51 protein-coding genes and 1 tRNA gene (2 of these 52 running past the window's edge) are annotated in these 57,671 nt (G+C 69.3%); 22 read left to right on the forward strand and 30 right to left on the reverse strand.

Annotated features, from left to right (window positions below; genetic code table 11):
* The 5 genes from JOF29_RS24370 to JOF29_RS24390 all read right to left on the reverse strand — a co-directional run.
* On the reverse strand, positions 1-513 hold the beginning of the coding sequence (locus JOF29_RS24370) for a peptidoglycan D,D-transpeptidase FtsI family protein (RefSeq protein ID WP_209696785.1). It extends 942 nt beyond the left edge of the window; 513 of the gene's 1,455 nt are visible here — the first part of the coding sequence; its start codon is at positions 511-513; its stop codon lies beyond the left edge, outside the window.
* The gene (locus tag JOF29_RS24375; RefSeq protein WP_209696786.1) at positions 510-1,907 is read right to left on the reverse strand and encodes an FtsW/RodA/SpoVE family cell cycle protein; all 1,398 of its coding nucleotides are present in this window, start codon (positions 1,905-1,907) and stop codon (positions 510-512) included. Before JOF29_RS24375 ends, JOF29_RS24370 begins: the two co-directional genes overlap by 4 nt.
* Before the next feature lie 594 nt (positions 1,908-2,501).
* Positions 2,502-3,329: a PP2C family protein-serine/threonine phosphatase gene (locus JOF29_RS43500; RefSeq protein ID WP_245359419.1), complete on the reverse strand. Its 828-nt coding sequence runs from the start codon at positions 3,327-3,329 to the stop codon at positions 2,502-2,504.
* Positions 3,330-3,339: 10 nt separating this feature from the next.
* Complete coding sequence (locus tag JOF29_RS24385; RefSeq protein ID WP_209696787.1) at positions 3,340-3,822, reverse strand: FHA domain-containing protein FhaB/FipA; 483 nt, start codon at positions 3,820-3,822, stop codon at positions 3,340-3,342.
* Between the two features lie 10 nt (positions 3,823-3,832).
* Complete coding sequence (locus JOF29_RS24390; RefSeq protein WP_209696788.1) at positions 3,833-4,681, reverse strand: FHA domain-containing protein; 849 nt, start codon at positions 4,679-4,681, stop codon at positions 3,833-3,835.
* A gap of 171 nt (positions 4,682-4,852) precedes the next feature.
* Here JOF29_RS24390 and JOF29_RS24395 point away from each other — a divergent pair.
* The 4 genes from JOF29_RS24395 (at position 4,853) to JOF29_RS24410 (ending at position 9,013) form a co-directional block, all read left to right on the forward strand.
* Positions 4,853-4,936 (forward strand) — tRNA-Leu (locus JOF29_RS24395).
* Positions 4,937-5,132: 196 nt separating this feature from the next.
* Complete coding sequence (locus JOF29_RS24400; protein ID WP_209696789.1) at positions 5,133-5,888, forward strand: ABC transporter ATP-binding protein; 756 nt, start codon at positions 5,133-5,135, stop codon at positions 5,886-5,888.
* Positions 5,873-7,708 (forward strand): hypothetical protein, encoded by a 1,836-nt coding sequence (locus JOF29_RS24405; RefSeq protein WP_209696790.1) that lies wholly within the window; start codon positions 5,873-5,875, stop codon positions 7,706-7,708. The genes JOF29_RS24400 and JOF29_RS24405 overlap by 16 nt, the downstream gene beginning before the upstream one ends.
* Positions 7,709-8,038: 330 nt before the next feature.
* Positions 8,039-9,013, forward strand: coding sequence for a helix-turn-helix domain-containing protein (locus tag JOF29_RS24410; protein WP_209696791.1), 975 nt, complete (start codon positions 8,039-8,041; stop codon positions 9,011-9,013).
* A 57-nt stretch (positions 9,014-9,070) separates the two neighbouring features.
* Here the strand turns inward: JOF29_RS24410 and JOF29_RS24415 are convergent, their stop codons facing one another.
* Positions 9,071-12,682 (reverse strand): S8 family serine peptidase, encoded by a 3,612-nt coding sequence (locus JOF29_RS24415; protein ID WP_209696792.1) that lies wholly within the window; start codon positions 12,680-12,682, stop codon positions 9,071-9,073.
* Positions 12,683-12,813: 131 nt separating this feature from the next.
* On the opposite strand from JOF29_RS24415, the gene JOF29_RS24420 reads away from it, so the two are divergent.
* A complete protein-coding gene (locus tag JOF29_RS24420; RefSeq protein WP_209696793.1) occupies positions 12,814-13,623 on the forward strand; it encodes a PrsW family glutamic-type intramembrane protease in 810 nt (269 codons plus the stop codon).
* A gap of 266 nt (positions 13,624-13,889) precedes the next feature.
* Positions 13,890-15,011, forward strand: coding sequence for an endonuclease (locus JOF29_RS24425; protein WP_307863647.1), 1,122 nt, complete (start codon positions 13,890-13,892; stop codon positions 15,009-15,011).
* A gap of 42 nt (positions 15,012-15,053) precedes the next feature.
* Here JOF29_RS24425 and JOF29_RS24430 read toward each other — a convergent pair whose 3' ends face one another.
* On the reverse strand, positions 15,054-17,699 hold the full coding sequence (locus JOF29_RS24430; protein WP_209696795.1) for a hypothetical protein: 2,646 nt from the start codon (positions 17,697-17,699) through the stop codon (positions 15,054-15,056).
* Positions 17,700-17,880: 181 nt separating this feature from the next.
* Between JOF29_RS24430 and JOF29_RS24435 the strand changes: the two genes are divergently transcribed.
* Positions 17,881-18,927, forward strand: a complete 1,047-nt coding sequence (locus tag JOF29_RS24435) for a hypothetical protein (RefSeq protein ID WP_209696796.1) — start codon at positions 17,881-17,883, stop codon at positions 18,925-18,927.
* Positions 18,928-18,987: 60 nt separating this feature from the next.
* Complete coding sequence (locus tag JOF29_RS45520) at positions 18,988-19,815, forward strand: siderophore-interacting protein (RefSeq protein WP_209696797.1); 828 nt, start codon at positions 18,988-18,990, stop codon at positions 19,813-19,815.
* Between the two features lie 65 nt (positions 19,816-19,880).
* Here the strand turns inward: JOF29_RS45520 and JOF29_RS24445 are convergent, their stop codons facing one another.
* The 3 genes from JOF29_RS24445 to JOF29_RS24455 form a co-directional block, all read right to left on the reverse strand.
* The gene (locus JOF29_RS24445; RefSeq protein ID WP_209696798.1) at positions 19,881-20,456 is read right to left on the reverse strand and encodes a Fic/DOC family protein; all 576 of its coding nucleotides are present in this window, start codon (positions 20,454-20,456) and stop codon (positions 19,881-19,883) included.
* Positions 20,457-20,636: 180 nt separating this feature from the next.
* Positions 20,637-20,801, reverse strand: a complete 165-nt coding sequence (locus JOF29_RS24450) for an antitoxin VbhA family protein (RefSeq protein WP_209696799.1) — start codon at positions 20,799-20,801, stop codon at positions 20,637-20,639.
* Between the two features lie 20 nt (positions 20,802-20,821).
* Positions 20,822-21,529 (reverse strand): hypothetical protein, encoded by a 708-nt coding sequence (locus JOF29_RS24455; protein ID WP_209696800.1) that lies wholly within the window; start codon positions 21,527-21,529, stop codon positions 20,822-20,824.
* A gap of 37 nt (positions 21,530-21,566) precedes the next feature.
* Here JOF29_RS24455 and JOF29_RS24460 point away from each other — a divergent pair, with 37 nt between their 5' ends.
* The 5 genes from JOF29_RS24460 (at position 21,567) to JOF29_RS24480 (ending at position 27,097) form a co-directional block, all read left to right on the forward strand.
* Positions 21,567-22,466, forward strand: a complete 900-nt coding sequence (locus JOF29_RS24460) for an aminoglycoside phosphotransferase family protein (protein ID WP_209696801.1) — start codon at positions 21,567-21,569, stop codon at positions 22,464-22,466.
* A 12-nt stretch (positions 22,467-22,478) separates the two neighbouring features.
* Complete coding sequence (locus JOF29_RS24465) at positions 22,479-22,937, forward strand: group II truncated hemoglobin (RefSeq protein WP_209696802.1); 459 nt, start codon at positions 22,479-22,481, stop codon at positions 22,935-22,937.
* 205 nt (positions 22,938-23,142) lie between these two features.
* Entirely contained in the window at positions 23,143-24,201 is a 1,059-nt protein-coding gene (locus JOF29_RS24470; protein ID WP_209696803.1) for a quaternary amine ABC transporter ATP-binding protein, read from the forward strand.
* Positions 24,201-26,147, forward strand: coding sequence for an ABC transporter permease (locus tag JOF29_RS24475; protein WP_209696804.1), 1,947 nt, complete (start codon positions 24,201-24,203; stop codon positions 26,145-26,147). Before JOF29_RS24470 ends, JOF29_RS24475 begins: the two co-directional genes overlap by 1 nt.
* The gene (locus JOF29_RS24480; protein ID WP_209696805.1) at positions 26,144-27,097 is read left to right on the forward strand and encodes an ABC transporter substrate-binding protein; all 954 of its coding nucleotides are present in this window, start codon (positions 26,144-26,146) and stop codon (positions 27,095-27,097) included. The genes JOF29_RS24475 and JOF29_RS24480 overlap by 4 nt, the downstream gene beginning before the upstream one ends.
* Here JOF29_RS24480 and JOF29_RS24485 read toward each other — a convergent pair.
* Positions 27,075-29,888 (reverse strand): ATP-binding protein, encoded by a 2,814-nt coding sequence (locus JOF29_RS24485; protein ID WP_209696806.1) that lies wholly within the window; start codon positions 29,886-29,888, stop codon positions 27,075-27,077. The two genes, JOF29_RS24480 and JOF29_RS24485, sit on opposite strands and share 23 nt — an antisense overlap.
* Before the next feature lie 42 nt (positions 29,889-29,930).
* Between JOF29_RS24485 and JOF29_RS24490 the strand changes: the two genes are divergently transcribed.
* Positions 29,931-30,788, forward strand: a complete 858-nt coding sequence (locus tag JOF29_RS24490; RefSeq protein WP_209696807.1) for an imine reductase family protein — start codon at positions 29,931-29,933, stop codon at positions 30,786-30,788.
* A 105-nt stretch (positions 30,789-30,893) separates the two neighbouring features.
* On the forward strand, positions 30,894-31,490 hold the full coding sequence (locus JOF29_RS24495; RefSeq protein WP_209696808.1) for a ParA family protein: 597 nt from the start codon (positions 30,894-30,896) through the stop codon (positions 31,488-31,490).
* A 5-nt stretch (positions 31,491-31,495) separates the two neighbouring features.
* Here the strand turns inward: JOF29_RS24495 and JOF29_RS24500 are convergent, their stop codons facing one another.
* Genes JOF29_RS24500 through JOF29_RS24515 form a run of 4 tightly spaced genes read right to left on the reverse strand, consistent with a single transcriptional unit; the run spans position 31,496 to position 35,450 of the window.
* The gene (locus JOF29_RS24500) at positions 31,496-32,689 is read right to left on the reverse strand and encodes an ROK family transcriptional regulator (protein WP_209696809.1); all 1,194 of its coding nucleotides are present in this window, start codon (positions 32,687-32,689) and stop codon (positions 31,496-31,498) included.
* A gap of 26 nt (positions 32,690-32,715) precedes the next feature.
* Positions 32,716-33,600: an oxygenase MpaB family protein gene (locus JOF29_RS24505; protein ID WP_209696810.1), complete on the reverse strand. Its 885-nt coding sequence runs from the start codon at positions 33,598-33,600 to the stop codon at positions 32,716-32,718.
* A gap of 14 nt (positions 33,601-33,614) precedes the next feature.
* Positions 33,615-34,145: a GNAT family N-acetyltransferase gene (locus JOF29_RS24510; RefSeq protein ID WP_209696811.1), complete on the reverse strand. Its 531-nt coding sequence runs from the start codon at positions 34,143-34,145 to the stop codon at positions 33,615-33,617.
* A 9-nt stretch (positions 34,146-34,154) separates the two neighbouring features.
* A complete protein-coding gene (locus JOF29_RS24515; protein ID WP_209696812.1) occupies positions 34,155-35,450 on the reverse strand; it encodes an NsdA family TPR-like regulatory protein in 1,296 nt (431 codons plus the stop codon).
* A gap of 213 nt (positions 35,451-35,663) precedes the next feature.
* Between JOF29_RS24515 and JOF29_RS24520 the strand changes: the two genes are divergently transcribed.
* Positions 35,664-35,852, forward strand: a complete 189-nt coding sequence (locus tag JOF29_RS24520) for a hypothetical protein (protein WP_209700304.1) — start codon at positions 35,664-35,666, stop codon at positions 35,850-35,852.
* Positions 35,853-36,224: 372 nt separating this feature from the next.
* Here JOF29_RS24520 and JOF29_RS24525 read toward each other — a convergent pair whose 3' ends face one another.
* The 4 genes from JOF29_RS24525 to JOF29_RS24540 all read right to left on the reverse strand — a co-directional run bounded on the left by JOF29_RS24525 (position 36,225) and on the right by JOF29_RS24540 (position 39,826).
* The gene (locus JOF29_RS24525) at positions 36,225-36,479 is read right to left on the reverse strand and encodes a hypothetical protein (RefSeq protein WP_209696813.1); all 255 of its coding nucleotides are present in this window, start codon (positions 36,477-36,479) and stop codon (positions 36,225-36,227) included.
* Between the two features lie 47 nt (positions 36,480-36,526).
* Entirely contained in the window at positions 36,527-37,816 is a 1,290-nt protein-coding gene (locus JOF29_RS24530) for a GNAT family N-acetyltransferase (protein ID WP_209696814.1), read from the reverse strand.
* 14 nt (positions 37,817-37,830) lie between these two features.
* Positions 37,831-39,279, reverse strand: a complete 1,449-nt coding sequence (locus tag JOF29_RS24535; protein ID WP_209696815.1) for an MFS transporter — start codon at positions 39,277-39,279, stop codon at positions 37,831-37,833.
* A 148-nt stretch (positions 39,280-39,427) separates the two neighbouring features.
* On the reverse strand, positions 39,428-39,826 hold the full coding sequence (locus JOF29_RS24540; RefSeq protein WP_209696816.1) for an MFS transporter: 399 nt from the start codon (positions 39,824-39,826) through the stop codon (positions 39,428-39,430).
* Here JOF29_RS24540 and JOF29_RS24545 point away from each other — a divergent pair.
* Together JOF29_RS24545 and JOF29_RS43505 are read left to right on the forward strand one after the other, a co-directional pair.
* Positions 39,757-40,545: an AraC family transcriptional regulator gene (locus JOF29_RS24545; RefSeq protein WP_307863651.1), complete on the forward strand. Its 789-nt coding sequence runs from the start codon at positions 39,757-39,759 to the stop codon at positions 40,543-40,545. The two genes, JOF29_RS24540 and JOF29_RS24545, sit on opposite strands and share 70 nt — an antisense overlap.
* Positions 40,530-40,670: a helix-turn-helix domain-containing protein gene (locus JOF29_RS43505; RefSeq protein ID WP_245359423.1), complete on the forward strand. Its 141-nt coding sequence runs from the start codon at positions 40,530-40,532 to the stop codon at positions 40,668-40,670. Before JOF29_RS24545 ends, JOF29_RS43505 begins: the two co-directional genes overlap by 16 nt.
* Here the strand turns inward: JOF29_RS43505 and JOF29_RS24550 are convergent.
* From JOF29_RS24550 to JOF29_RS24585, 8 genes are read right to left on the reverse strand one after another with little or no spacing between them, the layout of a single operon-like run.
* The gene (locus JOF29_RS24550; RefSeq protein WP_307863652.1) at positions 40,643-41,287 is read right to left on the reverse strand and encodes a TetR/AcrR family transcriptional regulator; all 645 of its coding nucleotides are present in this window, start codon (positions 41,285-41,287) and stop codon (positions 40,643-40,645) included. The two genes, JOF29_RS43505 and JOF29_RS24550, sit on opposite strands and share 28 nt — an antisense overlap.
* Positions 41,280-42,824: an AMP-binding protein gene (locus tag JOF29_RS24555; RefSeq protein ID WP_209696817.1), complete on the reverse strand. Its 1,545-nt coding sequence runs from the start codon at positions 42,822-42,824 to the stop codon at positions 41,280-41,282. The genes JOF29_RS24550 and JOF29_RS24555 overlap by 8 nt, the downstream gene beginning before the upstream one ends.
* Positions 42,825-42,857: 33 nt before the next feature.
* Complete coding sequence (locus JOF29_RS24560; RefSeq protein WP_209696818.1) at positions 42,858-44,015, reverse strand: acyl-CoA dehydrogenase family protein; 1,158 nt, start codon at positions 44,013-44,015, stop codon at positions 42,858-42,860.
* A complete protein-coding gene (locus JOF29_RS24565; RefSeq protein ID WP_281067430.1) occupies positions 44,012-45,967 on the reverse strand; it encodes an acetyl/propionyl/methylcrotonyl-CoA carboxylase subunit alpha in 1,956 nt (651 codons plus the stop codon). The genes JOF29_RS24560 and JOF29_RS24565 overlap by 4 nt, the downstream gene beginning before the upstream one ends.
* 5 nt (positions 45,968-45,972) lie before the next feature.
* Complete coding sequence (locus tag JOF29_RS24570; protein WP_209696820.1) at positions 45,973-47,526, reverse strand: acyl-CoA carboxylase subunit beta; 1,554 nt, start codon at positions 47,524-47,526, stop codon at positions 45,973-45,975.
* Positions 47,519-48,667 carry an acyl-CoA dehydrogenase family protein gene (locus JOF29_RS24575; RefSeq protein WP_209696821.1) on the reverse strand — a complete coding sequence of 383 codons (1,149 nt, stop codon included), beginning with the start codon at positions 48,665-48,667 and terminating at the stop codon, positions 47,519-47,521. Before JOF29_RS24575 ends, JOF29_RS24570 begins: the two co-directional genes overlap by 8 nt.
* Positions 48,664-50,406 carry an acyclic terpene utilization AtuA family protein gene (locus JOF29_RS24580; RefSeq protein ID WP_209696822.1) on the reverse strand — a complete coding sequence of 581 codons (1,743 nt, stop codon included), beginning with the start codon at positions 50,404-50,406 and terminating at the stop codon, positions 48,664-48,666. The genes JOF29_RS24575 and JOF29_RS24580 overlap by 4 nt, the downstream gene beginning before the upstream one ends.
* Positions 50,403-51,191, reverse strand: a complete 789-nt coding sequence (locus tag JOF29_RS24585) for a TIGR03084 family metal-binding protein (protein WP_209696823.1) — start codon at positions 51,189-51,191, stop codon at positions 50,403-50,405. Before JOF29_RS24585 ends, JOF29_RS24580 begins: the two co-directional genes overlap by 4 nt.
* Positions 51,192-51,431: 240 nt before the next feature.
* Here JOF29_RS24585 and JOF29_RS24590 point away from each other — a divergent pair, with 240 nt between their 5' ends.
* The 3 genes from JOF29_RS24590 (at position 51,432) to JOF29_RS24600 (ending at position 53,986) form a co-directional block, all read left to right on the forward strand.
* Positions 51,432-52,175 carry a GntR family transcriptional regulator gene (locus JOF29_RS24590; protein ID WP_209696824.1) on the forward strand — a complete coding sequence of 248 codons (744 nt, stop codon included), beginning with the start codon at positions 51,432-51,434 and terminating at the stop codon, positions 52,173-52,175.
* A gap of 175 nt (positions 52,176-52,350) precedes the next feature.
* Positions 52,351-53,265 (forward strand): DNA-processing protein DprA, encoded by a 915-nt coding sequence (locus tag JOF29_RS24595; protein ID WP_209696825.1) that lies wholly within the window; start codon positions 52,351-52,353, stop codon positions 53,263-53,265.
* The gene (locus JOF29_RS24600; RefSeq protein ID WP_209696826.1) at positions 53,252-53,986 is read left to right on the forward strand and encodes a phosphoribosyltransferase; all 735 of its coding nucleotides are present in this window, start codon (positions 53,252-53,254) and stop codon (positions 53,984-53,986) included. The genes JOF29_RS24595 and JOF29_RS24600 overlap by 14 nt, the downstream gene beginning before the upstream one ends.
* Positions 53,987-54,041: 55 nt before the next feature.
* Here the strand turns inward: JOF29_RS24600 and JOF29_RS24605 are convergent, their stop codons facing one another.
* Both JOF29_RS24605 and JOF29_RS24610 read right to left on the reverse strand, forming a co-directional pair.
* Positions 54,042-55,259: a YncE family protein gene (locus JOF29_RS24605; RefSeq protein WP_245359426.1), complete on the reverse strand. Its 1,218-nt coding sequence runs from the start codon at positions 55,257-55,259 to the stop codon at positions 54,042-54,044.
* Positions 55,256-56,032 carry a polysaccharide deacetylase family protein gene (locus JOF29_RS24610; RefSeq protein WP_209696827.1) on the reverse strand — a complete coding sequence of 259 codons (777 nt, stop codon included), beginning with the start codon at positions 56,030-56,032 and terminating at the stop codon, positions 55,256-55,258. Before JOF29_RS24610 ends, JOF29_RS24605 begins: the two co-directional genes overlap by 4 nt.
* 106 nt (positions 56,033-56,138) lie before the next feature.
* Here JOF29_RS24610 and JOF29_RS24615 point away from each other — a divergent pair, with 106 nt between their 5' ends.
* Positions 56,139-56,765, forward strand: coding sequence for a hypothetical protein (locus JOF29_RS24615; protein ID WP_209696828.1), 627 nt, complete (start codon positions 56,139-56,141; stop codon positions 56,763-56,765).
* A 42-nt stretch (positions 56,766-56,807) separates the two neighbouring features.
* Here the strand turns inward: JOF29_RS24615 and JOF29_RS24620 are convergent, their stop codons facing one another.
* On the reverse strand, positions 56,808-57,671 hold the 3' portion of the coding sequence (locus JOF29_RS24620) for a glycoside hydrolase family 172 protein (RefSeq protein WP_209696829.1). The gene runs 222 nt beyond the window's last position; only the last 864 of its 1,086 coding nucleotides appear in the window; its start codon lies off the right edge, out of view — the gene reads right to left on this strand; its stop codon occupies positions 56,808-56,810.

Below are 57,671 nucleotides of genomic sequence, written 5' to 3' on the forward strand. Positions count from 1 at the left end.
CGCCATCGCCAGGATCCGCCCGGTCTTCGGCTCGATCGCCACCACCGCACCGGTCTTCCCGGCGAGGCCGTCGTACGCCGCCTGCTGGGCCGCCGCGTTAAGCGTGAGCGTCACGCTGCCGCCCTGCTGCGGGCGGTTGCTGATCACGTCGATGATCCGCCGGAACGCCATCGACGGGTCCGAGCCGTTCAGCTCGGAGTTCATCGTCAGCTCGATGCCGCCGCGGCCGAACAGGTACGAGTAGTAGCCGGTCACCGGCGCGTACACCGGACCGGAGGGGTACTTGCGCTGGTACTTGAACCGGTCGTTCGACGGATCGCTCTTGGCGATCGGGGTACTGCCGATCAGGATCGGCCCGCGGTTCACCGAGAACTGCGAGTCCCGGACCCGGTTGTTGTCGTTGCGGCCGTTGATCTCGTTCGCCCGGAACGCCTGCAGGTACGTCGAGTTCGCCATCAGCGCGAGCATCAGGATGATGGCCGCCACGGCCAGTCGTCGGATCGCCGAGTTCACTGCTTCTGCACCGCCATCGCGATCGTTTCGTCGGACACTGGAGCGGCCGGGGTCTGCGGCCGCCGGGCCTGGTCGCTGATCCGCAGCAGCAGCGCGATGATCGCCCAGTTCGCGACCAGCGACGTACCACCGAGGGCCATGAACGGCGTGGTCAGACCGGTCAGCGGGATCAGCCCGGTGACGCCGCCGACGATCACGAACACCTGTAGCGCGAACGACATCGCCAGACCGGTCGCGAGCAGCTTGCCGAAGATGTCCCGGCAGCCGAGCGCGGTCCGCAGGCCGCGCTCGATGATCAGCGTGTAGACCAGCAGGATCGCGATCAGTCCGGCGAGCCCGAGCTCCTCGGCGAACGACGAGATGATCATGTCGCTCTGCGCGAACATCGTGGTCTCGGGGTGACCCTGGCCGAGGCCGCGACCGAGGACACCGCCCCACGCCTGACCCATCAGGCCGACCTTGATCTGGCCGCCGTCGATCGCCCACGGGTTCAGCCAGTCGGTGAACCGGCGGTGCACGTGGCCGATCGTCGCGTACGCGAAGTACCCGCCGCCGGCGAACAGCACACCACCGATGAGCAGCCACCCGGCGCGCTCGGTGGACACGTACAGCAGGAACAGGAACAGGCCGAAGAACAGGAACGACATCCCGAGGTCGCTCTCGAACACGAGCACGAGCAGGCTGGCCAGCCAGGCGATCAGGACCGGCCCGAGATCGCGGGCGCGCGGCAGGTCCAGCCCGAGGAAGCGGCGGCCTGCCAGGGTGAGGACGTCGCGCTTCACGACCAGGTAGCCGGCGAAGAAGATGACCAGGCAGACCTTCGCGAACTCGCCGGGCTGGAACGACATGCCGGCGACCCGGATCCAGATCGGGGCGCCGTTGACGTTCGCGCCGAGGCCGGGGACGAGCGGCAGCACGAGCAGGACCAGACCGGTCAGACCGAGGGTGTAGGTGAAGGCCTGCAGCCGGCGATGGTCGCGGATCACCAGGATCACCACCAGGAACAGCACCACCCCGACTGCCGTCCAGGTGATCTGCTGCGACGCCGCGGGCGCCTTCGGGACCTTGCCCCTCGCCTGGGCGACGATCGCCAGCCCGAGGTCGATCCGGTGGATCATCGCGACGCCGAGACCGTTCAGCAGGACGGCGCACGGCAGCAGCACCGGGTCCGCGTACGGCGCCCGGTACCGGAGTACGAGATGCGCGATCAGCGCGAGCAGCCCGATGCCGGCGGCGTAGTACCCGGTGCTGGCCGGGACCGAGTTCTGGACCGTGATGCCGACGTTCACGTAGGCCGCGACCGCGACCGCGACGGCGATCACGAGCAGCAGCAGCTCCACCCCGCGCCGGGTGCGCGGGATGATCTGGATGACGGACGTGGACGCGATACTCATCGGACCCCGTCGCAGTCGTCGGGGTCGACCTTCGTGCTCGGTGTCGACGTCGGCGTCGCAGTCGGTCTGGTGGTCGGCGGCACCGTGGCCGGCGGCTTCGAGACCGGCACCGTCGTGGACTGCTTGACGGTCGGCTTCACAGTCGGCTTCACAGTCGGCTTCGCGGTCGGTTTGGGGGTCGGCGTCGGCTTGGCCTTCGCGGCGCATTGGGCGGCGGTCTGCTCCAGCTGGGCGACGATCGACCGGGCCCCGGCCAGGTTGTCCGCCTGGATGTTGCCCTCCACCTGTTGGCGGCTGTACGTCGGCAGCTTGTCCACCTGCAGCGATTGCCGCTCGTACACCTGCGACAACGACAACCCGGGCAGGTCCGCCTCGACGCCCTTGAAGATCGCCACGTAGTCGCCGTCGGAGCCGACGTAGTACTGCTTCTGGGTCCAGCTGTACCCGAACCAGCCGCCGCCGACGAGCACCGCCAGTACGACGACCAGGATGGCGATCCGCCGCGGCCAGAGGAACCGCTTCGGCGGACGCGGTGCGTACCGCAGCTCTTCCGGGTCGACCGCGGCACCGTGGCCACCGCCGCCTCCGCTGCCGTCACCCAGGACGCCGGCTGCGACCGTCTGCTCGGCGCGACCGGTGCTGCCCTGGGCGAGCTCGGCGGCGGCGCCGACCAGCTGCGGCTGGACTCCGCTCGCGGGCTCGGTCTCGACGACGTCCGCCACCACACAGGTGACGTTGTCGTTCGAGCCGGCCCTCGAGCGCGTGCGTGATCAGCTCCACCACGACCGAGTCCGGCGTACCGGACGACATCGAGGCGGCGATCACCTCGTCGCTGACGTAGTCGGGCAGGCCGTCGCTGCACAGCATCAGCCGGTCGCCGGCCTCGACGTCGAGCATCTTCAGGTCGGGATCGGAGTCCGGGCGGCCGTCCAGCACCCGGAGGATCAGGTTCCGGTGCGGGTGCGTGAAGGCCTCCTCCTGGGAGATCCGGCCCTCGTCGACCAGCGACTGGACGAACGTGTGGTCGTGGCTCAGCTGGTACAGCTGCCCGTCGCGCAGCCGGTACGCCCGGGAGTCGCCGAGATGCGCCAGCCCGAGCTGCTTGCCGTCGAACATCAGCGCGGTGACCGTCGAGCCCATGCCCTCGCGCTCGGGGTCCTCCTCGACCAGCTCGGAGAGCCGCTCGTTCGCGCGGTGCACGGCGCCGGCCAGCGCCTCGATCATGTCCTCGCCGCCGATCTCCGCGGTGTCCAGGCGGCGGATCACCTGGACCGCGGCGGCACTGGCCACCTCACCGGCGGCCGCGCCGCCCATTCCGTCGGCGAGCAGCAGCAGGTGCGGACCGGCGTACGCCGAGTCCTCGTTGTTGCGGCGCACCCGTCCGACGTCGGAAAGGGTTGCGTAGTCGAGCGACAGGGTCATCGAGGCAGGCCTACTTCGCGATGTTCAGCGTCGTCCGGCCGATCCGGATCGAACCGCCGATCTCGGCCGGGACCGGGCGGGTGACCCGCTGGCCGTCCAGGTACGTGCCGTTGGTGGAGCCGAGGTCCTCGACCCACCACTGGCCCTCGGACAGGAACAGCCGGGCGTGCCGGGTGGAGGAGTAGTCGTCGTCCAACCGGATCTGGCAGTCCGAACCACGACCGATGATCACCGGCTCGTCGACCAGCGACGCGCCGACCCCGGCCTGCGGACCGTCCGCGATGCTCAGCGACCCGGGCAGGCCCTTGCGCTTCTTGGCCGGCTTCGCGGGCTTCGGCGTCCGGGTGGTCTGCGGTGCGACGGCGGCCGCCGCCGGCCTGTCCACCTTGGCACCGAACAGGTCCGACCTGATCACGGACAGCACTGCGAGGACGAACATCCACAACAGGGCCAGGAACCCCAGTTTGATCAGGGTCAGGGTCAGTTCCGACATGGAAGGTCAGTCACCACCCGCTGCTCGGCGGCTGGGCCATCGGCTCGTCCGCGAGACGCAGGGTCATGGTCGTGTTGCCGATCCGGACGGTGGAGCCGTCGACCAGCTCGGCCTCGGCGGCCCGGCGGCCGTTCACCAGCGTGCCGTTGGTGGAGCCGAGGTCGACCAGCACCACCCGGATACCGCCGGGGCCTTCGGGCATCAGCCGGATCTCGGCGTGCCGCCGGGAGACGCCCGGGTCGTTGATCTGGATGTCCGCGTCGGTACCGCGGCCGAGCACCACACCGGGCGGGTTGACCGGGCGGCGACGGCCGTTCACCTCGAGCATCACCTGCGGGTGTCCGCGGCGCGGCTGCTGCTGCGGGGGCTGCGGAGGCTGCTGCGGCTGGTACTGCGGGGCAACCGGCGGCGGGTTCGGCGGCACGTAGGGCTCCTGCTGGTAGGGCTGGGGCTCGGGCTGCTGGTACTGGTCCGGCCGCCGCTGGGGCGTCCCGGCCGTCTCGCTGACCACCCGGAACTTACCGGTCGGCAGATCATCCTGCTGGACCAGCTCGATGTCGATGGGTCCGGAGAACGTGTACCGCTGGATGTCCGCGTGGTCCCGCAGCTCGTTGGCGAGCTCGTGGTTCAGGGTCCGGCCGTAGGCGTTCAGCCGCTCGAAGTCGTCCGGGCCGAGCTCGATGGTGAAGTGGTTCGGCACCAGCCGGCGGTCCCGGGACAGGATCCGCGCGGTGTTGTCGATCTCACGCTTGAGAGCCGCCGCGAGCTCGATCGGCTCCACGTCGCCCTTGAAAGCGCGCGCGAAGACACCGCTGACAATGCCTTCCAGGCGTCGCTCGAAGCGCTGTAGCGGTCGCACGCCTCCTCCTCCACCGTCGGTACGCCATCTGTCGTCCACCGGTCGTGGCGGACACACCGGGTACGACGATCGATCGTATCGGGAGGTTCGACCGAACCCGCAATGTGAAGCACCGGTACAACCCGTGCTACTGTTCCTTCTCGTCGCCAGGAGATCATCTCAGGCGGCTGCGCGCGGGTGGCGGAATAGGCAGACGCGCACGGTTCAGGTCCGTGTGCCCGAAAGGGCGTGGGGGTTCAACTCCCCCCTCGCGCACAACGAAGTCCCGGTCGATCTCGACCGGGACTTTTGCGTTGCCGGGGGATTTCATCCTTTCGGAGGAGCAGGTCGTCGTACCGGCGTACAACTCGTAAATTTCTGCAGAGTGTCCGGGCCTGGCCTGATGGCTGATGTCGTGGGTCCGCCGTTGGATTGACGCGGACCACGCGGTCCCGGTGGGAGAGTTCTGCGCATGGAACAAGCGCTGGAGCTCGTCGGCCTGACCAAGGTGTTCGGGGAACAACGGGCCGTCGACGATCTCAGTCTGAGCGTGCCGGCCGGGTCGTTCTTCGGCATGCTCGGGCCGAACGGGGCCGGGAAGACGACGTCGCTGTCGATGGCCGTCGGGCTGCTCCGGCCCGACGGCGGTACGGCGCGGATCTTCGGCGTGGACGTGTGGCGCGAGCCGACGCAGGCGAAAGCGCTGGTCGGGGTGCTGCCGGACGGGCTCGCGATGCCCGAACGGCTGACCGGGCGGGAGGTGCTCACGTACCTCGGCTTGCTCCGCGGACTGCCCGAGGACGAGGTACGGCGGCGCGCGGCCGAGCTGCTGGAGGTGCTGGAGCTCGATCACGAGGACGACAAGCAGGTGATCGGCTACTCGACCGGGATGCGGAAGAAGCTCGGGCTCGCGGTCGCGCTCCTGCACGCGCCGCGGCTGCTGGTGCTGGACGAGCCGTTCGAGGCGGTCGACCCGGTGTCGGCGGCAACCATCAGGACGATCCTGCACCGGTTCATCGCCGGCGGCGGGTCGGTGGTGATCTCGAGCCACGTGATGGCCCTGGTGGAGCAGCTGTGTGACCGGGTCGCAGTGGTCGCGGACGGGAAGGTCGTTGCCGCGGGCACCGTTTCGGAGGTGCGGGCGGGCGGCAGCCTGGAGGACGCGTTCGTGTCGCTGGTCGGCGCGTCGACGCGTGGTGCCGAGGGGCTGACGTGGCTCTCGCACTGACGTACTCCACCTCGAACACGCTGGTCCGGATGCGGCTGGCCGCGTTCCGGCACGCGCTCCGCGACCAGTTCCGGCGGTCGTGGATCGTCACCGGCGGGCTGGTCGGGCTGGCGCTCGCGGGCGGCACGATCTGGGTCGCGGCTGCCGGCAAGGACGACGTACTGGTTGTCGTACTCGGCGTCTGGATGCTGGGCTGGGTGATTGGCCCGCTGTTCGCCGGCGGTGGTGACGAGACGCTCAAGCCGGAGTACTTCACGATGCTGCCGTTGTCGCCGCGGACGCTGTCCACCGGGCTGGTGGTGGCCGCGCTGGCCGGTGTGGCCCCGGTCATCAGCCTGATCGCACTGGTCAGCCTTGTCGTTGCGAGCGGCGGCGTCGTCGCGGGACTCGTTGCGGTGCCCGCGCTGTTGCTGCAGTTGTTCTGCTTCGTCCTGGCGTCGCGGCTCGCTGTCGCGGTGTACGGCGTACTCCTGCAGGTGCGGGCCGGTGCGGTGATCGCCGCGCTGGTCAACGCGTTCATCCTGGCGTTCACGGCGCAGGGGTGGGCGTTGATCGCTGCGTTCGTGTCGACCGACGTACAGGGCACGATCGCGCGTGCCGCCCGGATTGCGCCGTCCGGTTGGGGTTTCGACGCAGTACAGGCAGCAGGGCGTGGTGACTGGTTGCAGGTCGTCGGGCTGCTGCTGGCGCTCGTAGTACTTGCTGTAGTGATGCTGTTCGCGTGGTCGGCGCTGCTGGTACGCCGTACTACCGCAGCGCGGGCAGGGGGTAAGCCGCGGCGGCTGCTGACCGCCAAGACGCCACAGGGCGCTGCGGCGGCCAAGGAGATCCGCTCGTGGAGCCGGGACCTGCTCTACGGTCACAAGGCGGTGTTCTCGATCGCGTACGGGCTGTTCTTCTGCCTGATGCCGCTGGCGATCGGGATGAGGTCGATGCTCCCCTGGGCAGGTCCGGCGGCGGTCGTGATGGCGGGGTCGATGTGCGCCAACCTGTACGGCGCGGACGGTACGGCGTACTGGACGACGCTGATGACGCCTGGTTCCAGCCGGGCGGATGTCCGTGCGCGGCAGCGGGGGTTCCTGCTCGTGTTCGGGCCGGCGACGTTGCTGATCACCTTGCTGCTGACGTCGTGGTCAGGCGTGACCAGTGCTTGGCCGCTGGTGATGAGCGTGCTGCCAGCGCTGCTAGGTGGTGCGGCTGGCCTGGTGGTGGCCTGCTCGGTGTACGCCGCCGTACCGACGACCGATGCGCACAAGCGGTCCGGTAACCCGCTCAACTCGGGTGAGAACGAGGGCGAGACGATGGGCGTCGTCTACGTGATGTTTGTGCTGGTCGCGACGACCTGTGCGCCGGCCCTGATCGTGGCGCTCTACCTGGGGTGGTGGGGCGTGCCGCTGGGCGTCCTGTCCGGCGTGCTTGCCTGGTGGTACTTCGGTCGCGTCGCAGCCCGTCGGTTGGACAGGCGCGGCCCGGAGCTCCTCACGCTGCTCAGACACGGCCGGTCGCCCGCGGAGCAGGCCAAAAAGACCGCGGGCTTCGATGCGCTCCCGAAGTGGCGTCGTGCGTTGGCCGGCATCTGCCTGGGGTTCGGGGCGATCCCGTTGTTCCCGCAGGCCGTCGTACCGGCGATCATCAAACTGACCGGCAGTCACAGCACCAAGTCATGGTTCCTGGCCCTCTACCAGGACGGTCCGTGGCAGTGGGTCGTGATCGTGCTGATGGCCGCGGTGGGGTTGTCGATGTACGCGTACGGCGGGCTTACCTACTACTACGCGAAGAAGCGCGCTCCGGGTGTGCAGATCGCGGCAGCCGCAGGGTAGGCGAGCCGCGGTGTTTGCCGCTCCGGGCGGTGGCGGCGACGGTGCGGTGGTTGCGCAGCATCCAGATCGCGACGGCGGCCGCGGCGATCAGGCCGGCGATCCCGGCGTAGTCGGTCATGGTCATCATCGGTCTCTTCTCCAGGGCGGTTGGCGCAGTGCTGTTCGCAAACCCACCCCTCCAGCCCGATCTGGGGCGGCGAGTTCCGCTGGCGTCTTGACTGGAAAGTGACGGGAGCTCAGCTGGTCTGTGATGGCACGAATGGGTCGTGGCTCTTCAGTGCCATTGGGAAAGCGCTCGCTTCCTGATGAGTAAGGCTGTTAGGTGGGTGCATGCAGGACGGTTCGTTGCTCGACGCGCACGAGGAGCACACGTACCGGCTGCTGGTCGGCCTGTCCGCCGCGCGGGCCGCGGAGCTTGCCGAGGTCGCCGAGCTGCCGCCGCAGGAGACCGACGAGGTGCTGCAGCGGTTGCAGGCGAAGGGGCTCGTGTCGGTGCAGCCCGCCGATGAGCCGGTGTTCCGGCCGCTGCCGCCGGATGTCGCGTTCGGTACGACGCTGCTCCGCCGTCAGGAGTCGCTCGAGGCCGCCCGGAAGACGGTGGCCGCGCTCAGCGAGGAGTTCCGGGCCGGCGCCGGCCGCCGCGACGCGCACCACCTGGTCGAGGTCATCATCGGCGCCACCACCCTCCGCGAACGGCTGCGCGACCTGCAGAACTCGGCCCGCGAGGAGATCCTCTGGTTCTGCCGCGCGAACCCGCTGGCGATGCAGGGCGCCGACAACACCGAGGAGTACGGCGCACTCTCCCGCGGCGTGCGCTACCGGGCGATCTACGAGCGGGCGCTGATCGAGACCCCGGGCGAACTGGACTCGATCGCGGAGGGCGTCAGCTGGGGCGAAGAGGCCCGGGTCGTACCGACGCTCCCCGTGCGAATCGCGATCGTCGACCGGCGGACGGCGATCTGCCCGCTGGTGCGCGACGACGAGAGCATCGGTGAGCCGTCGGCCGCGATCATCAGCCGCGGACAGTTGCTGGACGCGTTGCTGGCGCTCTTCGAGAGTTACTGGGAGCTCGCGACGCCGGTCCGGCTGCAGCCGGAGGACGCCGAGCAGACGGAGGGGCTGGACGACTCGGAGCGGCTGCTGCTCTCGTTGCTGGTCGGTGGCGTGCCGGACAAGTCGATCGCCAACCAGCTGGGCATCAGTCGCCGTACCGTCCAGCGCCGTCTCGATCGCCTGATGTCCATCGCCGGCGTCGACACCCGCACCGGCCTCGCCTTCCAAGCGGCGAAACGCGCCTGGATCTAACCCGCTGCGTCCGAAGAACTGAGGGTGCGCACCCGCAGTTCTTCGGACGCAAGCGGGCTACTTGATGCCGTAGGCGCGGATCACGGTCTGGGTGATCTTCGCGCCGTTCGGGCCGGTCGCTTCGACCCTGAGGGAGACGGTGTCGTGGGCGTTGGGGACTACCGCCACGTAGTGGCCGGCGGCACCGACGGTGAGGAGTTTCTGCCAGGTCTTGCCTTCGTCGAAGGAGGACCAGACCTGGAGCGAGGTGGCGCGAGGAGACTCGAAGCCGATGACGTGGGTACGGGCGGCGACCCGGCCGGTCAGGTCTACCGGGACCTTGTAGTCGATCTGCTGCAGTGCGAGCGGGACCGCCTTGTCCTCCGGTTGCTTGGACGAGCGGAACTCCCATGAGGTCTGCGTACGCGTCCCCCAGTTCCACTCGCCGTCCTCGTCGATGCGTGCGGTCGACAGATCCAGCTTGTACGCCGCGTCGGCGCTCGTCGTGATCACGTCCGCCCACGCGTTCGGCATGTCGGCGACGACCTTCCCGTCGCGGGACAGCGTCGCCGACGCGGACGTCGTCTCGCCGCGCGTGTAGTGCCCGTCCGCGTCCACGAACGCCGGGATCCGGAGCGACAGCCGGTCACCGGTACGGGTCGACGGCACACCAGGCGCGGCAGCCGGCCGTACCACTGGTCCGAACCACGTCTCGTCCGACTTCGCCGACCGGTAGCTCTGCGGCACCGACGTCATCCCGCCGCCGAGCGGGTTCATGGTGTCCCACGTGTACAGATGGTGCACCCGGTGCTGCCAGAGCGAGTCACCCGAGGTCACCCACTCCTCTCGCACCTTGGGCGTCTCGACGAACCGCTGCGAGTCGTTCCAGGAGTACTCCTGCCACGGGCGCCAGCCGAACCGCTGCTCCTTGGCCCAGTTGAACCCGCCGTTGTCGGCGTACCGCGTGGTGATCCGGGCGCTGTTCGCGGGGGTCACCTTGTAATCGATCTTCGCCGGGATCGCGCCGGTCGACACCTGCTGTACGTCGTACAGGTACGGGCTGGAGGTGGTCAGCGTCAGGTCGATCGAGGCGCCGCCGCGCTTGGCCCGGTCGAGGAGCTTCTGGCCGTCCTTGACCGTCGTCACCATCGCCGGGATCGGCAGCCGGTCACCGGTCGGGCGCCACACCGTCCACGCGGTCCAGTCGGCCGGCCGGATCAGGACGACCGCCGCCGCACCGGCTGCCGCGGCCGCGTCGATCTCCGCCCGCTCGCTGTCCGACGGCAGCACGACCAGCGCGCCCTTCGCGTCCTGCAGCGAGGCCGCCAGCCGGAACCGCTTCTTCCCGTCGTACGCCGGTGACTGGCCGAGCAGGTTGATGTCCAGCGGCCCGGGTACGCCGGGCACGGACGCCTGCACCATCGGCGCGACCAGTTGCCAGCGGGAGGAGAACTCGAAGGTGCCGTCCTTGACCGGCTTGGTCGGTGTCACGTTGACCTTCTGGACCGTGCTGAAGTGCATGACACCGTGCGCGATCGACCGGCCGTTGCCGTAGACCCGGTGGACGTAATAGCTGAGCACCGCCTGCTGCTCGGACGGTTTCGGTGTCTCGATCGTGATCGGCACCGCCTTCCGGGCGTCGATGACGATGTCGGTGTCCTTGTTGATCACGACGTCCGGATCGGTGACCAGGCTGGCCTGCTCGTTCTGCGGGTCGTTGTGCTCGACCAGCGCGTGCATCAGGTAGGTGCCCTCTTCGACCTCGGCGGTGTACGTCTGACCGTCGCGGAGCCATGCCAGTACGTCGGACCGCGAGTTGTCGCCGTACAGCGAGAACACCGGGACACCGGTCGGCTTGCCGTCCATGTCGACGGCGCGGAACGTGACCTTGTGCTTCGGCCCGGACCGGAGCGTGCCGACCGCGGTGTGGGTGACGACGCCGTCAGGCCCGGTGGCGACGACCCAGCCGCTGTACTGCCCGCGGCCGACCTGCGCCGGGTCCAGCGCCAGCGGTACGTCGGCGGTGCCGTGCGCGGGCACCGTCACCGTGCCGGGGACCGTGAAGCCGGCGGTCGTCGGCTTGCCGCTGTCCAGGTTCGTGATCTGGGCGGCGAGGTTCAGCGTGACCGCGTTGTCGGCGTCGTTCCGGTACGTGATGGTCCGGGTCGTCGGGTCGGTCGTGGTCTGCAGACCGAAGTCCGCGACCCCGCTCGCGGTCACCTTCTGCGCGACGGCGCGAGTCAGGTCGACGCGACCGGCGCCCTGCTGGTAGACGGTCTGGTCCGGCTGCGTCTTCGCCGTACTGACCAGCGCGTTCTTCAGCTGGTCGGCCTTCCAGTCCGGGTGCTGCTGGGCGAGGAGCGCGGCGGCACCGGCGACGTGCGGCGTTGCCATCGACGTACCGGAGGCGGCCGTGTAGAGCTCGTCGACCGGGTCGCCCATCACGGTGCCGGCGGCCCGGGCGGCGATGATGCCGACGCCGGGCGCGGTGATCTCCGGCTTCAGGCCCGAGTCGCCGAGGCGAGGCCCGCGGCTGGAGAAGTCGGCAAGCTTGTCCTGCCGGTCGACGGCGCCGACGGTCAGCGCGGCGGCGGCAGCGCCCGGCGTACCGACCGACTCGTCCCGGCCCTCGTTGCCGGCCGCAACCACGAACAGCGTGCCGGTCTGTGCGGTGATGTCGTTGACCGCCTGGCTGAGCGGGTCGGTGCCGTCGGTGGCGTCGCCGCCGAGGCTCATGTTGACGACCTTCGCGCCCTGATTGGCGGCCCACTCCATCCCGGAGATGATCCAGGAGTCGTAGCCGTACCCGTCGTCGCCGAGCACCTTGCCGATCAGCAGGTCGGCCTTCGGCGCGACGCCCTTGCGGGTACCGCCGGCGCCCGCACCGGTGCCGGCGATCGTCGCGGCCACGTGCGTACCGTGGCCGAAGTGGTCCTCGGTACCGCTCGGGCTGCCGGAGAAGTCCTGGCTCTCCTTGACCTTGCCCTGCAGATCCGGGTGCGTCGCGTCGATGCCGGTGTCCAGTACGGCGACCTCGACCCCGGACCCCTCGTAGCCGGCCTTCCAGGCGTCCGGGGCACCGATCTGCGGGACGCTCTTGTCCAGTACAGGCTTGACCTTGCCGTCCAGCCAGATTTTGGTGACGCCGCTGGCCAGGCTCCGTTGACCGTCGGCGGGCTTCAGCGATTTCCACAGCGCCGGGAGCTGGTCCTTCGCGGCCTCGACGGCGCGGCCGCCGATCGACGGCAGCTGCCGGGTGGTCGTCGTACCGGTCAGGTTCTGCGCTGCCCGGAGTCCGGGCGTGTCCTTGACGATCAGCGGGAGGTCGGCGGATTCGCCGTACCCGTCCGCGATCAGCTCGTCGACGTCGAACAGGTTCGCGTCCAGGACGCCGGTGGAGATGTACGGGACGGCGTCGCTCGGCAGCACCCGCAGGCCGCCGTCGGCCTCGACGGTGTGGAACGAGACGCCTTCGCGGCCCGCGGCCGGGTGCACGGTGGCGGCCTTCCGGCCACCGCCGGCGTCGGTCACTTCGACGACGTCACCGGTGATCAGCGTGACCGTGGAGGTCTTGGCGGGTGTTCCGCTCGCGGACGGTGGCGGGGCGGCGGCGGCCGGGATCACCGTCGCCGCGCCGAGGGCAAGGACCGCCGCTGTGGTCAGCGCGGCGATCCGTCGGGGGGAGGACATGGGCAATTCTCCTTCGGGCGGCCGAACAGCCTTCGGACAGAGTTTGCAATCAGGTCACGGAAATCCGCCCTGTCCATCACTGCCGTCCCTGCGCCATGTCGCAGACACGCCAGATCCGGCAGCATCGGGCCATGACCGCACAGCAACTCGTACGCAGGTGGGCATGGGTCGGCACGTTGGTGGTCGGCGCCGGGTTGTACCTCGCTGTGCTGGTGGTGCTCACCGACACCGGGAATCCGAATCTGTTCCCGACGATGATCCTGCTCGGCGCGCTCGTGGTCCCGCTGACGTTCGTGACGTTCGCGGCCGGCCGGTCCGGGCGGTGGCTGATCGACGGGCCGACGCTCGGCGGCTGCCTGCTGTTCGGCGGCGTGGTCGGCGTGGTGGTGGCCGGCCTGCTCGAGTACGACGCCATGCGCCGGCTCGGGACGCTGCCGATGGTCGGGGTGGGCCTGATCGAGGAGGCGGCCAAGCTCGTCGTACCGGCGGTCCTGGTGGTGTTCTTCGGACATCGGTACCGGGTCTCGATCGGCGGCGGGATCGTGATCGGGATCGCGGTCGGCACCGGGTTCGCCGTACTGGAGACCATGGGATACGCGTTCGTCGCGCTGCTGCAGTCCGGCGGGAACGTCGGCGCCGCGGAGCAGACGCTGTTCATCCGCGGCCTGCTCTCCCCGGCCGGGCACGCCGCGTGGACCGGTCTGACCTGCTGGGGACTGTGGCGGTTCGCGATCGCGCCGACCGGCCGGCACTTCGCCGGTTTCCTCGGGATGTACGTGCTGGCGGTCGCCCTGCACACGATCTGGGACGGCATCGGCGGCCGGATCACGTACGCCGTGGTCGGCGCGATCTCGATCGGTCTGCTGCTGTACGGCCTCAAGCGCGCCCAGCGCACCGACCAGCGACCGGCCCTCGGGTATGGACAAGACGTGTCGAAATGAGTACGGTCCGTAACGGCGTCCGCCCGACGCCGCCTTGTCGGTGAGGTGCCGCCCGCCAGTGGTACCTCGCTGGTAGGTGGGCAGAGCAGGCTGCGGCGGTACGTCACGGCCTGATGGGGGCCCGCTTGCCCAGGTGGGGTGCTGAACGACACTCACTCCTTCAGCACCCCACCGGTTCAACTCTTCACCTGGTGTTTGTTAGGTCGCCCGGGAAGCTGGGCAGACTGACCTGCGTCCCCGGTCCCCAACCGCCCCTGGGAGTAGCCGTGCAACGACTCTTGCGTCCGGCGCTGCTCGTCACCGCCGTACTAGCGCTCCTCGGCTTCGGCATCACCCCGTCGAACGCCGCCACCACGATCACCGTCGCCACCGCGATCGGCCAACAGGACAACTCGACCGCATCGGTCACCGGGTACGTCGTCGGGCAGCCGACCGCGACCAGCACCGTTGTCCGCAGCAACTTCCCGAACGACTACGCACTGGCGCTCGCCGACTCGGCGTCCCAGACCAGTACGTCGTCGATGCTCTACGTGCAGATCCCGACCTCGTTCCGCGCGTCGTACGGCCTGCAGAGCAACCCGAGCCTGCTCGGTCAGCAGATCACCGTCACCGGTGCGCTGTCGGCGTACTTCTCGCATCCCGGAGTGAAGAACGCGACCGCCTTCACCGGCGGGGGTGGCTCCCCGGACCCCGGGCCGGATCCGGGTGACTACTACGCCGGTGCCGCGGGCAAGACCGGTGCCGCGCTGAAATCCGCGCTGCACACGATCATCTCGCAGCAGACCAAGCTCACCTACGACCAGGTCTGGGACGCGCTCAAGGTCACCGACCAGGACCCGAACAACAGCAGCAACGTCATCGAGGTCTACTCCGGCCGCTCGATCCCGAAGAGCAGCCAGGGCAGCGGCGTGGACGACTGGAACCGTGAGCACGTCTGGGCCAAGTCGCACGGCAACTTCGGCACCGCGACCGGCCCCGGCACCGATATCCACCACCTGCGGCCCGAGGACGTCTCGGTGAACTCGGCGCGCGGCAACCTCGACTTCGACAACGGCGGTACGGCGGTTGCCCAGTGCACCGGTTGTACGGCGGACGCGGACTCGTTCGCGCCCCGCCCGGCGGTCCGCGGCGACGTCGCCCGGATGATCTTCTACATGGCCGTCCGGTACGAGGGCGACGACGGGTTCGCGAACCTGGAGCTGGACGACAAGGTCGGCAACGGCACCGCGCCGTACATCGGCAAGCTCTCGGTGCTGAAGGCGTGGGCGGCGGCCGACCCGCCGGACGCGTTCGAGAAGAACCGCAACGAGGTCATCTACAGCCAGTTCCAGCACAACCGGAACCCGTTCATCGACCACCCCGAGTGGATCAGCTCGATCTGGCCGTGAGGTCCTGAACCCCGAGGGCCGCGTCTCCTGGAGGCGCGGCCCTTACCTGTTGGCCTGCAGGTCCCGGTTCTGGCCGGTGGTCCGGATCTCGGGTGCCCGCTCACCGGTCGCGGTGACCTTCCCGGTCGGTACGGCGGCCTTCACCTGCGCGGCCTGTACGACGCCGGACTGGGCGGCGGCCACCCCGATCCGGGTCTGCACCCACTTCTGGAAGCCCGGGTCGCCGACCTTGATCTGCTGCCCGGTCCGGGTCAGTAGACCGTTGGAGACGAGCTTCTGCGCCGCGCCGTCGAGCGACCAGCGGTCCGGATCGGCTCCGGACCGGGCCGGGATCGGTATCCCCTGCGCTCCGTGCGAGGCGGTCCTGGCCAGCAGGTCCTTCTGCTCGGGCGTGCAGTTGTACCACGCGGCGTCGTACAGCACCCGGGAACGGATCTGGTGCCGCTCGATCGCGGTGCCGACGGTTTCCGCGGCGAGGGTCTGGTCCGGGCCGGCCAGGTCGAGCGCCTCGCCGGTCAGGGTCCGCAACCGGCTCGGGTTGCCGTTCGCCGCCGCGAGCAACTGGTCGACCGCCTGCGGGGTGCATCGGATGCCGGCCTCCTGCAGCGGGCGGCTCAACGCCGGCCGCAGCTCCTCCGCACTCAACGGGGTGAGTCGGCGGACGTCCCAGCGGGCGGCCTCCATGGTCTCCTTGCCGGCCTTCCCACCCGATGCCTCGAGCAACCGGCTGGTGGCCTCCTCGCCGCCTGCGGCAACCAGGAACAGCGGCTTCTTGGCGCGGCGCAGGTGCGTCGACAGATCGGTCAGTGTGGTCAGGTCCGACTTCGAGGCGGCGTCCAGGTTGTCCACCATCAGCAGGATCGGCTTGCCGGTCGGTGCGGCCATCTTGCCGAGCTGCGCGGCCACGTCGTTCAGCGTCGCGCCGACCGAGTCTCGGGCGACGCCCTCCCAGGACCGGTGAACGCCGACCTGGAACACCGACGGCCAGCCGAACCGCGCCTGCGCGGTGTGCATCCGGTTCTGGGTCCGGATCGCCAGCCCGTTCACCAGCTTCTTCAGCTGGTTCACCTCGCCGGGCGGGAAGCGTGCCTCGAAGGTCCCCAGCTGGCTCTGCAGGGCGCGGATCACCCGGGCCTCGATGGGCTCCCGCCGGGTGGCGTCCAGCCGGATCGAGATCCAGCCCTCCTGGTCGGCGAGCTTCTTGGTCCGGTTCAGCTCCTGGCTGGTCCCCGATCCGGGCGGGCCGGTGAACAGCACCGACGTACCGCGGGGAACCCGCTGGTCGAGCGAGATCGGCCGGCCCCGTTCGTCCTTCCGGTCGACCTGGTGGACGAGCTTCGCGGCGGACCCGAACACCTCGTTGGTGCGCTCGAGCTTGCCGGTCGGATGCGCGGGTGCGAGCGCGCCCGACCGGGCAGACGCCGGCAGCAGCGGCTGCTCGGCCGGTGGCTTCGGGGTCTGGCCGAGATAGTCGTTCAGCCAGTCCCGGAACCCGTGGTCGGGGATCGTGACGACGGAGCCGTCGTGCTCGCGGAGCAGGCCTCGGGCGACCAGGTCCTGCCGGGCCTCGTCGAGCGGCTGCCAGGCTCCGGGGCCGGCGGCCTGCGTGACGGCCGGCATCGAGAGGCCGTCCGAACCCTCGGCGGCGACCCGGGCGAGCAGGTCCTTCTGCGCGGCGGTGGTGTCCTTCTGGTCCCACACGTCCTGGTACATCTGTGCCGCGTCCGCGTTCACGTGGGCGATCGCCCGGGCGGCCGTCAGCACGGTGATGCCCTGCTCCTGGTCCCGGTACGCGACGGCGGCGTTGCAGAAGTTGCGGATCCGCGCGGGGTGGCCGTTCGCTGCGGCGAGCAGGTTCTGGATCGCGATGTCGTCGTACGGAATGCCGGCCGCCTCCAGCGGCTTGGTGACGGCCGGCCAGAGCTGCTCGTCCGCGACCGGTTCGAGTTCGCGGATGTCGAACTGGTTCGACGTCGTGGTGGCGATCCCGGACATCCGCCGGGAGGCCACCATCAGGCTGCTGGTCGACATCGAGCCGCCGGCCGCGATCAGCCAGACCGGACGGTCCAGCCCTTCGATGTGGATCGCCAGCTCGTTCAGGCCGGCCCGGTCCGGCTCCTCCGCCTTGTCGATGTTGTCGACCAGCAGCAGGATCGGCTTGTTGTCGATCTCGGTCAGCTTGCCGAGCTCGTCGGCGAAGTCGTTCAGCGTGGTGCCGAGCTTGTCGTACGCCGTGGTGTCCTGCTCGGTCTTGTGGATCACCTGGACCGGGCCGCCGCCTACCCGGGTCTCGACCCCGACCCGGGTCTTGCGGCCGCTGCGGGTCAGGTCGTTGACGGTCTTGCGGAGGTTACTGAGCGGGTCGGGACGGAACCGGGCCAGCATCCTGCCGAAGCCGGTCGTCGGCGGCCGCCGACGGAACCGCCGGTCGAGCGTGTCCAGGCTGTTCCGGACAGCTCCGGTCAGGTGGTGCTCGATCGGGATGTTCGCGGACGCGGACATCCGGATCGTGGTCCAGCCGTGCTGCGCGGCCAGGTCCTCCGCACGGTCGAGTTCCGTGCTCTTGCCCATCCCCGGCGGGCCGGTGAACAGGATCGCCTTGCTCTCCGGCAGGGCGTGGCCGAGCGAGATCGGATTGCCGAGCCGGTCGGTGCGCGTGACACGGTCGACCCCCCGGACCTGGCTCATTGGAACAGCCTGCGGATCGTAGCCGTCCCCGACACTGTCGGTGAGTTACCTACGGGTTAACAGTCGGCTCCCGGAAGTTGAATCCGCGTCCAGGGCAAGTGGTCTATTCGCGGCGGCCCGATCGTGCACTCCTGGCGCGAAACGGTTGGAAGCCGGGGGCCGCGCTGCCACTCTCAGTCATATGCGAATCAACCGAGTGCTGACCGCGATGCTCGCGGTACCGCTGCTGGGACTGGGGTTCGCGACCGCGCCGCTGGCAGCGCACGCCGACCCCGATCCGGATCTGAAGATCACCTCGATCACGCTGAACAAGACTGCCGTCGCCGTCAGCGGCCTGAACACGGTTCCGGTCACCGTCACGGTCACAGGTTCGTATGCGCCCGAGCCGACGACGACCCTGAACGTGGTCCTGGAACGCACCGGCGGCACCGGGATGGACCCGTCGCTGTTGTCGACCAACCTCGTCCGCAACCAGGCCGCCGGCACTTGGAGCGGGTCGGTACTGGTCCCGTCGACGGCGAACGGCACCTTCAAGGTGACCGGCGCTCAGACAGGCCCGTTCTTCCCGGGCAGCGGGAGTATGACGACCCCGACGCCGTACTCCGGTCCGACGCTCACGGTCACCGGCACGCACCAGCCGAGGATCACCGCCTCGGTGACCCCGAAGGTCGTGCCGCGCAACAAGCCGTACACGATCAAGTGGGCCGTCACCGACGCGCAGACCGGCAAGCCGTACGGCACCCGGGTCCGGGTCGCGCTGGAGAACGACAACCTCTGCGTCGAGTACATGGGGCCGGGCCACACCGACTTGACCGACGTCAACGGCGTGGTCACCAAGTCGTACCCGGGGTCCCTTGGCGACTACCTCAACTGCCTGCTGCTCCCGGGCAATCCGAACACCACTGGCTGGCTGTCGTTCTTCGTGTCCCGCCCGGTCTCCAAGCCGACGGTGACCGCGGTGCCGTCGCGGACCAGCGCGCCGGTGGGCGCCATCGTGCCGGTCAACGGTGCGGTGCACACGGTGGCGGCGGGCTGCAAGGTGTACCTGCAGCGGTTGTACGGCGCGACCCAGTGGCGGACCGTCAGCACCGGGCAGGTCCGCTCGTCCGGGCGCTACACGGTGAACGCACAACCGGCGTACAAGGGCAGCATCCCGTACCGGTCGTACGTCCCGCCCTGCAACTCGATCGCCGCGTTCAGCAAGGCCTTCTCGATCCGGGGTACGTAGCCGGGTTGGGCGGATGGGTTAGGGTGACCTTACTTATCCGCCCGAGAGGAAAGTGGTCGCGTGCCCAGCCCCGCACCCCGTCGTAACCGCGTCTGCAAGCGTGCCGTCGTCCAGCGGACCGAGCGGATCACGCCGCACATGATCCGGGTCGTGCTGACCTCCGACGACTTCGCCGGCAACGGCTGCACCGACGCGTACGTGAAGCTGCTGTTCGGCAAGGCCGGCGTCGAGTACCCCGAGCCGCTGGACATGGGCGTGGTGCGGGAGACGTACCCGAGCGACCAGTGGCCGACGATGCGCACGTACACCGTCCGCAGCTGGGACGAGGCGACCCGCGAGCTGACGATCGACTTCGTGCACCACGGCGACGAGGGTGTCGCGGGCCCGTGGGCGGCGTCGGCGCAACCCGGTGACGTGCTGTGGTTCAACGGCCCGGGCGGTGGCTACACGCCGGACGAGGCCGCCGACTGGCACCTGCTCGTCGGCGACGAGAGCGCGCTCCCGGCGATCGGCGCAGCCGTCGAGCAGCTGGCCCCGGGTACGCGGGCCACGGTCCTCGTCGAGGTCGCGGACGAGACCGAGCAGCAGAAGTTCGGCAGCTCGGCCGACGTCGACGTCCAGTGGCTCCACCGGACCGCGGACGCTCCTCGCGGCGACGCGCTGGCGTCCGCCGTCGAGTCGCTCGACTTCCCGCCCGGCACCCCGCACATCTTCGTCCACGGCGAGGCCGGCTTCGTCTTCCGCATCCGCAAGAACCTCTTCCAGGACCGCGCCCTCCCCCGCGACCGCGTCTCCCTTTCCGGCTACTGGCGCCTCGGCAAGAACGAAGACGGCTGGCAAGCCGAAAAAGCCGACACCAGGAAGCGCGAAGAAACAGCGAACAACTAGCTCCGCTGAACCTGCGCGGTGCGACCATCGGTTGTGCCTAGCAGAGGAGAAGCGATGAACGACCCTCATCTCTCCCGCGAACAGCGGGCAGCGCTGGAAGCCATCCACGGCGACCGAGGAGATCCTGCGGAGCCCTTCGTGGCCGAGGCCGGTGACGGACCGGTGCGCGTCGAAGGCACCCCGGACCTGCGGCGCCGGCTCAGCTCCAGCAAAACCTCAAGCCGCAAAAACGGCAAGACGCGCTGACCTCGTCCTTGGGTGGAGTCGAGGCGGTACGGCGAGAGCTCGGCGACGTGCTGCATGAACAGCTTGGCCGCCCGCCCGTTGCCCTCCCGGAACGGATGCGCCTGGTTCACGTACGCGTACACCTTCGCCGCGTTCTCCCCGAACTCCCGCTGGCTCATCGACGCCCACTCGGCGGACTCGATCAGCTTGGCGGCGTCGTCCAGGTAACGGTCGACCTGCCCCGGCGGTGCGAAACCGCCTGGGTGACCCTTGTACAGCTCGGTCTGCCGCGTCTGGCCGGCCCACTCGTAGACGTCCTGGAAGAGGTACGCGTGAACCGCGCGCAGGTGACGCGCGTCGTACGTTCGCGGAATGTCCGCCTCACCCGACTCCAGTTCGCGCTGGCGGTCCGCCACAACGGCGTACTCCAGGCCTTCAGGGTTTCCTTGTCGCGCTCGCCGAACTTGTTCTGAAGGGTCCTGGTGCGGGGGCGGGTAGACGTACGGATCCTGTGCCATCGTGGGCGGCTCAGTCCTGCCCGGCGGCGCGGCGGCGGGCGGCGGCGTGGGCTCGGCGGAGGTACTCGTCCTTGTCGATCAGGCCGAGGGCCCGGACGACCAGGTTTCGACGTCCTCGCGGTTCGGCTCCCAGCCCTCGTGCCAGGCGTTGGCGAGTGACTGTACGACGGCGCGTCGTTGGTCGTCGCCGAGCGAAGTGAAGAGCTCCGGCCAGCGCTTCTCGACGTCCAGTTCCTCGGGCACGGTCCCAATTGTACGAAAAGTCAGTGGCTGCGGCGGGCCGTGAGGATGTCGATGAGGGTGCTCGCCTGGTTGGTGGGGAGGACCCAGTCTTCGCCGTTGGCCTGGAGGATGACGGCGGGGCCGGGGGTGGCAACTGCGTGGGTTACCGCGATCGGGAACTTGAGGCGTTCGGCGCCTGAGAGGGAGAACTCGTGGGTGCCGGTGACTGCGGTCAGCGGGTAGCTGCGGGACTGGTGTTCGGCGCGGGGGATCGGGTGCGACTGGACGGTGACCGAGTCGGCGCCGACGAGTACCGCGGCCAGCGGGATCCCGCGGAGACGGAAGACGAGTTCGTACGGCGTACCCGCCAGCTCCGGGTCGAACGGGACGAGCAGCGCGCGGTCCGCCGTACGGGCGAGGGCGAGGCCGGCGACGATGCCGACGATCAGCCCGGGCACAGCGAGTACGACCGGCCACCACACCCCGACCGCCAGCGGGAACAACGTCACCATCAAGCCGGTCAGCCCGCCGAACAGCCCGGCGACGCCCGTCCACCAGCGCGGTTGGTACCGATGCCGGCGGCGTAGCACGAACCCCAGCGCCAGCATCGCCACCGGTACGACGCAGCCGATCCACGCGGCCGCCGTACCGCGTGACGCGATCACCGCGACGACGATCAGCAACAGGACCGGGATCCCCAAGTATGTCGCCGCCACGATCCGCTGCACCCGCTGATGCCTGCTCTCCACGGGAAAACCCAAGCACATCCCCGGGCGAGCACCTACTGTGCATCGGGTGATCGAGATTCCCGCGAGGCTCATCCGGAATCACCGCGCGAAGGCGTCCGACTGGCTGGACAGCCTGCCCGGGGCCGTCGAGCGGTACGTCGGCGAGTGGGAGCTGACCGTCGACGGCGAACTGCTGAGCGGCGAGGCGTCGCTGATCGTCCCCGTCGTACGCCGGGACGGGACGGCGGCGATGCTCAAGCTGCAGTCGGTGAACGACGAGAGCGAGAGCGAGGCGCTCGCGCTCCGGACGTGGAATCACGACGACGTCGTCGAGGTCCTCGAGGACGACCCGGAAACCTCCACCATCCTGCTCGAGCGGCTCAAGCCGCGGACCCTCGACGACCACCCCGATCACGTCGAGGCCACGCGGATCCTCGCCGGGATCCTGAGCCGGCTGATGGTCGTCCCCGCGCCGCCGGGTGTCCGGAAGCTCGCGGACATCGCGGCCGGGATGATCGACGACGCGCCGCGCCTGATCCCGCAGCTGGCGGATCCGGCCGAGCAGGCGTTGACCTGGCGCTTCGTCGCGATGGTGAAGGAGCTACTGCCGGAGTCCGGCGACCGCCTGCTGCACTGGGATCTGCACTACTACAACGTGATGGCGGCGGAGCGGCAGCCGTGGCTGGCGATCGACCCGAAGCCGCTGGCCGGTGATCCGGCGTTCGAGCTGATGCCCGCGGTGTGGAACCGGTGGGACGACCTGGTGGCCACGGGTGATCTCTCGCAGGCGATCCGGGATCGGTTCCAGCTGATGCTGGACGTGACCGGGATCGAGCGGGACCGGGCGCTGGGGTGGACCGCGGGGAGGATCCTGCAGAACGTGCTCTGGTTCACCGAGGACGGCGACACCCGGATCGAGGACGAGCTAGCGGCGGTAGCCGGTGCCCTGTTCTCGTGATTACATGATTACGTGACGACTCCGACGCTGTACGACTGGGCGGGTGGGCACGATGCGCTCCGCCGGCTGACCGACGTGTTCTACGACCAGGTGCTCGAGGACCCGATCCTCGCACCGGTCTTCGCGCACATGAGCGAGAACCACCGCGAGCACGTGGCGATCTGGCTCGGCGAGGTGTTCCGCGGGCCCAGCCGGTACACCGACGAGTTCGGCGGCTACCCGGCGATGCTGGCGCACCACCTGAACCTCGGGCTGACCGAGGAGCAGCGGTCTCGCTGGGCGGCGCTGATCGCTGCCAGTGCGGACCCGGCGGGCCTCCCCGACGACCCGGAGTTCCGCTCGGCGTTCGTCGCGTACATCGAGTGGGGAACAAGGATCGCGCTGGCGAACTCACAACCCGGCGCAACCCCGCCCCCCCAGGCCCCGGTCCCCCACTGGGGCTGGGGCGAGGCCCCGCCGTACCAACCCTAACCGTCCCATCACGGCCATCTTTGTGCACGCACCAACCAGTTTTCCGCTCCGGAAATGGTCGACAGGTGCACAAAGATGGCATAGATCGGTGGTCGCGGGAGGGGGTGCTGAGGTGGCGGACACCCGGGCGCGCGCCGGGGACCTACGGGTTGGATACAGTCGCGGTTCAGCTAGTGTCCGCCGGCGGGGATGCGAGGGTTTACCTGTGACCGCTCAGCTCGAGTACCCCGACGTACAGGATTCCGATGCGCTGCTGTCCGTGCAGGGGCTGTGGAAGGTGTTCGGCCCGAAGGCGCAGCGGGTGCCGCACCGGTCCGACCTGGCCAGGCTGGACCGGACGGAGCTGTACGCGAAGACCGGGTGTACGGCGGCGGTCCGCGACCTGAGCTTCGACGTGGCGCCCGGCGAGGTGTTCGTCGTGATGGGCCTGTCCGGATCGGGCAAGTCGACGCTGGTCCGCTGCCTGACCCGGCTGATCGAGCCGACCGCCGGGCGGCTCACCTTCGAGGGCGAGGACCTGCGCGCGGCCGACGAGAAGCGGTTGCGCGCACTCCGGCGGAGCAAGTTCTCGATGGTCTTCCAGCACTTCGGGCTGCTCCCGCACCGCAAGGTGATCGACAACGTCTCGTACGGCCTGGAGATCCGCGGCGAGAGCAGGCCCGACCGGCGCCGGCGCGCCCAGGAGGTCATCGACCTGGTCGGCCTGGCCGGCAACGAGCACCTGTACCCCGAGCAGCTGTCGGGCGGCATGCAGCAGCGGGTCGGCCTGGCGCGGGCGCTGGCGAACGACCCCGACGTGCTGCTGTTCGACGAGCCGTTCTCCGCGCTCGACCCGCTGATCCGCCGGGAGATGCAGACCGAGGTGGTCCGGCTGCACCGAGAGGTCGGCAAGACGATGGTGTTCGTCACCCACGACCTGTCCGAGGCGCTGAAGCTCGGCGACCGGATCCTGCTGATGCGCGACGGCGCCGCGGTGCAGCTCGGTACCGGTGACGAGCTGGTCGGTGCGCCGGCCGACGACTACGTCCGCGAGTTCGTCCGCGACGTACCGCGGGCCGACGTCCTCACACTGCGCTGGATCGCCCGCGACCCGCACCCGGACGAGCCGCTGGACGGGCCGGAGCTTGGTCCCGACGTACTGGTCCGGGAAGCGACCCGGCTGGTGCTGGAGTCGAACCGCCCGGTCAAGGTCGTGGACAACGGCACGCTGCTCGGGCTCATCGGCGACGAGGAGATCCTCGCCGTCGTCGCGGACACGAACTGATGGCGTCGATCACCGGCTCCGTCGAGATCGAGGTACGGCGGCCCCGCCGCGGAGTGGTTGTCGGCGTACTGCTGGTCGTCTGGGTCGCGGCGTACTTCGTGCTGCGCGGGATCGACACGCTCGTCCTCGGCGGCCAGGACACGACCGCGCTGCACCGGTGGCTGACCGAGCACCGCGACGCCGTCGGCCAGGGCAACGGGTTCTTCGGCGCGATCCGGGTCGCCGTCGACCAGATCGTGGTGCTGCTGCAGGACGTGATCTCGCAGCCGTCGTTCGACCGCCCGGTGCCGGTGATCGGCTGGCTGGGCGTGATCGCGATCGCGGCGTACTGCGCCTGGGCGTTCGGCAACTGGAAGGTCGCCGTGCTGACGGCCGCCGGGCTGGGGTTCGTCGGGTCGCAGGGGCTGTGGCAGCAGAGCATGGACACGCTCGCGCTGACCATCGCGGCGGTGCTGCTGTCGTTGCTGGTGGCGATCCCGCTCGGGATCTGGGCGGGGTTGTCGGATCGCGCGTTCAAGGTCGCGACGCTGGTCCTCGACCTGATGCAGACGCTGCCGACGTTCGTCTACCTCGCCCCGCTGACGCTGTTCTTCGCGATCGGGCCGGCCGCGGCGACGATCGCCACCCTGATCTACGCGGCGCCGCCCGCGGTCCGGCTGACCGCGCACGCGATCCGCTCGGTGCCGCCGGAGAGTGTCGAGGCGGCCCGCTCGCTCGGCTCGACCCGCGGTCAGACGCTGCTCAAGGTGCTGCTGCCAATGTCGCGCTCGACCGTTGTGGTCGGCATCAACCAGACGATCATGGCCGCGCTCTCGATGGTGACCGTGGCCGCGCTGATCGACGCGCCGGGCCTCGGCCAGACCGTGCTGAAGGCGCTGCAGACGCTGGACGTCGGCGTCGCGTTCAACGCCGGCCTCGCGATCGTCGTCCTCGCGATCGTCCTCGACCGGGTGACGACGGCGGCGGGCGACCGGCCCTGGCGGACGGCGAGTGTTCGGAGGAAGGTGCTGCTCGGCGCGGGCGCGGCCGGCGTACTGGTGGCGATCTGGTTCTCGCGGACCTACGTGTGGGCGGCGGAGTTCCCGTCGGGCGTGAACGTGGGCTCGTGGATCGCGTCGGTCGCCTCGGGCGTGACGACGTGGGTCCAGGACGTGTTCGGCGGCTTCACGTACGGCGTACGCGACGCGGTGACGGTCGGCCTGCTCAACCCGCTCGAAGGGTTGCTGACGGGATCGCCGTGGTGGCTGGTCAGCGTCTTCGTCGTCGCGCTGGCCGCGGTGCTGGGCGGGTGGCGGGGAGCCGTTCCCGCAGCGGTTTGCTTGGGTCTGCTGGTCGCGACCGGGGTGTGGCACGACAGCATGGTCACGCTGGCGTCGACGTTGCTCGCGACTGTCGTGGTCGTGGTGGCCGGACTCGCGCTGGGCGTGTGGGCCGGGCGGAACCGGCGGGTCGACATCTGGATCCGGCCGGTGCTGGACGCCGGCCAGACGATGCCGCCGTTCGTGTACCTCGTGCCGTTCCTCGCGCTGTTCGGCACCAGCCGGTTCACCGCGATCGCGGCGGCAGTCGTGTTCGCGGTCCCGGTCACCACCAAGATCGTTGCCGATGGCATCAGGGCCGTCCCGGTCGCGACCGTCGAGGCGGCGAACTCGGTCGGTTCCAGCAGCTGGCAGGTGATCAGCAAGGTGCAGCTGCCGGTGGCCCGGCGGGCGATCACGCTCGCGGTCAACCAGGGGCTGATCTATGTGTTGTCGATGGTCGTCTGCGGCGGCCTCGTCGGCGCGGGCGCACTCGGGTACGACGTGTCCGCGGGGTTCGCGCAGAGCGACCTGTACGGCAAGGGGCTCGCGGCCGGCTTGGCGATTGTTCTTCTGGGTGTGTTGCTCGATCGAGTGACACAGGCGGCGGCCCGCCGTACCCACAACTATGAAGGAGACAAGCGGTGAAGAAGCTCCGGTACGCCGGTGTTCTGATAGCTGTCGCATTGGCGGTGGCCGGATGCGGTGGGCAGAAGGTTGGTGAGGACAAGCCGGCTGCCGGTGGCAAGGAGTGCGGCTCGTTCAACCTGACCGTCAGCCCGTGGGTCGGGTACGCGGCGAACGCGGCCGTGGTGTCCTACGTGGCGACCAAGGACCTCGGCTGCAAGGTCGTGGAGAAGAACCTGGCCGAGCAGGTCGCCTGGCAGGGCTTCGCCACCGGCGAGGTGGACGTGAACCTGGAGAACTGGGGCCACGAGGACCTGAAGAAGAAGTACATCACCGACGACAAGGTCGCGGTCGAGGCCGGTTCCACCGGGGTCAAGGGCGTGATCGGCTGGTACGTGCCGCCGTGGATGGCCGCCAAGTACCCGGACATCACCGACTGGAAGAGCCTGAACAAGTACGCCGGCCTGTTCAAGACGTCGGAGTCCGGCGGCAAGGGACAACTGCTCGACGGCGACCCGTCGTACGTGACCAACGACGAGGCGCTGGTGAAGAACCTGTCGCTGAACTACAAGGTCGTGCAGAGCGGCAGCGAGACCGCGCTGATCCAGGCGTTCCGGGACGCGGAGAAGAACAAGAAGCCGCTGCTCGCGTACTTCTACGAGCCGCAGTGGTTCTTCAACGAGGTCAAGCTGGTGAAGATCAACCTGCCGACGTACAAGGCCGGCTGCGACGCGGTCCCGGCGAAGGTCGCCTGCGACTACCCGCCGTACGACCTGGACAAGATCGTCTCGAAGAAGTTCGCCGGCTCCGGCAGCCCGGCGTACGACCTGGTGAAGAACTTCAAGTGGACGAACGAGGACCAGAACACGGTCGCGCGGATGATCGCGGTCGACAAGCTGACCCCGGACCAGGCCGCCGAGAAGTGGGTCAAGGACAACCAGCCCAAGGTCAACGCCTGGCTCGGGAGATAGTTCTCTCCACATCGAAACGCTCGGCGGGCGGCAGCGGTACGCCGACCTGCTGGCGCAGCGTTTCCGCGTCGGCCAGCAGTGACAGGGCGCGGCCGGGATCCTCGGTCGCGCCCGCCAGCCCTTCGAGGGCCAGCGCGATCGCCCGGTCGTCACCGACCTGGCGCGCGAGTTCGAGACCGCGTTCGTGCAGCGTACGGGCGGTCTCGAGGTCGCCGCGCTGTTCTGCGATGAAGCCGAGCTGGTTGTGGATGAACCCGATCCCCGGCGTCCCGCCGACCTGCTCGAGCCAGCCGAGCCACTTGGTGAAGTGCCGCTCGGCGTCGTCGAGGCGGCCCTGGCGGCGTGCGGACAGGCCGAGCCCGACCTCGGCGTACTCCTCGGCGGACTTGTTCGACTGCTCGACCGCCAGCCGGCGGGCCTGTTCGTGCAGTTCGTCGGCGCGGGCGTAGTCGCCGGTCAGCATCGCGATCCGGCCGAGTCCCGCCGTACGGAACGAGACCTCTGTCCACAGCCCGAGGTCCTTCGCGTGCCGGACCGCATCCTCGAGGTACGTCGTGGCGGTCGGGTAGTCGCCGCTGATCTCGGCGGCCACGATCAGCGCGTACGTCGCCTGCAGCCGGCCCCAGTCGTCGTCGAGTTCGTCGAACAGCTCCAGGCTGCGGCGGCTGTCCCGCTGCATCGCCTGCAGGTCCGCGTGCACGATGTTGAGCTGTGCGCGGGTGCTCAGCGCGGCGGCCAGGCCCCACCGGTCGCCCTGCTCGGTGAAGAGCACGATGGCCCGGTCGATGCGCTGCATGAGTACTACGGGGTCGCCGTACGCCCAGCGAGTCATGGTGAGGAACCACAGCGCGTGCGGGTCGTTGCCGACCGCTGCGAGAGCGCGGTCGCCGGCGGTGGCGACGTCGGTGCCGTACGCGTCGGTTGCGGTCATGCCGGCAAGCCAGACGGCGGCCTGCGCGCGGAGCGCGGGCGGTTGGCCGGGGAGGTCGAGCGCGGCGGCGAGGGTACGGCGGGCCTCGCCGTAGCGGCCGCGGAGGTACCAGTACCAGGCAAGGGCGTTCGCCAGCTCGAGGGACGGCGGGAGGAGACGGAAGTTCGCCACCTCCTGGTCGAGGCGCTGGAGCCACTCACGTTGGCGTTCGCCGCGCAGCTCGGCCTGCTGTGCGAGCGTGAGGTAGTAGGTGGCGTGCCTTCGCCGCAGCGTCGCCTCGTCGCCGGCCTCTGTCAGCCGTTCGAGGCTGTACGCCGCTATGGACTCCAGGAGGTGGTAGCGGCCGGCTGTTGCGACCACGAGCGACTTGTCGACGAGTGCCAGCAGGAGGTGCTCCGGTAGCTCGCTGACGTGCGCTGCTGCGTCCAGGGAGAACGTGCCGGCGTGTACTGCGAGGCTCCGGAGCATCTGGCGCTCGTCGTCCGCCAGCAGGTCCCAGCTCCAGTCGATGGTGGCGCGGAGCGTGCGCTGACGTTCCGGGCCGGCCTTGCCACCGGCCAGCAACCGGAAGCGGTCGTCGAGGCGTTCTGCGAGTCCTTGGACGCCCAGCGCGCGGACACGGGTCGCGGCCAGCTCCAGCGCGAGCGGGATCCCGTCGAGCCGGTCGCAGATCGCGGTGACGTCTTCGGTGACGCCTGCGCGCGCTCTGAGCAGCTCAGCCGCGGCTGCTGGTGTCAGCGGGGACACTTCGAGCACGTGCTCACCAGACACCCCGAGCGGTTCACGACTGGTCGCCAGCACCCGAACCCCCGGCGCGGCCGCGAGCAGGCCTTGCACAAGGGCTGCCAGCTCCAAGTGCTCGCAGTTGTCCAAGATGAGCAGAATCTCCCGAGCGCGCAGCGAATCGACCAGCCGTGGGAGGAGGTCACCGGCCTCATCGCGTAGCTCGAGTGCGGTGGCGAGCGCCTCCAGCACGTCCCCCTGCTGTACCGATGCCAGCTCCACCATCCGCGCGTTCCCGCCCCTCCATCCCACCTCCAGCGCCAACCGAGTCTTGCCAACCCCACCGACGCCAACCAACGTCAGCAGCCGGTTACCCCCAAGCTGCTCCTCCACTTCCGCCAACAGCTCCGCCCGACCGACGAGCCCGTTGAGCGGCGCGGGCAGCGTCGGGGAGTGTTGCAGGGACGGGTCATGGCGGAGGATCGCCTGGTGGAGGGCGGTCAGTTCCGGGCCGGGGTCGGCGCCGAGTTCCTCGGACAGGGCTTCTCGCAGCTCGGCGTACGCGCTGAGCGCCTCGTGCTGCCGTCCCGCGCGGTAAAGCGCCTTGAGGTGTACGGCGTGCAGCCGTTCGTCGAGCGGGCGTTGCCGGATGAGCGCGGTCGTCCGCTGCAGTACGTCGTCGCCGTGTTCGAGCGCCGTCAGGTACAGGTCTTCCAGGTGCTCGCGTGGCGCTCGGGCGAACTCGTGATCCCGGACATCGACGTACGGCTGACCTCGCCACAGCCCGAGCGCATCCCGTCGGCGACCGGCCTGCACGTACTCCTCGAAGATGTTGCTGTCGACAACCTCCGTGTCCAGCGTGTACCCGGCCGGACCGTGCTGCACCAGCGCTCGCGAGCCGGGCTCCGCACGCTCCAGCGCCGACCGTAGCTGGGACACCCGCGCCTGCAACGTCCCGGTCGCGTTCCGCGGCGGGCGCGACCCCCACAGGTCCTCGATCAGCCGGTCCGCGCTGACCGGCGTACCCAGGTTCGCCAGCAGGTCCAGGAGCAGGATCCGGACCTTCGTGTCGGGTACGGCGACCGGTTCGCCGGCGTCCGTCCGCACGATCAGCGGACCGAGCACCCCGAAGTACATACCCGTAGTAAACCCGTAGCGTGTTCTTCCAGGATCGGCTGCATGAGTTCACGAGAAGCAGTGACAGTGATCGGGCTGGGCGCGATGGGGTCCACGATGGCCAGGACGTACGTCGCTGCCGGGCACGCGACCACCGTCTGGAACCGGACGCCCGGCAAGGCGGACGGGCTGGGCGCGGCGCCGGCAGCGACGGCGGCCGAGGCGGTGGCTGCCAGCGCGGTGGTGGTGATCAGTCAGGTCGACTACCCGGCGATGTTCGAGTCGCTGGCCGGCGCGGACCTGCGCGGACGCGTGCTGGTCAACCTCAGCTCGGACAGCCCGGACCGCCTGCGGGAGGCGGCCGCCTGGGTCGCCGAGCGCGGGGGCACGCTGGTGACCGGCGGCATCATGGTCCCGCCGCCGGGGATCGGGCAGCCCGGCGCGTACGCGTTCTACGCCGGACCCACGGAAGCAGTCGAGGCTCACCGCAGCACCCTGGAGGTCCTGGGCCGCGTCGACCACATCGGCACCGACCCCGGCCTGGCGATGCTCTACTACCAGGCCATGCTGAACATCTTCTGGACGACGTTGATCAGCTACTTCTACTCCGCCTCCCTGGTCGGAGGCGCCGAGCAGTTGCGTCCGTACGTCGCGGCCATGCTCACCGACCTGACCCAAGAAGGCCCGATGGGCTTCCTGCGCATTCTGACCACCCAGCTCGACTCCGGTGAGTACCCGGGCGGCGAGAACAATCTCCACATGCAGGCCATCGGTTCCGAGCACGTCGTCCAGGCCTTCACCGACGCAGGCCTCGACGCGACCGTGCCAGGTGCAGTCGCCGCGTTGTTCGCCCGCGCCGACGCGGCCGGGTACGGAGCCAACGGCCTGAGCGCTCTGGCCGAGCTGATCAGGAAGCCGTAAGTCAGCTTGAGCTTGTACACACGGGCCGGGGGCAACTATCACGATGTGAATCGGCAACGCCGACGACACGCCGGAAAATCGGCGGAACCGGGTAAGTTCGTGCCCATGATCATCGTGACAGCTGCACTGAAGGGCGGGGTCGGCAAGACAACCACGTCGGTGTACTTGGCCGCGCTGGCATCTTCCAACCGTCGCACAGCCACCCTGGTCGACGCGGATCCGCAAGGCAGCGCTGCGGACTGGATCGCGGAGTCCGCCGACGAACACCTCTCCAGGATCGACATCGCGGAGGCCCCGACCGAGCGTCTGCTGAACAAGGCGCTGGACAAGGTCCCACCGGAGGGCATCGGCATCGTCGACATGCCGCCGTCCCACGAGCGGCTGCTGAACAAGGCCCTCGAACGCGCCCGGATCGTGGTCATCCCGACCCGCATCGGCGGTGTCGAGACCCCGCGGGTGAAGGCCGTTCTCGACCTCGTACCGGACGACGTGCCGGCCGGTCTGGTGATCTGCTCGGCGCGCACGTACACGCGCTCGTACCAGGAGGCGATGCAGCAGTACGCCGCCGAGAACATCCCGGTCTGGGGCACCATCCCGGAGCGCGTCTCGATCACCGCCGGCCCGACCGGCCCGCTTGCCCCCGACGGCCTCGAGTCCTACAAGAAGGTCTGGCGCAAAATCCTCGCCGCTGCTCGTACCTAAGGCGGCTAACGCTGGAGCGGCGGTTCGCCTCGGACGTAGGAGCGGATCACGGTGGCCGCCGCGCCGCGGGCCCAGTCGTCGAAGGTGTGCGAACGGAGCGTCAGCCGGCAGTCCCCGGCGGCCCCGAACGCGTGCTCCGCGAACGCGCGCCGCATCCGTTCCTCGTACAGGTCGTACTCCGCGACGCCCTCGCCGGCGATCATCACGAGCTCGGGCCCGACCAGGTTCACCATCGCGGCCAGCGCGGCCCCGATCACCTCACCGGCTCGGTCGAACGCCTCCCGAGCCTGCTGGTTCCCGTCGTGCGCCAGCTCGATCGCCCCGGCCAGATCCAGCTCCGGGCGTCCGGTCTGCTCCCGCGTCCGGGCCAGGATCGCGTCCGACGACGCGACCGTCTCGACACACCCCCGCCGCCCGCAGGTACACACCAGCTCGCCCGGCGCCAGCGGCAGATGGCCGAGCTCGCCGGATACGCCGTACGCGCCGGAGACCACCTCGCCGTTGATGTACAGCCCGCACCCGATGCCGGAGCCGATCGTCACCACCGCGAACGAGTCCGCGTTCACCCCGGCGCCGAACCAGTGCTCGGCGACGGTCAGCGCGCGGACGTCGTTCGACACCAGGATCGGCACCCGGATGCGCTTGCCGAGCAGCTTCGCGACCTGGACGCCCCGCCAGCCCATCAGCGGCGAGTCCCGGACCACGCCGTGCGTCGCGTCGACATCACCCGAGACCGCGATGCCGATCCCGGCCAGCGGGCCGGCCATCGCGGTACCGGTCTTGAGCGCGCTGATCAGCGCCTTCACGTGCTCCGCGAGGCGGTCGATCACCACCTCCGGATCGGTACTGTCCAGCTCCTCGTGCCGTACGTTCAGGATCCCGGCGGTGAAGTCGGTGGTGACCCCGATCAGGCTGGTCGGCGTGACCTTGACGCCGATCACCGACACGCTGCTCGGTACGACGGTCAGCGGGCTGACCGGCCGCCCGATGCCGACCTGACCCTCGTCGCCCGCCGGGGCATCGGTGACGAACCCGGACTCGATCAGCGGCGCGACCGCCTTCGTCACCGCCGCCTGCGACAGCCCGGTCCGGCGCGCGATCTGCACCCGCGGGATCGGCCCCTGGGTCAGGATCTTGGTCAGCACCTCGATTCCCGCCGGCGTGGCCAGGGGAAGCGGACGATGAGGACGCAGCGGCACGAGAACAACTTACAAGCGGACGGACGCTAAGCGCCGGTTTCTGCCAGTGTTGGTGACGTCAGCGCCCAGCGGATCGTCTTGGTGAGCCCGTCCCCGGCAGCTCGTACGACGGTCTGCTCGGCCAGCGGGAGGTACGGGAGCCGCAGCGGGAGCCGTGTCCACCACGGGAGCAGTCCGACGGAAGCCGCCGTCAGTACGCCGTACGCCGGGCGCGCGGCCCACGGAACGGGCGGGTGTATCAGGATGAAGCGGGCCGCCTGACGTGCTTCCGTCGTGCCGCGGAGCTCGGGCTGGTACTCCTTCAGCAGCCGGCGTACCTCGGCGAGCGTGGTGGGCGGGTCGATCACGCCCAGCTTGGCCGCGACGAGCGCCGCGTCCTCGACGTACTGGTCCTGCTCGTGAGCGGTCAGCGGGTGCGCGCCGTACCGCTGGTGCGCCGCGAGGAAGCTGTCCACCTCCGCCACATGCACCCACTTGAGCAGGTGCGGGTCCGACGCCCGGTACTTCACCCCGTCCGGACTGGTACCCCGGACCCGCTCGTGCACCGCCCTGACGTGGGCGATCGCCTCTTCCGCGTCCGGGATCGCGCCGTACGTCGTGATCGCCAGGAAGTAGCTGGTCCGCCGTAGCCGTCCCCACGGATCGCCCCGGTACCCGGAATGCGCCGCGACCGCGGCCATCGCCAGCGGGTGCAGCGACTGCAGCAGGAGCGCCCGCAGACCCCCGGCGAACATCGATGCGTCACCGTGCACCCGGCGGATCGGCCGGTCCGGCGCGAACCACCGCGGACCGGGGGTGCTGTGCACCCGATCCCGCTCAGCCTGTGGGTCCGGCCCCGCAACCTTCGTCAGGATCATCCGCGCCAGGCTGTCCCGCAGCGGGTTCAGCTGGGAAGAGAAGGTGGCGGCCATGCACCCAGTGTTGCTCAGTCGGCGTACTCGTGCTCCAGCAGCGAGTAGAGCCGGGAATCGCGCCAGACGCCGTTGGTGAACACATGGTCGCGCAGCTGGCCCTCGTAGCTGAAACCGATCCGCTTCACCACCGCGATCGAGGCCTCGTTCTCCGGCCCGATCGCGGCGGTCACCCGGTGCCGGCCGAGCGAGCCGAAGGCGAACCCCAGGAGCGTCCGGGCCGCGTCGGTCGCGTACCCGTGGCCCCAGTGGTCGGCGCCGATCGCGTAGCCGAGCTTGGCCGTCCAGGGCCCGCTCGGCGCGATCCGGCCGAACCCGATCACCCGATCCTCGTCCGGCCGGGTGACCGCGAGCATGTAGTCGGGCCGGTCCTCCTGCGCCGACCGGTGCACGATGCCGGCCAGGTTCTGCTCGGCCTTGGTCCGGTCGTAGCTGTCGAACGCCATCCAGGTCGTGACCCGGTCATCACCGGCGATGGCCAGGTAGTCGTCGAGGTCGGAGGTCCGGAATTCGCGCAGTACGGTCAGCTGTCCGCTGAGCTCCATCCGCGCAGGCTACCGGGGGAAGGACTGCATCGGCGTCCGGGTGAACGACTCGATCTCCTCCTGGAGCTCCCTGGCGTCGTCCGCGCGACCGGACTGCCGCAGCGCCTGGTGGACGCGGCGGGCCGAGTGCACGACACCGTTGATCCGGCGTTCGGTCGGTAGCGTCAGCACCGGGGCCAGTGCGTCCGCGGCACCGTCCAGCTCGCCGCTCGCGATCCGGGTGATCGCCATCGCGGCGTGGCTCCCGGCGGCGTCGCCGAAGGCCCACTCGGGGTGGTTCTGGTCGGTGTAGGCGTCGACGGCCTGGCTGGAGTACCGCTGGGCCTGCTCGACCTCTCCCGGCAGCTGCGCCAGCGCGTCGGCGGCGTAGTACAGCTGGCGGTTGCGGCCGAAGGTGCAGAGGCCGCCCATGTCGTCCAGGTCGTCGTTGTGCACCGAGTTCCACGCCTCTTCGGCGCGCTCGAGCGCGGCGCGAGTGGCCTCCGGGTTGCCGAGCGCGGCCCAGGCGCGGGCCTCACTGACCGGTAGCCAGACGCTGGTGGTGCTGTTCGCCTGCTCGGCATAGCCGGCGCCGAGCTGGGCGTAGCGCACCGAGTCGTGCGGGTTGCCGGCCCAGTAGGAGACCAGCGACTGCAGTCCGCGCACCCAGGCGCGGAGCCCGTGGTGGTCGGCGTTGTCGGCACACATGAACGCGGTCCGCGCCTGGGTGAGCGCGGCGTGCGGGTTACCGAGGTCGTGGGAGGCTTTGGCGAGCAGCCCGCCGGTGACACCGGCCAGGAAGTAGAGCTGACGGTGGTTCTCCGGGCGTTGCCGGCTCTCGAGCAGGCCGAACACCAGGTCCTGGGTCTCGACCAGCTGGCCGAGGATCTCCGGCAATGGGCGCTGTGGGTACGCCTGGGCGGCGTGGCGTACGTCGTCGTACACCTGTTCCATGGCCTCGCTTCCGAGACCGGACTGGGCCGCAAGGGCGAACGCCCTTGCTCGGCTGGCAGCCATGTCGAGAACCTCCATCTCGTTACCTGTCGTGATCCGTCCACTCGCGGCAGGTGCCGGCACCACCTGGGCGGCCGGTTCGGCGACGTACGGCGAGAGGAGTTCCTCGACGGGCTTGCCGAACAGGCGTTGCAGGGTGCGCCGGGTCTGAGGAGTGGTCCCTGCGCGCTCGCCCGATGCGAGCCGCCGCAGGTGCCGCTCGGTGATGGTTCCACCCAGCTCGACGAACTCGGCGACGATCTCGGAGTAGGTCTGGTTCCGGCGCTGGATCAGGTGCGCCAGGACCGTCTTTGGCGCGTACCTACCCGCCATCGTTCCTCCCGTTCACGTCAGTCAGACGTTGTCTCGACTTATGCCCCACGACAAGGTGCTGTCCTCCAGATGTCCGCGAGAGGACCGGAAGAGGTCCGGCAAAGGTCCGGTCCAGGTCCTAGAGCGGTCACGTTGGGCTCGTGCACCATTACTGCCATGACAACCAGTAAGTCCAACTGGTTGCAAGGCCTGAGAGTTACGGGGTGAGAGGTTGTGACCATCGCGGAAATCACGTCCAGACAGCACCGGCGCAGAGTCCGGGTCTGGTTCGGTGAGCACGTGATCGCGCAGTACGTCGCGGAGGCGCCGCTGGCAGCCCGATACGAACAGGCGATGCGGCGCCGTTTCGCCGGTCTCAAGGTCACCAACGACCTGCTCGGGCCGCTTGACGCGACCGACTGAAACACCCTGATGTTTCCGGGTCCTCCTCAGACCCGGTGAGCTGCACCCTGGGGTCTCCTCACGTCCAGGGGCAGCGCTTGGAAGGTCCGGGACACTCCTCAGTCCCCGGACGAAACCCAGAGGTGCGGTCCGGGGCACTCCTCAGCCCCGGACCGCACCGCCCACCTGACCCGGCTGGGCTTGGCGGTTGACCCTGTATCGCCGCCGCCCAGCCGTTCCAACCACCTCCTGACCGACACCTCGGGTCAGGCAGGGCCGAGTGTCCTGGGCGGTAGGACACCGGAGGCTCCCGACACCTCACCGGGAACCTCCCCCTTGAGGTGGCCGGCTCCGAGTGTGACCGCCGCGCCTGGGCGGTCACACCCGGAGCCCTCAGACGAGGTTGCCTGGCCGTTGTCGAAGGACGACGGCGGCCAGGTGCTCCTCGGTGGAGATGCCCGCCGTGATCCTGCGGCGTTGCGCCCGGACCTTGCTCCTCAGGTCCGCCAGGGCACGCGACCCGGCCGCCGTCAGCTCGCGGCCGGTCAGCCACTCGCGCTCGACCAGCGGATTCGTCACCGCGGCGAGCCCGGCCGGGTCGCCGCCCGCCTGGCTTGGGGAGCGTAGCTGCCCGTTTCGGGAGGGCAATACTCCCCAACCTCGCCGCTTCGACGGCCACTTGTGCCGGAAACCAGTCAGATGTCTGCTTCCGGTCCGGTGCAGACCCGGACCTCGGTCAGGTGTGGTCCCCACCGCTGCCGCCGTACGACGGCCACGGCGCCGAACACCCCGAGCCAGTCCTCGTTCCCGAGGTACCGCTCCGGTACGTCGGTCAGCACGACGACGTCCAGGTCGGACGTCATCCGGGCGGTGTCACGCGCCCACGACCCGACCATCGCGACCCCGCGGATGTCCGCCTGGTCCGCGGCCCACCGCACGGCGTCGTCCACCACCTCGTCGACCTCCTGCGCACGGACCGCGTGGTTGGCGAGGTAGACGGTGAAGGGCGCGTCCGGCTGCACCACGGAGGCGTCGGGTGACCAGCCTTCGGCGTGGATCTCGCCGGCGTACTGCAGGCCGAGGCGCTTCATCACTGCCTGGGACGCGGTGTTGGCCCTCTCAGTGAAGGCAATCACCGACGACGCCCGCAGGGTGCTGAACGCGTAGTCCAGCCCGGCCCGGCCGAGCTCCGTCGCGAGTCCGCGGCCGCGGGCCGATTCGACGAGGGCCCAGCCGAGTTCGAGGCGGTCGGCGGCCCACTCCGGTCCGACCAGTGTGGCGATCGCTGAGGCAGTCGGGGAATCGGCGGGCATCCGGGACAGCCCGCCGCGGCCGGCCAGCTCGCCGGTGACCCGGTCGTACGCGAGCCACTTGCCGACGGCGTCGCGTTCCCACCCGGCCTGGTGTTCGGCGACGCGTACGGCGGCTTCGTCCGGCGACAGCGAGCCGTCGTACCAGCGCGCCACCCACGGGTCCGTGAAGAGGCGTTCCAGGTCCGCCGCATGTCCGGTCAGGACCCCGTTGGGTCCGGTGATCGGTTCCAGGCGGAGGCGGTCGGTGAAGCGGGTCCGGACCGCGTGCGCCACCAGGTCCCGCAGCCGGCGGTCGCCGTCGGTGCGGTTGACCATCAGCAGGTCCAGGTCGTCCGGGCCGGCCCAGGCGGACTTGTCGTGCTTACCGGCTTCGAGCCGTGGGCGGGTGAGGTCACCGTCGACGGTGACCAGGTAGTCGACCTCCCGGCGTACCCGCCCTTCCCACTCCCATTCCCAGTCCGCCATGGTCCAGACGATGTCCCGGACCTTCCACCCGGTCTCCTCCTCGACCTCCCGGACGAGTGCCTCCTCGGGCGTCTCCCCCGGTTCGAGATGCCCCCCGACGATGTCCCAGATCCCCGGCAACAACCGCCGCTCCGCCGTACGCCGCTGCAGGTAGACGCGATGCTGCTCGTCCCGGATCAAGGCCCCAACACAGTCGACAGCACGCATGCCCCCCAACCTAGCTAGCGCAGTGGGCGTTCCGTGACGCGGTTGGGCATGAAGCTGACGGCGATCACCAGGAGGAGGGCGGCTGCGGCGGCACCGTAGTAGACGTCGTGGACCGCGGGAGCGAGGACGCCGGCGGGGACCTTCTCGAGGTCGGTGTGGTTACCGCCGAGGCGGGCGGCGACGACGCCGTTCGCGACGGCGCCGAAGACCGCGACCCCGACCGCGCTGCCGACCGAGCGGGCGAACATGTTCGCGCCGGTCACCACGCCCCGCGTCTGCCACTCGACCGACGACTGCGCGGCCACGACCGACGGTGACGCGGAGAACCCGAGACCGATCCCGATCACGAAGCATGCGAGCGCGAGGTGCAGTACGGAGCTCGTGGTGCCGACCGTGAGCAGGATTCCGGAGCCGAGAACGACGATCAGCGCGCCCATCAGCATCGTCGTCCGGAACCCGACCCGCAGGTAGATCCGGCCCGCGAACGACGCCGCGATCGGCCACCCGAGCGTCATCGCGGCGAGCGTGAACCCGGCGACCAGCGCCGACGTACCGAGGACGCTCTGCGCGAACAGCGGCACGTACGTCGACAGGCCGATCATCAGCAGGCCGATCAGCAACGCCGCCGAGTTCGCCGAGTTCAGCACCCGCTGCCCGAGCACCCACAGCGGCAGGATCGGCTCGGCGGCGCGGCGTTCGACGAGGACGAACGCGATCAGCAGTACGACGGCCGCGGCCAGGATCACGATGCTCCGCGCCGAACCCCAGCCCCACATCACGCCGCCCTCGAGCAGCCCGAGCAGCAGCAGCGAACCGCCGGCCGCGAGCAGCACGGCGCCGGCGTAGTCGATCGTGTGGCCCGTCTTGTCCGCGACCTTCTCCTCGAACCGGCGGACCAGCACCCAGGCGGCCGCGATCCCGAGCGGGATGTTCACGAAGAAGATCCACCGCCAGGAGATGTAGTCCGAGAACACGCCGCCGAGGGTCGGCCCGACGAACGACGAGATCCCCCAGACGCTGGCGACGTACCCCTGCACCTTGGCGCGCTCCGCGACCGTGTAGATGTCGCCGATGATCGTCATCCCGATCGGCTGGATGGCACCCGCGCCGAGCCCCTGGACCAGCCGGAACGCGATCAGCGCCGGCATGCTCCAGGCGAACCCGCAGAGCACCGACCCGAGCAGGAACAGCCCGACCCCGAGCAGCATCATCGGCTTCCGCCCGCGCTGGTCGGCGAGCTTGCCGTAGATCGGCACCGACACCGCCTGGGCCAGCAGGTAGATCGAGAACAGCCAGGGGAACTGGGTGAAGCCGCCCAGGTCGGCGACCACGGACGGTACGGCGGTGGCCAGGATCGTCGCGTCGATCGCGACCAGGCCGACGCTCAACATCACCGCGAGCAGGATCGGGCCGCGTTCCGACCGAAGCCCCACACCCGTTCGGTCGATCCGCTCAGTAGTCATATCACCGACCAATGTATGTGAACCGGTAACTATTCCCCCAGTCGTGGACCGCCTCGTGGACTTCACCTCGGTACGACGAGCCAGGCGCGCCAGATGCAAGGCGACGGTCCCTGCAGTACGCCGCGAATCGGGAGCGGGAGGCTCGCAGTCAGGCAGGCTCGGTGAGCGCGCAGCCGATCAGGCTGCTGCACAGTGCGAGGGCGATGAGCGTGCTGAGGGCGAGCCGGAGGGACGTGTGCTCCGCGATCGTGCCGAGGACCGGGGTCGCGACGCCGCCGATGCTGACCGCGAGGCCGAGCGTCATACCGCCCGCCGTGCCGACGCGTCCGGGGAGGAAGTCCTGGCCGAGGGTGACGTGCAGCGAGAACGGGATCGACATCGCGATCGCGGTCAGCGCGAGGAAGCCGAAGAACCCCGGCCCGGGAACGAAGACCAGGCAGGCGATCGCGGGGACGGCGACGGCGTACGACGTTCGCAGTGTGCGGACCCGTCCGTACCGGGTGGCGAGCCGGCCGCCGAGGAGCGTGCCGAGCGCGCCGGAGGCCAACAGTACGAAGAGCGCGGTCCCGCCGGTGGTCGTCCCGCCAACGTCCCGCCAGCACCGGCCACCGACCGATCCAGGCCGGCGGCGGCATCGACCCGCACTGGCACGACCGCCACCAGATCGTGTACGCCGGCCGCGGCGTCCTGGCGGTCACCACCGACGCGGGCACCTGGGCAGCTCCCGCCACCACGGCGATCTGGATCCCCGCCCGCACCCTCCACCAACACCGCGCATACGGCGAAACCACGCTCCACACGATCGGCCTCACCGAAAACCCGCTCGAACTGGACGCCCCCACAGCCCCTTCCGTCACTCCGCTCCTCCGCGAACTGATCCTCACCTACACCTCGGCTGAAGAGTGGGAGTCGCCCCGCGCGCAGGCCGGGGAGGCGGCGCCCTCCGCTCGACTATCCGACGCAGCTGCTCGCGTCGCTCGCGCCACCTGTCGTGAGCACGGGGAGTCTGCGGAGCGGTTGCGGTTGGTGCTGCTGGATCAGTTGCGGGGGTCGGCTGAGCGGCCTACTTATCTGCCGGCCGGGCGTGATCCACGGCTGGTCGCGGTGTGCGAGTTGTTGCGGAAGGATCCGGCCGACTCCAGGACGTTCGCAGAGCTGGGGCGGGTGGTGGGGGCCAGTGAGCGGACGTTGAGTCGGCTGTTCAAGCGCGAGCTGGGGATGACGTTTCCGCGTGGCGGGTTCAGCTCAGGTTGCAGGGGGCGTTGATCCGGCTGGCGGAAGGGGAGTCGGTGACTCGGGTGGCGCACCGGACAGGGTGGTCGTCGACGAGTGCGTTCATCGACAGCTTTCGGCGCGCCTTCGGTCACACACCCGGAGCGCGCAGGGCCTGATCGAGGATTCGGCTCCATTGGTGGACGATGCCGCGGCGGCGGGCGCTGTCGTCCGTCAGCAGATCGGCCAGGCCGAGACCGCGTGCCATGTCCAGGACCCCCTGCACCGTCTCCCGAACCCCGGGCGTCCGCTCACTGACCTCCAGCACTTCCAGCAACGCGCGATGCGCCTGCCGACCCACATGCGCCTCCAGCCGGACGATCTGCGCCCGCAGCGCCTCCTCGGTCGACGCCGCCACCCACAGATGCAGCGCGGCCCGGAACAGCGGCCCGGTGTACACGTCCGCCAGCATCCCTACGATCGCCTCGGTCCGCCCGGCGCCACTCGGCAGCGCGGACGCCTGCGCCCGGATCTCGGCCAGCCGTACTTCGGTCATGTACTCGACCGCCGCCGCGAACAGATCCGCCCGCGTCGGGAAGTGATGCTGCGCCGCACCCCGCGACACCCCGGCCCGCGTCGCCACCACGCTCACCGTGGTCGCGGCGTACCCGACCTCGGCGAGCGACTCGACCGCGGCCTCGAGCAGCCGCTGCCGGGTCGCCCGCGAACGGTCCTGCTGCGGCGCTTTCAGCCCATGAGCGAGCGTGCCGAGCTCATCATTCAACACTTCACTCACGGGCCCGCAGCTCCCGGCGGAGGATCTTCCCGGACGCCGCCTTGGGTACCGCGTCGATAAACTCCACCAGCCGGACCTTCTTGTACGGCGCCACCCGCGCAGCGACGTACTCCATCACGTCGTCCGCGGACAGCGAGACCCCCGGCATCGGCACCACGAACGCCTTCGGTACTTCGGTCCCGTCTGCGTCGACGCCGATCACCGCCGCGTCCGCGATCCGGTCGTCGGTGAGCAGTACGGCCTCAAGCTCCGCGGGCGGCACCTGGTACCCGTGGTACTTGATCAGTTCCTTCACCCGATCCACGACGTACAGGTAGCCCCGGTCGTCGACCCGTCCGATGTCGCCGGTGTGCAGCCAGCCGTCCGCGTCGACGGTGGCGTCCGTATCGGCCGGCCGCCCGAGGTACCCCTTCATCACCTGCGGGCCGCGGATCCAGATCTCGCCCTCGTCCGTATCGTTGCCGTCGGCACCGACCAGCCGCATCTCGGTGGACGGAAAGAGCTTCCCGACCGCACCCGGCGGCGGCTCCGGGTCGTCCTGCGGTACGGCGTGGGTCCCGGGCGACAGCTCGGTCATCCCGTACGCCTGCAGCACCGCGTGCAACCCGAGCCGCTTCGCACACGCCGCGGCCAGCTCGCCGTCGAGCGGAGCCGCCGCCGAGGTGACATAACGAAGCGCCGACAGGTCGACCCCGTCCACCGCCGGGTGCTTCGCCAGCGCCAGCACGACCGGCGGCGCCACGAACGCCCGCGTGATCCGCTGCTCGTCCAGCGTGGTCAGGAACTGCTGCAGCTCGAACTTCGGCAGTACGACGACCGTCGCGCCGAGCCGCAGCGGCAGGTTCATCAACACCGACAGCCCGTAGATGTGGAAGAACGGCAGGATCGCGATGATCCGTTCCTCGTCCCCGAGCGTGATCATCACCTCGGCCTGCGAGATGTTCGTCGCGATGTTCCGGTGCGTCAGCATCACGCCCTTGGCCGCACCGGTCGTGCCGCTCGAGTACGGCAGTACGGCGACGTCCACCGCCGGGTCGATCTCCACCACCGGCTCCGGACCCGTCGACGCGAACAGCTCCTGCACCGAGCGGTACCCCTCGGCCTGGTCGCAGACGAAGATCTGCTCGACGCCGGTACCTTCGACCGCCGCGGTCGCGACCGGCAGGAACAGCGAAATCGTCACCAGCAACTTCGCCTTCGAGTCGATCAACTGCTTGTGCAGCTCGCTCGCCGTGTAGAGCGCGTTCACGGTCGTCACGGTCGCGCCCGCGCGGGTGGCGCCGTAGAACACCACCGGATAGAGGATCGAGTTCGGGCTGTAGAGCGCGATCACGTCCCCGTGCCGGATGCCGAGCTCGGCAAGACCGGCCGCGACCCGGCGGGTCAGATGGTCCAGCTGGGCGTAGCTGAGCGTCTTGCCGGTGACCCCGTCGACCATCGCCGGCCGGTCGCCGTACTCCTGGGCTCTGCCGAGGACGGCGTCGTGGATCGGTACGTCGAGCACCGCGACAGGCGGGAACTGGCTGGTGATGATCATGGCCCCACTCCTTTTAGTACGACCTAGTACGACCTAGTACGACTTCGGCAGTCCGAGGCTGTGTTGTGCGACGAAGTTCAGGATCATCTCCCGGCTCACCGGTGCGATCCGGGTCGCGCGGGCGGCGGCGACCAGCGAGGCGACGCCGTACTCGACCGTCATACCGTTCCCGCCGAGGGATTGCACGGCCTGGTCGGTGGCGCGGACGGCGACCTCGCCGGCGGCGTACTTCGCCATGTTCGCGGCCTCGCCGGCACCCATGTCGTCGCCCGCGTCGTACAGCGCGGCGGCCTTCTGCATCATCAGGCGGGCGAGCTCGAGCTCGATCTTGATCTGCGCGAGTGGGTGCGCGAGCCCTTGGTGTGCGCCGATCGGGTGCTTCCAGACCTGGCGTTCCTTGACGTACGCCGTCGCCTTGCCGAGCGCGTGCCGGGCGATCCCGAGCGCGAACGCGGACGCCATGATCCGCTCCGGGTTCAGGCCCGCGAACAGCTGCATGAGGGCCGCGTCCCCGGATCCGACAAGCGCTTCGCGCGGGAGCTGTACGTCGTCCAGGAACAAGGCGTACTGCTTGTCCGGGCTGATCAGGTCCATCTCGATCTGCCGGAACTCCACGCCCGGCGCGTCGATCGGGACGATGAACAACGCCGGCTTCAGCTTGCCGGTGCGAGCGTCCTCCGTGCGGCCGACGACCAGGACGGCCTTCGCGACGTCGAGGCCGGAGATGAAGACCTTCTGCCCGGTCAGCGACCAGCCGTCCTCGGTCCGGCGGGCGGTGGTGGTGATCTGGTGCGAGTTCGAGCCGGCGTCGGGTTCGGTGATCGCGAACGCCATGATCGTCGTACCGTCGGCGAGGCCCGGCAGCCAGCGCTGCTTCTGGTCGTCGGTGCCGAACCGCGAGATCACCGTACCGCAGATCGACGGCGAGACCACCATCATCAGCAACGGACAGCCGGCCGCGCCGAGCTCCTCCAGCACGATCGACAGGTCGGCCATCCCGCCGCCTCCGCCGCCGTACCGCTCGGGCAGGTTCACCCCGAGGAACCCGAGCTTGCCGGCCTCCAGCCACAGCTCGGCGGTGTTCCCGCCGGACCGGGCCTGCCGGTTGAACCACTCGTACCCGTACTTCTTCCCGAGCTCGGCGACCACCTTCCGCAGCTCCCGGCGCTCTTCCGATTCGACGAAGCTCATGCGTCCTCCCCAACCACGGCCAGTACGGCGCCGACCTCGACCTGTTGTCCCGCTGCCACCTTCAACTCCCCGACAACCCCGTCCACCGGCGCGGCGATCGTGTGCTCCATCTTCATCGCCTCCAACCACAGCAACGGCTGCCCTTGCGTCACCACATCACCCACCTGCACGCCGACCCGAACCACGGTCCCCGGCATAGGTGCCACCAACGATCCGGCGGCCATCTGCTGCGCCGGATCGGTGAACCGCTCGACCGTCGACAACTGCACGCTGCCCAAGGCCGAGTCCACACAGGTGAGCCCGCCGTACGCCGCGACCTCGAACATCCTGCGCACCCCATCGACTTCGAGCACCACCCGTTCCGAGGTGCTGTCGAGGAGGATGATGTTGCCATCGACAACCAATCCGTCGCGGGTCAGCCGGTAGCCGATCTCGTGCACCACCTCGCCCACGCGGTAGCTCTTCCGCTGCAGTTGCGACGGAAGGTTCCGCCACCCACTCGGGACCCGTACCGGATCACACCGGCCGGCCGCATCCGCCAGCGCCGCGGCCAACGCCGACACCCGCACCACCGCATCGTCAACCCCAGGCCCGACTCCGTGTTCGCCGAAGAACGCGGTGTCGGTGTCTCCCGCGAGGAACGCCGGGTGCCGCAGGATCCACGCGAGGAGATCCCGATTCGTGCCTACGCCGTGGAGCTTCGCGCGTCCCAGCACCCCGGCCAGCCGCCGCGCGACCGCAGTCCGATCAGGCCCGTACGCGATCACCTTCGCCAGCATCGGGTCGTAGTACGGCGAAACCTCCGACCCGTCCTCAACCCCCGAGTCCACCCGCAGCCCGCTTTCCGGAACCTTTTCGCCCGCAGGTGCGACATTTGTTCCGGAAAGGCGCGCATCCCCGACCTGGAAGCGGTGCAGGCGGCCGGTCTGCGGCTGCCAGTCGCGGGTCGGGTCCTCGGCGTACAACCGGACCTCGATCGCGTGACCGACCGTCGGTGGTGGTTCCGGCGGGAGGTGCTCGCCCGCGGCGACGGCGAACTGGAGCTCGACCAGGTCGAGCCCGGTCGTCTCCTCGGTCACCGGGTGTTCCACCTGGAGGCGGGTGTTCATCTCGAGGAAGTAGAAGTTGCCGGTCTCGTCCGCGAGGAACTCGACCGTCCCGGCGCCGACGTACCCGATCGCGGCCGCGGCCTTCCGTGCCGCGTCGAACAGGGCGGGACGCATCGAAGGGATGCGTTCCACCAGCGGCGAAGGCGCCTCCTCGACAACCTTCTGGTGCCGGCGCTGGATGGAGCATTCGCGTTCCCCGACGGCCCAGATCGTCCCGTGCTGATCGGCCATGATCTGTACTTCGACATGCCGCCCGCTGGCCAGATACCGCTCGCAGAACACGGTCCCGTCGCCGAACGCCGACAACGCCTCCGCCGACGCCGCCTCGATCTCCCCGGCCAGGTCCGCCAGCCGCGAGACCACCCGCATCCCGCGCCCACCACCACCGGCCGACGCCTTCACCAGCACCGGCAGGTCACCCGCCGCCACCTCAGCAGGCGTGAGCTCGGCAAGCACCGGCACTCCGGCGGCCGCCATCAGCTTCTTCGCCTCGATCTTCGACCCCATCGACGAGATCGCGTCCACCGGCGGCCCGATCCAGGTCAGCCCCGCGTCGATCACCGCCTGCGCGAACGCCGCGTTCTCCGACAGGAACCCATACCCCGGATGTACGGCGTCCGCGCCCGCCCGCCGCGCCGCCTCGACGATCAGGTCCGCGCGCAGATAGGTCTCGCCCGGAGCATTCCCCGGCAGCTGTACGGCGGCGTCCGCCTCGTCGACGTACGGCATCCGCGCATCGGCCGTCGAGTAGACAGCGACCGTCGACAGGCCGAGCGCGCGAGCGGTCCGGAAGACCCGGCGGGCGATCTCGCCCCGGTTGGCCACCAGTACGGAAGAAATCATCGGCATCACATCCTGAAGACGCCGAAGGACGACGTGCCTTCGACCGGGGCGGAGTGGATGGCGGAGAGGCAGATGCCGAGCACGGTGCGGGTGTCGCGGGGGTCGATCACGCCGTCGTCGTACAGCCGGCCGGACAGGAACATCGGGAGTGACTCCGCCTCGATCTGTCCCTCGACGTACGCGCGCATCTGCCGGTCGCCGTCCTCGTCGTACGGCGTGCCCTTCGCCTGCGCCGCCGCCCGCGCGACGATCGACAGGACGCCGGCGAGCTGCTGCGGGCCCATCACCGCGGACTTCGCGGACGGCCACGCGAACAGGAAGCGTGGGTCGAACGCCCGCCCGCACATGCCGTAGTGCCCGGCGCCGTACGACGCGCCCATCAGGATCGAGATGTGCGGGACCTTGGAGTTCGAGACGGCGTTGATCATCTGCGCGCCGTGCTTGATGATCCCGCCCTGCTCGTACTCCTGCCCGACCATGTACCCGGTCGTGTTGTGCAGGAAGATCAGCGGCGTGTTCGCCCGGTTCGCGAGCTGGATGAACTGCGCTGCCTTCTGCGACTCCTCACTGAACAGCACCCCGCGCGCGTTGGCGAGGATCCCGACCGGGTACCCGTGCACGGACGCCCACCCGGTCGCCAGCGACGACCCGTACAACGGCTTGAACTCGTCGAACACCGACCCGTCCACGACCCGGGCGATCACGTCCCGCGGATCGAACGGGATCTTCAGGTCGCCCGGCACGATGTCCAGCAGGTCGTCGGAGTCGAGGAGCGGTTCGGCGTACGACGAGGCAGCGGGCGGACCGGCCTTGCGCCAGTTCAGCCGGGACACGATCTGCCGCCCGAGACGGATCGCGTCCTGCTCGTCGACCGCGAAGTAGTCGGCCAGACCGGACTGCCGGGCGTGCATCGAGGCACCGCCGAGCGACTCGTCGTCCGCGTCCTCACCGGTCGCCATCTTCACCAGCGGCGGCCCGGCCAGGAACACCTTCGCGGCGCCGTCGACCATCACCACGTGATCGCTCATCCCCGGGATGTACGCGCCGCCCGCGGTCGAGTTGCCGAACACCAGCGCGATCGTCGGGATCCCCTCCGCGGACAACCGGGTCAGGTTCCGGAACATCGCGCCGCCGGGGATGAAGATCTCCTTCTGCGTCGGCAGGTCGGCGCCACCGGACTCGACCAGGCTGATCACCGGGAGCCGGTTCGCGCGGGCGATCTCGTCGGAGCGCAGAGCTTTGCGCAGTGTCCACAGATTGCTGGCGCCGCCTTTGACCGTCGGGTCGTTCGCGGTGATCAGGCACTCGACGCCTTCGACCACGCCGATCCCGGTCACCAGGCTGGCGCCGACGGTGAAGTCCGAACCCCAGCCGGCCAGCGGCGAGAGTTCCAGGAAGTAGGAGTCCGGGTCGAGCAGCAACTCGATCCGCTCACGAGCCAGCAGCTTGCCGCGTTTGTGATGCCGCTCGACGTACTTCGGCCCGCCGCCCGCGAGCGCCTTCGCATGCTCGACGTCGAGCGCGGCAAGCTTCTCCAGCATCGCCTCCCGGTTACTCATGCGGCAGCCGCATGGCTGGGGGTGTCGTGTATCCCAGTCTCTTCGCGGCCAGCCCGGTCAGGATCTCCGTCGTACCGCCGCCGATCGCGAGGATCTTCTGATCCCGGTACTGGCGTTCCACCTCGGCCTCCCGCATGTACCCGAGCCCGCCGTGCAACTGCAGCGCCTGATCACACACCCACTGCCCCGCCTCCACCGCGGTGTTCTTCGCGAAGCACGTCTCGGCGATCACGTCCTCGCCCGCGTCCGCCCGGCGAGCGATCTCGTGCACATAAACCCGCGCCACCGAGATCCGCCGCGCCATCTCGGTCAACGTGTGCTGCACGGTCTGCCGCGAGATCAGCGGCCGCCCGAAGGTGTCCCGCTGCCGACACCACTCGACAGTCAGGTCCAGCGCCCGCTGCGCCCCCGCGTACGCCTGCACAGCCAAGGTGAGCCGCTCCGCCACGAAGTTCACCGCAAGCTGCACAAACCCGGATCCCTGGGCGCCCACCAGATTCTCGGCCGGCACGCGAACGTCCGTGAACGAAAGCTCAGCCGTGTCCGAGCACAACCACCCCATCTTCTCCAGCTTCCGCGACACCTCGAACCCCGCCGTACCCCGCTCGATCACCAGCAAGCTGATCCCATGCGGTCCAGGGCCGTCAGTGCGTACCGCGGTGGTGACAAAGTCCGCCCGGCATCCCGATGTGATGAACGTCTTCGCACCGTTCACGACAAACACGTCACCCTCGCGGCGAGCCGTCGTACGAAGGGCCGCCACGTCCGACCCACCATCAGGCTCCGTGATCGCCAGCGCCCCGATCAGCTCACCGTCCAACGTGGGTCGCACCCACCGCTCGAGCTGGCTTTGATTGCCCGCAGCAACGATGTGCGGAAGTGCGATCCCGCAGGTCAACAGCGACGCGACGAGTCCACCGGAGCCGCCCGCGTAGTGCATCTCCTCGACGACGGCGATCGCGTCGAGGAGCGACCCGCCCCCGCCACCGACCGCCTCCGGGAACCCTACTCCGAGCAGCCCGAGAGCGCCCGCCTTCTTGTGCAGCTCCCGCGGCAACTCGCCGTCCCGCTCCCACTGATCCAGCTGCGGCAGCACCTCGGCGCGCATGAACCGCCGTACCGACTCCCTGAAGTCATTCACAGCAACACCTCCGGTACGTCGACGTACCGCGACCGCAGCCACTCCGCGACGGCCTTCGCCTGCGGGTCGAACCGGGCCTGCGCCGCCACCCCCTCGCCGAGCAACCCCTCGACGACGAAGTTCACCGCCCACAAGTTCGGCAGCAGGTACCGCGTCACGGTCAGCGGCTGCGTCTCCGGCAGCAGCTCCTTGAACAGCGGCACCGTGAGCGTGTGCGCCAGCCACCGCCAGGCCTTCTCGTCGCGGACCCAGACGCCGACGTTCGCGTCGCCACCCTTGTCCCCCGAGCGTGCCCCGGCGATCCGGCCGAGCGGGACCTCGCGAGTACGCGGCGGTCCGCTCGACAGCTGCAGCAGGGGCATCGGCTCCTCGACGTCGTCGACGGGCGCGAGCGGTTGCGTCTCGGCCGCCGGTGCGACGACGTTCCGGGTCCCGTCCGGCAGTACGGCGACGTGCTCGACGTCGTGGATGTCGACGTACCCGGCCCGGAACACGCCGTACGGCGAACCCTCACCAGGCGGCGCCGTGACGTGGAACCCGGGGTAGCTCGCGAGCGCCAGCTCCACCGCCGCATTGCTGAACGCGCGCCCGACCACCTTCGGATCCGGGTCCTTCACCGCGCAGCGAAGGTAGACGCTGGCCTCCTCCTCGGACTCGGCATTCGGCTTCTCGGTCCAGGCGATCGACCACCTCAGCTCGGCCGGCCGCTTCGGCAGCGCCTGCTCCAGCTGCTTCTGGACGAGCTCCGCCTTCTGCTCCAGCTGAAGCCCGGTGAGTACGAAGTCGACCTCGTTGCGGAACCCGCCGACGCTGTTCAGCGAGACCTTGTACGTCGGCGGCGGCGCCTCACCGCGGACGCCGGAGATCCGTACTCGATCCGGACCGTCCGCGGAGAGCTCGATCGTGTCGAGCCGCGTGGTGACGTCCGGACCGGCGTACCGGGCGCCGGTGATCTCGTACAGCAGTTGCGCCTTGACCGTGTCGATCGTGACCGCGCCGCCGGTGCCGTCGTGCTTGGTGATCACGCTGCTGCCGTCCGCGTGGATCTCCGCGATCGGGAACCCGGGCCGCCCGAAGTCGCGGATCTCGGTGAAGAACGCGTAGTTCCCTCCGGTCGCCTGACACCCGCACTCGATCACATGCCCGGCCGCGACCGCCCCCGCGAGCTCGTCGTACTGCGTCCGCCCCCACCCGTGATGCGCCGCCGCCGGACCGACGATCACCGAAGCATCGGTCACCCGCCCGGTGACCACCACATCCGCGCCGGCGAGCAGCGCCTCTGCGATACCCCAGGCGCCCAGATAGGCGTTGGCGGTCATCGGCGTACCCAGCCCCAGCTCCGCAGCCCTGGGCAGAAGGTCGTCGCCTTCGACGTACGCAACCTTCGGATGCAGCCCGAGCTTGTCTGCGAGTTCGCCGATCGCCGCGGCCAGACCCGAGGGGTTCAACCCACCCGCGTTGCTGACGATCTTCACGCGCCGATCGAGCGCCTCCCCAAGGCCGGCCTCGAGCTGCCTCAGGAACGTCTTCGCATACCCCAGTCCGGGATCCTTCAGCCGATCCCACCCGAGGATCAGCATCGTCAGCTCGGCCAGATAATCCCCCGTCAACACATCCAAAGGCCCACCGGTGAGCATCTCCTGCACCGCACCGAACCGGTCACCGTAGAAGCCGGACGCGTTTCCGATCCGGATGGGGGTGGTGGCGTCTGTGCTCCCGGGCTCGTTTGGTGCGGTCATGTGAACTGCCCAGCCCGGCGGCCCTTGCCCGGCAACCCGGCAAACACCTGGATGATCCCGAGCCACTCCTCGGCATCCGCCCCCTCGGCCTGCACCGAGAGATCGTCCCGGTGCCGCCGCTGAGTGGCCAGCAGACAGAAGTCGAGCGCCGGCGCACTCACCCGCTGCCTCGCGTCCTCAGGTCCCCAGACCCACAGCTCACCGTCGGGACCGGTGAGCTCGACGCGGAACGGTTCACCGGGTGGCGTGCGATTGTTCAGCAAATAAGCGAAGTCCCGAGTACGCACCGCCAGATGCGCCACATGCCGCAGCCGGTTGCTCGGTTGCCGCCGTACGCCGAGGGCGTCGAACACGTCCTGCCCGTGCGCCCACGTCTCCATCAGCCGCGCGGTCGCCATCGAGGTGGGACTCATCGGCGGCCCGTACCAGGGCACCTTCTCCCCGTCCGGCACCCTCCGCAACGCGTCCACGACCTCGGCGCGCGTCTGCCGCCAGTACGTCAGCAACTGATCCGGCGGCAGCGCGGCAGTCTCCGCGGCCCCGTCGTCGACGTACGTCGTCGGACTGGCCGCCGCGATCCGCAGCGAGGCCTTGAACCCCTCCGGATCGGTCGCCGCCAACTGCGCGGCCTCGTCCGTCCACGCGAGATGCGCGATCTGATGCGCGATCGTCCACCCCGGGGCGGGCGTCGCAGTAGACCACTCGCCTGCGGCCAACCCGTCGACCAACCGATCCAGCTCAGCACTCTCGACCGACAGATCGGCCAGCACATCATCCAGTCGCACGCCGCACTCCCTCGCCAGGGACCGATGCAGCCGAGCCTCCCACTCCGGGCTAAAAGAATCAAGCGTGCTTGTTTTTGGCTGGGTGGACCTGCAGGCATACAGAAGTGCCCTTCCAGCCGCGCAGAAGGGCCGACAACGGGACTTGTGCTTGCGCGTGCGTCCACTCCGGGAGGTCGAGTGGTCTGTTCAACGGTCGTCTAAAGGGTTTCGGAGTGGTCGAGGCGGTGCTACCCAGGTGCAATGCATGGTTCGCTGCCGGGGAAGGCCGCCGAGATCCGGGCGTTGTTGCTCAGTTTGATCGACACGCTGCCGGAAGGCGCCGCGTTGCCTCCCGAGCGCGAGCTGGCCGCGCGCTGGAACGTCGCCCGGATGACCCTGCGGCGGGCCGTCGACGAGCTCGTGATCGAGGAACTGCTGGTCCGGCGGCACGGCAGCGGCACGTACACGACCCGGCCGAAGGTGGCGCGCTGGCTCGGGATGATCGGGTTCTCCGAGGACATCCGGCGGCGCGGGATGCGGCCGGGCAGCACGATGCTGGAGTTCCGGCACCAGAAGGCCGAGCGGGCCGCGGCGCGCCGGCTGCGGATCCCGGTCGGCGACCCGATCATCGCGTTCACCCGGCTGCGGCTCGCCGACGACCACCCGATGGTGGTGGAGCGGACCACGCTACCGGCGGCGTACGTCCCCGGGCTGCGTGACGAGGACCTGAACGGCTCGCTGTACGACCTGCTGGCCAGCCGCTACGGGATCGACCTGGTGAGTGCGACATCGCGGCTCGAGCCGATGATGCCGGACGCGAAGACGGCCGGCTGGCTGGACATCCCGACCACCCAGCCGTGCATCGCGTTGCACGGCATCAGCTTCGACAGCCGCGACCGCGTCCTCGAGTACACATCGGCCGTGTACCGCGGCGACCGCTACGCCTTCACCACCGAACTCCGCACCACCACCCCAAGCCCCCGCGCAAACGCCCGAGGCCTCTAACGGGACTCTCGGACAGGATGGATGCGGAGGGGCATCCAATATCACCGGTATGGTCCATGGCGACTGCGCCGGCCTGGGAGTCGCTGGTATATTCGAACAGACATTCGAGCGCTGATCTTTGATCGGCCAGCGTGGGTACGGCATCAGGTGGTCGGAGATGGATAGCATCAGGTTCGTGGAGCCGATTCGGGCAGAGAAGGCGGCGCTGATCGCGCTGCTCAGACAGCCCCAGGTCCGCTGGGCAGACGTGACGGCAGAGGTCTTCGACGCAGGTAGTGCGTCACAGGTGCTGGACAGCTATGTTGCCGGTCGTGACACGCTGTTCCCGGTCGGTGATCTCGACCGAGTTCTCCGGGAGGCCGAACAGGAGATTCTTGGATGGGAGGCCGAGGGGATCGGCATCCATGCCTTCTTTGAGCCCAGCTACCCTGCGCAGCTTCGCGACATCCATGAGTCGCCACCCATCATCTTTACACGTGGCACGTTGCGCGACGATCTCAGAGCCGTAGCGGTCGTCGGCACCCGGCAAGCCAGTCCACGTGGAGTGGGAATTGCGCAGGCCGTCGCGACTGCACTGGCGAAGAACGAGGTCACGGTGGTGAGCGGGCTCGCGGCCGGGATCGACACGGCGGCGCACGTAGCGACACTCGAGGCTGGGGGTCGTACCGTGGCCGTGATCGGTACCGGACTCCGCCGTACGTATCCGGCTGCGAACGCCGAGCTCCAGCACCGCATCAGCCAGCGGGGTCTCGTCCTCAGTCAATTCTGGCCCGATGGTCCGCCGACGAAGAAGACGTTCCCGATGAGGAACGCCGTGATGAGCGGATATGCGGCCGCGACGGTGGTTGTCGAGGCGCCATGGCGGAGTGGCGCACGAATCCAGGCCCGGCTTGCGCTTCAGCACGGCCGTCCGGTTGTGATGCCACGTGATCTGCTCGCGCACGACTGGGCCAGAGAGTATGCCGAGCGCCCGGGTGTGTACGTTGTCGACAACACGGACGAGTTGCTGGCTGTCGCAGAAGAGCTGGTGGCCGAGGCTGCTGAGGGCCTGGAGCGTCTGCGGAAGCCGTCGGCCGTTGTCCAGTTCTGATGCCTGGCAGCCATATCGCGAGTCGGTCGCCCGGCAGGCGATCTTCCTCCGCAATCCGTTGCCGCCAGGCCCAGGTGTCTGCTTCGTCTGTCGATCTGCGGCCAAGGACGGCTACGACGTCTGCTACCCGTGCCGCACGCACCGCGACGCGAGTCATCTGACCTCAGATGCTGTTGTCCCGATCGCGTATGCGCTGAAAGGCGCACAGCACGCTCACCACTTGGCGACGTACAAGTTCGAACCACCGTCGTACAGCGCTCGGGCGGCGCTGCAGGCGCTGTCGATTCTCTTCCTGGGGCTTCATCGGCCGTGCTTCGAGCAGGCAGCAGGCGGCCGACTGACCCACGCCGCTGTTGTTCCGAGCACCAGAGGGCGGCGGGGCGTCCATCCGCTGCAGGCATTACTGATGCCCAGCATTTCGTTGCCGTTTGTGAGCGCTCGCCCCGGAGCCGAGTACGCGAAAGACGACCGAACCTTTCGCGGCGATCGTTTCACCGCGCCGGTGCTGCCGAATGCCCGAGTTCTCTTGCTCGATGACACCTGGACGACGGGAGCGCGTGCTCAGTCGCTATCACACACGCTGAAGAGCGCAGGAGCCCGCTGTGTGATCACTGTCGTTCTTGGCCGTCATGTGAACGGCAGGCATGATGGTTCCAAGGCGCTTGTCGAACAAGCGAAGAGCACGGCGTTCGACATCGGTCGATGTTCACTGGATAGCTGAAGCCGCCAGACACTGCCCCGTTAGAGCTGTCGGCTGACGGTCGCTTGACCGACCATCAGCGGAAGACGCCGGTGTGGCCGAGGGAGTATCGGCCGGGCTGGGGGTATACGGCCAGGCCGTGCGGGCCGTTGCCGACCCGGATCTTCGCGAGCAGCTTGCCGTCGCTCAGGCGGATCGCGTAGACCACTGAGTTGTAGCGACCGGAAACCCAGAGCACCAGGCCGTCCGGCGACACGCCGCCCATGTCCGGGCTGCCGCCGCCGGTGATCTTGATCTTGCGGACCACCTTGCGGGTCTGAAAGTCGAGCAGCGAGACCGACCCTTCGCCGCGGTTGGTGATGATCAGGTACCGCGAGTTCCGCGTGACGTAGAGCCCGTGGGCGCCCTTCCCGGTCGGGATGAACGCGCGGATCGCGACCGGCGGCCGCGCGGACAGTACCCAGATGCCGTCGCTCATCATGTCCGCGACGTAGTAGTAGCGCCCGTTCGGCGAGAGCTTCACGTCCTGCGGCATCGGGGCGTGCATCCCGCGCCGGCCGGGCAAGCGGACGACCTGCGTCACCTTCTCCGCGGCCGTGTCGACCACGAGCAGGTCGCCCGAGAACTCGCAGGACACGAGGAACGACGTACCGTCCGCTGTGAAGTCCGCGTGGTTCACCCCGGCGCACGGCACCGGCACCTTCTTCTGCACCGCCATCGTGTGCGGATCGCGGAAGACCAGTTGTCTGTCGTTGGACGCCATCACGACGGCGTGCTTGCCGTCCGGCGTGAAGTACAGGTTGTACGGGTCGTGGACGGCGACCGCCCTCCCGGGCAGGCCGGTCAGTGGGTTGATCGGCGTCAGGCTGTTGCCGAGGTCGTTGTTCACCCACAGCGTCTTCAGGTCCCAGGACGGTACGACGTGCTGCGGTTGACGCCCGGTCCGGAACGTGCGGATCACCTTGTAGGTGCGCGGATCGATCTCGGTCACGGTGTTGCTGCCGCTGTTCGGCACGTAGATGCGCTCCGGGAACCCGCGTACCGCCGCGGCGAACTGGCCCGGACGGTCGGCGGCCCATACGTCGGTCGGCGACAGCGGGGGCGGCATGCCGGGCAGCAGGCCTGGCGTCCCGGCGGACGCGCCGGGCGATGCCTGTGTGGAAGCCGGCGTTGACGGTGGTGCCGAGGCCGCACCGGCCGGAGCGGATCCCGTGCTCGCGGCGGTCCGGCCGTTACCGGAACAGCCGCCGGCAGCCAGCAGCAGAACCATGCTCAGGGCAACGGTTCGCTTCATTTCAGCAGGTCGCTCAGCGTTACTGGTGTGAGGTGCTTGGCCTGTAGACCGGAGAGGATCTGGGGCAGCGCTTTGACCGTCACCGGGTGCCCCAGGTGCAGGCTGACGATCGATCCCGGGCGAACGCCGTCCAGGACAGCCTTCACCACGGTCGGGGCAGACGGGTCCTGCCAGTCCAGGCCGTCGACGTCGTAGGACACGCAGGCAGCATAACCGGACGCGGCCGCGGACGACCGAATCAGTGGCGTGGTCTGCTGGGTCCCCGAGGCGCGGAACCAGCGCCCCTGGGACTTCGCCGTACGGCGTAACACCGTGGCGCAGTCGTGTACTTCGCGACGGGCCTCGGCCGCGCCGAGCTTGCGCATCGACTTGTGGTGCATCGTGTGGTTGCCGAGGTCGTGCCCACCGTGCAGAATCCGGGTCGCCATCTCGGGATGCGCGACCAGCCAGGTGCCGACCGCGAGCACGCTGATCTTGGCGCCGGCGTGTTCGACGAGGTCGAGCAGTGTGGTGCCGAGTGCCGGATCGCCGTTGCCGTGGAACGTGAGCGCCACCTGCGGGACCGTCCGCGGACCGTGCCCGATCTCGACCGCCTCGGTCGGCGGTGCGGGCTTCGGCGTGTGCTTCGCCGTCGGTTTCGGGGCTGCTGTGGGCGATGAGGGCGTTTGCGCCGCGGGAGGCGGACTCTTGGCTTGCTCGGGGCTCGAGCAGTCGGCCAACGCTCCCGTACCTAGTGCCAGCAGTGCCGATTTCAGGACAGTACGGCGCTCCATAGCGGCGAACGTACGTACGCGATGCTGAGCGGACCCTGAGCGCGCGCGATGGCTGATTCGTCAGCGTGATTGCCGACCGGGTCCGGATGGTCACTAGGGTGCTGCGGTGGACCTCGCGAGCCCCATCAGCACAGTGGTGCCCTCACTGGACGGGCCGGTGCTGCTCGTTCTGGCCGCGGCCGAGGAAGGTCTGTCGGGTCGCCAGATCCACAAGCTCGCCGGGTCCGGCAGCGTCGCGGGCGTCCGGCTCGTGCTGCAACGGCTGGCCGCGACCGGTCTGGTGCACGGCGACGACTCCGGCAACTCGCTGCTGTACCGCCTCAACCGAAGGCACCTGCTCGCCCCGATCGTCGAGCAGCTCGCGAACCTCCGCAGTACGTTGACCACCCACCTCGCCGCCGAGATCAGCAGCTGGCACATCCCGCCCGTCCACGCCGGCCTGTACGGCGCGATCGCCCGCGCCGACGGCGACCTGGACAGCGACGTTGACCTCCTGCTGATCCGCCCGGACCACCACGACGCCGACGACACCCTCTGGACCGCCCAGGTCAGCCACCTCATGCAATCCGTCGTGGACCTCACCGGCAACGCCGCCCACGTCTTCGAACTGAGCCAGTCCGAACTCGCCGGCCACCTGTCCACCGCCCCCATCCTCAACGACTGGACCCACCCAACCCTCCACCTCACCGGCGTCCCGCTGACCGAAGCCGGCAGGGTTCCGGCCGTCCTCTGAACCGCCTACTGTCGCCCGGATGAGACTGCGGTACGCGTCGGGCTAGACCACCTCGAGGTGGTCCTTGGTGGGGAGGGTGGGGAACGGGGCGTGGGGCTCGGTCTGGTACCAGTACGAGGTCGAGGCGAGGTCGTCCTGGAGTTGGAGGAAGCGGCCGTCGCGGCGCCAGCCGAGGGCCTGGACGGTGACGCGGAGGTCTTCGGTGAAGCGGATCGTGTCCTGGATGTGCCAGCGGTAGAGGCCGAAGCGCTGCTGGTTGTCGGAGAATCCGCTCGGCTCGATCACCTGCGGCATCCCGAGGTACGGCGTCGTGAATGTCGCGTACTGACCCGCCGGGTGCTCGAAACCCCACGCGCCGCCGAAGTAGTCCTCCGTACCGGTACCGCAGATCGTCGGGTACTCCTCGTCGCCGTCGAGGTAGAACTTGAACTCGCCCTCGCCCCACCACCCGGTGTTGTTGCAGCCCCACGCGAGATAGGTCCCGACGTACTGCCCCTGTCCGCGGACGCCGTCGAGCAGCGTGTGCACCTCGCCGTACGGGACCGGGTTGGACCGCCGGAACTGCGCGTGGAAGTACCCCAGGTCCGCCGGTACCTCGGTGCGGACGAAGTCGACCTGGTAGAAAAAGCCCTCGATCTCCGTCTCCAGCAGGTTCTCGATCGTGATCCGGGCGCCGCCGCGGAACGGCATCTGCCAGTAGCTGTTGAACCCGCCCTTCGGGTTGACCGCGATCGGCACCGAGCTGACCTGGCAGTGCTGGCCCCAGCCGTTGCAGAAGAAGTCGCCGAGCGGTACCTCGACCGACGGCGTCTCCTCACCGTCCCAGTACATCCGCAGTACCAGCGAACGCCACGTCTTCGAGTCGACGGTGATCCAGAGATGCGTGATCGCGCCCGCGCCGTCGAT

This window comes from Kribbella aluminosa (assembly GCF_017876295.1).
Classification (GTDB): domain Bacteria; phylum Actinomycetota; class Actinomycetes; order Propionibacteriales; family Kribbellaceae; genus Kribbella; species Kribbella aluminosa.

Excerpts from the sequence above, each read along its gene's own strand:
- JOF29_RS24375 (WP_209696786.1), bottom strand. The coding sequence starts at position 1,907 with ATGAGTATCGCGTCCACGTCCGTCATCCAGATCATCCCGCGCACCCGG.
- JOF29_RS43500 (WP_245359419.1), bottom strand. The coding sequence starts at position 3,329 with ATGACCCTGTCGCTCGACTACGCAACCCTTTCCGACGTCGGACGGGTG.
- JOF29_RS24385 (WP_209696787.1), bottom strand. The coding sequence starts at position 3,822 with ATGTCGGAACTGACCCTGACCCTGATCAAACTGGGGTTCCTGGCCCTG.
- JOF29_RS24400 (WP_209696789.1), top strand. The coding sequence starts at position 5,133 with ATGGAACAAGCGCTGGAGCTCGTCGGCCTGACCAAGGTGTTCGGGGAA.
- JOF29_RS24410 (WP_209696791.1), top strand. The coding sequence starts at position 8,039 with ATGCAGGACGGTTCGTTGCTCGACGCGCACGAGGAGCACACGTACCGG.
- JOF29_RS24415 (WP_209696792.1), bottom strand. The coding sequence starts at position 12,682 with ATGTCCTCCCCCCGACGGATCGCCGCGCTGACCACAGCGGCGGTCCTT.
- JOF29_RS24420 (WP_209696793.1), top strand. The coding sequence starts at position 12,814 with ATGACCGCACAGCAACTCGTACGCAGGTGGGCATGGGTCGGCACGTTG.
- JOF29_RS24430 (WP_209696795.1), bottom strand. The coding sequence starts at position 17,699 with ATGAGCCAGGTCCGGGGGGTCGACCGTGTCACGCGCACCGACCGGCTC.
- JOF29_RS24435 (WP_209696796.1), top strand. The coding sequence starts at position 17,881 with ATGCGAATCAACCGAGTGCTGACCGCGATGCTCGCGGTACCGCTGCTG.
- JOF29_RS24475 (WP_209696804.1), top strand. The coding sequence starts at position 24,201 with ATGGCGTCGATCACCGGCTCCGTCGAGATCGAGGTACGGCGGCCCCGC.
- JOF29_RS24485 (WP_209696806.1), bottom strand. The coding sequence starts at position 29,888 with ATGTACTTCGGGGTGCTCGGTCCGCTGATCGTGCGGACGGACGCCGGC.
- JOF29_RS24490 (WP_209696807.1), top strand. The coding sequence starts at position 29,931 with ATGAGTTCACGAGAAGCAGTGACAGTGATCGGGCTGGGCGCGATGGGG.
- JOF29_RS24495 (WP_209696808.1), top strand. The coding sequence starts at position 30,894 with ATGATCATCGTGACAGCTGCACTGAAGGGCGGGGTCGGCAAGACAACC.
- JOF29_RS24505 (WP_209696810.1), bottom strand. The coding sequence starts at position 33,600 with ATGGCCGCCACCTTCTCTTCCCAGCTGAACCCGCTGCGGGACAGCCTG.
- JOF29_RS24510 (WP_209696811.1), bottom strand. The coding sequence starts at position 34,145 with ATGGAGCTCAGCGGACAGCTGACCGTACTGCGCGAATTCCGGACCTCC.
- JOF29_RS24515 (WP_209696812.1), bottom strand. The coding sequence starts at position 35,450 with ATGGCGGGTAGGTACGCGCCAAAGACGGTCCTGGCGCACCTGATCCAG.
- JOF29_RS24530 (WP_209696814.1), bottom strand. The coding sequence starts at position 37,816 with ATGCGTGCTGTCGACTGTGTTGGGGCCTTGATCCGGGACGAGCAGCAT.
- JOF29_RS24535 (WP_209696815.1), bottom strand. The coding sequence starts at position 39,279 with ATGACTACTGAGCGGATCGACCGAACGGGTGTGGGGCTTCGGTCGGAA.
- JOF29_RS24555 (WP_209696817.1), bottom strand. The coding sequence starts at position 42,824 with ATGATCATCACCAGCCAGTTCCCGCCTGTCGCGGTGCTCGACGTACCG.
- JOF29_RS24560 (WP_209696818.1), bottom strand. The coding sequence starts at position 44,015 with ATGAGCTTCGTCGAATCGGAAGAGCGCCGGGAGCTGCGGAAGGTGGTC.
- JOF29_RS24565 (WP_281067430.1), bottom strand. The coding sequence starts at position 45,967 with ATGATTTCTTCCGTACTGGTGGCCAACCGGGGCGAGATCGCCCGCCGG.
- JOF29_RS24570 (WP_209696820.1), bottom strand. The coding sequence starts at position 47,526 with ATGAGTAACCGGGAGGCGATGCTGGAGAAGCTTGCCGCGCTCGACGTC.
- JOF29_RS24580 (WP_209696822.1), bottom strand. The coding sequence starts at position 50,406 with ATGACCGCACCAAACGAGCCCGGGAGCACAGACGCCACCACCCCCATC.
- JOF29_RS24590 (WP_209696824.1), top strand. The coding sequence starts at position 51,432 with ATGCATGGTTCGCTGCCGGGGAAGGCCGCCGAGATCCGGGCGTTGTTG.
- JOF29_RS24605 (WP_245359426.1), bottom strand. The coding sequence starts at position 55,259 with ATGAAGCGAACCGTTGCCCTGAGCATGGTTCTGCTGCTGGCTGCCGGC.
- JOF29_RS24610 (WP_209696827.1), bottom strand. The coding sequence starts at position 56,032 with ATGGAGCGCCGTACTGTCCTGAAATCGGCACTGCTGGCACTAGGTACG.